The 57671-nt window shown below is 45.4% G+C and carries 53 protein-coding genes and 1 pseudogene (1 of these 54 running past the window's edge); 16 read left to right on the top strand and 38 right to left on the bottom strand.

Annotated features, from left to right (window positions below):
• The first annotated feature begins 108 nt into the window (after positions 1 to 108).
• From ACWPOD_RS20505 to ACWPOD_RS20525, 5 genes are all read left to right on the top strand, one after another.
• On the top strand, positions 109 to 1038 hold the full coding sequence (locus ACWPOD_RS20505) for a COG2958 family protein (protein ID WP_282150487.1): 930 nt from the start codon (positions 109 to 111) through the stop codon (positions 1036 to 1038).
• A gap of 16 nt (positions 1039 to 1054) precedes the next feature.
• Positions 1055 to 4282: a type I restriction endonuclease subunit R gene (locus ACWPOD_RS20510; RefSeq protein WP_282150488.1), complete on the top strand. Its 3228-nt coding sequence runs from the start codon at positions 1055 to 1057 to the stop codon at positions 4280 to 4282.
• 310 nt (positions 4283 to 4592) lie between these two features.
• Positions 4593 to 4979: a hypothetical protein gene (locus ACWPOD_RS20515; RefSeq protein ID WP_282150489.1), complete on the top strand. Its 387-nt coding sequence runs from the start codon at positions 4593 to 4595 to the stop codon at positions 4977 to 4979.
• Positions 4980 to 5268: 289 nt separating this feature from the next.
• Positions 5269 to 5781: a hypothetical protein gene (locus ACWPOD_RS20520; protein ID WP_282150490.1), complete on the top strand. Its 513-nt coding sequence runs from the start codon at positions 5269 to 5271 to the stop codon at positions 5779 to 5781.
• Positions 5782 to 5849: 68 nt separating this feature from the next.
• Positions 5850 to 6581: a hypothetical protein gene (locus ACWPOD_RS20525; RefSeq protein WP_456232169.1), complete on the top strand. Its 732-nt coding sequence runs from the start codon at positions 5850 to 5852 to the stop codon at positions 6579 to 6581.
• 464 nt (positions 6582 to 7045) lie between these two features.
• On the opposite strand, the pseudogene ACWPOD_RS20530 reads toward ACWPOD_RS20525, so the two are convergent.
• From ACWPOD_RS20530 to ACWPOD_RS20545, 4 genes and pseudogenes are all read right to left on the bottom strand, one after another.
• Positions 7046 to 7471 (bottom strand): annotated as a pseudogene (locus tag ACWPOD_RS20530) (transposase); the annotation flags it as partial.
• Between the two features lie 180 nt (positions 7472 to 7651).
• Positions 7652 to 8659: a zinc-dependent alcohol dehydrogenase family protein gene (locus ACWPOD_RS20535; protein WP_456232170.1), complete on the bottom strand. Its 1008-nt coding sequence runs from the start codon at positions 8657 to 8659 to the stop codon at positions 7652 to 7654.
• 46 nt (positions 8660 to 8705) lie between these two features.
• Positions 8706 to 9713 (bottom strand): zinc-dependent alcohol dehydrogenase family protein, encoded by a 1008-nt coding sequence (locus tag ACWPOD_RS20540; RefSeq protein ID WP_282150493.1) that lies wholly within the window; start codon positions 9711 to 9713, stop codon positions 8706 to 8708.
• Between the two features lie 74 nt (positions 9714 to 9787).
• Complete coding sequence (locus ACWPOD_RS20545; RefSeq protein ID WP_282150494.1) at positions 9788 to 10546, bottom strand: SDR family oxidoreductase; 759 nt, start codon at positions 10544 to 10546, stop codon at positions 9788 to 9790.
• A gap of 155 nt (positions 10547 to 10701) precedes the next feature.
• Between ACWPOD_RS20545 and ACWPOD_RS20550 the strand changes: the two genes are divergently transcribed.
• Entirely contained in the window at positions 10702 to 11595 is an 894-nt protein-coding gene (locus ACWPOD_RS20550; protein WP_282150495.1) for a LysR family transcriptional regulator, read from the top strand.
• 207 nt (positions 11596 to 11802) lie between these two features.
• Here ACWPOD_RS20550 and ACWPOD_RS20555 read toward each other — a convergent pair whose 3' ends face one another.
• The 3 genes from ACWPOD_RS20555 to ACWPOD_RS20565 all read right to left on the bottom strand — a co-directional run bounded on the left by ACWPOD_RS20555 (position 11803) and on the right by ACWPOD_RS20565 (position 13720).
• A complete protein-coding gene (locus ACWPOD_RS20555) occupies positions 11803 to 12324 on the bottom strand; it encodes a Fe3+-citrate ABC transporter substrate-binding protein (protein ID WP_282150496.1) in 522 nt (173 codons plus the stop codon).
• Between the two features lie 308 nt (positions 12325 to 12632).
• Positions 12633 to 13262, bottom strand: a complete 630-nt coding sequence (locus tag ACWPOD_RS20560; protein ID WP_049879888.1) for a tyrosine-type recombinase/integrase — start codon at positions 13260 to 13262, stop codon at positions 12633 to 12635.
• Complete coding sequence (locus ACWPOD_RS20565; RefSeq protein WP_282150497.1) at positions 13262 to 13720, bottom strand: hypothetical protein; 459 nt, start codon at positions 13718 to 13720, stop codon at positions 13262 to 13264. The genes ACWPOD_RS20560 and ACWPOD_RS20565 overlap by 1 nt, the downstream gene beginning before the upstream one ends.
• Before the next feature lie 675 nt (positions 13721 to 14395).
• Between ACWPOD_RS20565 and ACWPOD_RS20570 the strand changes: the two genes are divergently transcribed.
• Together ACWPOD_RS20570 and ACWPOD_RS20575 are read left to right on the top strand one after the other, a co-directional pair.
• Positions 14396 to 14602: a hypothetical protein gene (locus ACWPOD_RS20570; protein ID WP_282150498.1), complete on the top strand. Its 207-nt coding sequence runs from the start codon at positions 14396 to 14398 to the stop codon at positions 14600 to 14602.
• 165 nt (positions 14603 to 14767) lie between these two features.
• Complete coding sequence (locus ACWPOD_RS20575; protein WP_282150499.1) at positions 14768 to 15655, top strand: hypothetical protein; 888 nt, start codon at positions 14768 to 14770, stop codon at positions 15653 to 15655.
• A 100-nt stretch (positions 15656 to 15755) separates the two neighbouring features.
• Here ACWPOD_RS20575 and ACWPOD_RS20580 read toward each other — a convergent pair whose 3' ends face one another.
• Positions 15756 to 17252, bottom strand: a complete 1497-nt coding sequence (locus tag ACWPOD_RS20580) for a terminase (RefSeq protein WP_282150500.1) — start codon at positions 17250 to 17252, stop codon at positions 15756 to 15758.
• Positions 17245 to 18639, bottom strand: a complete 1395-nt coding sequence (locus ACWPOD_RS20585; RefSeq protein ID WP_456232171.1) for a hypothetical protein — start codon at positions 18637 to 18639, stop codon at positions 17245 to 17247. The genes ACWPOD_RS20580 and ACWPOD_RS20585 overlap by 8 nt, the downstream gene beginning before the upstream one ends.
• Before the next feature lie 304 nt (positions 18640 to 18943).
• On the opposite strand from ACWPOD_RS20585, the gene ACWPOD_RS20590 reads away from it, so the two are divergent.
• Positions 18944 to 19339, top strand: coding sequence for a hypothetical protein (locus ACWPOD_RS20590; protein ID WP_456232172.1), 396 nt, complete (start codon positions 18944 to 18946; stop codon positions 19337 to 19339).
• A gap of 991 nt (positions 19340 to 20330) precedes the next feature.
• Here the strand turns inward: ACWPOD_RS20590 and ACWPOD_RS20595 are convergent.
• The 15 genes from ACWPOD_RS20595 to ACWPOD_RS20665 form a co-directional block, all read right to left on the bottom strand.
• Positions 20331 to 20684, bottom strand: coding sequence for a type II toxin-antitoxin system PemK/MazF family toxin (locus ACWPOD_RS20595; protein ID WP_033905408.1), 354 nt, complete (start codon positions 20682 to 20684; stop codon positions 20331 to 20333).
• Positions 20684 to 20938, bottom strand: a complete 255-nt coding sequence (locus ACWPOD_RS20600) for an AbrB/MazE/SpoVT family DNA-binding domain-containing protein (RefSeq protein WP_456232173.1) — start codon at positions 20936 to 20938, stop codon at positions 20684 to 20686. Before ACWPOD_RS20600 ends, ACWPOD_RS20595 begins: the two co-directional genes overlap by 1 nt.
• A 488-nt stretch (positions 20939 to 21426) precedes the next feature.
• On the bottom strand, positions 21427 to 21687 hold the full coding sequence (locus tag ACWPOD_RS20605) for a hypothetical protein (protein WP_456232174.1): 261 nt from the start codon (positions 21685 to 21687) through the stop codon (positions 21427 to 21429).
• A 248-nt stretch (positions 21688 to 21935) separates the two neighbouring features.
• The gene (locus ACWPOD_RS20610) at positions 21936 to 22151 is read right to left on the bottom strand and encodes a hypothetical protein (RefSeq protein ID WP_456232175.1); all 216 of its coding nucleotides are present in this window, start codon (positions 22149 to 22151) and stop codon (positions 21936 to 21938) included.
• Positions 22152 to 22165: 14 nt separating this feature from the next.
• Complete coding sequence (locus ACWPOD_RS20615) at positions 22166 to 22621, bottom strand: DNA N-6-adenine-methyltransferase (RefSeq protein ID WP_456232183.1); 456 nt, start codon at positions 22619 to 22621, stop codon at positions 22166 to 22168.
• Positions 22622 to 22804, bottom strand: a complete 183-nt coding sequence (locus ACWPOD_RS20620; RefSeq protein ID WP_456232176.1) for a hypothetical protein — start codon at positions 22802 to 22804, stop codon at positions 22622 to 22624.
• The gene (locus ACWPOD_RS20625) at positions 22782 to 23024 is read right to left on the bottom strand and encodes a hypothetical protein (protein WP_158174344.1); all 243 of its coding nucleotides are present in this window, start codon (positions 23022 to 23024) and stop codon (positions 22782 to 22784) included. Before ACWPOD_RS20625 ends, ACWPOD_RS20620 begins: the two co-directional genes overlap by 23 nt.
• Positions 23017 to 23313, bottom strand: coding sequence for an HU family DNA-binding protein (locus ACWPOD_RS20630; RefSeq protein WP_054866444.1), 297 nt, complete (start codon positions 23311 to 23313; stop codon positions 23017 to 23019). Before ACWPOD_RS20630 ends, ACWPOD_RS20625 begins: the two co-directional genes overlap by 8 nt.
• Positions 23313 to 23636 carry an HU family DNA-binding protein gene (locus ACWPOD_RS20635; RefSeq protein ID WP_272165575.1) on the bottom strand — a complete coding sequence of 108 codons (324 nt, stop codon included), beginning with the start codon at positions 23634 to 23636 and terminating at the stop codon, positions 23313 to 23315. Before ACWPOD_RS20635 ends, ACWPOD_RS20630 begins: the two co-directional genes overlap by 1 nt.
• A 366-nt stretch (positions 23637 to 24002) precedes the next feature.
• Entirely contained in the window at positions 24003 to 24701 is a 699-nt protein-coding gene (locus ACWPOD_RS20640; RefSeq protein WP_456232177.1) for a hypothetical protein, read from the bottom strand.
• A 26-nt stretch (positions 24702 to 24727) separates the two neighbouring features.
• A complete protein-coding gene (locus ACWPOD_RS20645) occupies positions 24728 to 25456 on the bottom strand; it encodes a VRR-NUC domain-containing protein (RefSeq protein ID WP_456232178.1) in 729 nt (242 codons plus the stop codon).
• A 2-nt stretch (positions 25457 to 25458) separates the two neighbouring features.
• Positions 25459 to 25923 carry a hypothetical protein gene (locus tag ACWPOD_RS20650; protein ID WP_301950230.1) on the bottom strand — a complete coding sequence of 155 codons (465 nt, stop codon included), beginning with the start codon at positions 25921 to 25923 and terminating at the stop codon, positions 25459 to 25461.
• A gap of 243 nt (positions 25924 to 26166) precedes the next feature.
• Positions 26167 to 26700 (bottom strand): single-stranded DNA-binding protein, encoded by a 534-nt coding sequence (locus ACWPOD_RS20655; RefSeq protein WP_456232179.1) that lies wholly within the window; start codon positions 26698 to 26700, stop codon positions 26167 to 26169.
• A 3-nt stretch (positions 26701 to 26703) separates the two neighbouring features.
• The gene (locus ACWPOD_RS20660; protein ID WP_017634072.1) at positions 26704 to 27006 is read right to left on the bottom strand and encodes a helix-turn-helix domain-containing protein; all 303 of its coding nucleotides are present in this window, start codon (positions 27004 to 27006) and stop codon (positions 26704 to 26706) included.
• Positions 26981 to 27412, bottom strand: a complete 432-nt coding sequence (locus ACWPOD_RS20665) for a hypothetical protein (protein ID WP_395206156.1) — start codon at positions 27410 to 27412, stop codon at positions 26981 to 26983. Before ACWPOD_RS20665 ends, ACWPOD_RS20660 begins: the two co-directional genes overlap by 26 nt.
• 138 nt (positions 27413 to 27550) lie before the next feature.
• Between ACWPOD_RS20665 and ACWPOD_RS20670 the strand changes: the two genes are divergently transcribed.
• Positions 27551 to 27784: a hypothetical protein gene (locus ACWPOD_RS20670; protein WP_272165570.1), complete on the top strand. Its 234-nt coding sequence runs from the start codon at positions 27551 to 27553 to the stop codon at positions 27782 to 27784.
• A gap of 1786 nt (positions 27785 to 29570) precedes the next feature.
• On the opposite strand, the gene ACWPOD_RS20675 is transcribed toward ACWPOD_RS20670, so the two are convergent.
• Both ACWPOD_RS20675 and ACWPOD_RS20680 read right to left on the bottom strand, forming a co-directional pair.
• Positions 29571 to 30647, bottom strand: coding sequence for a replication initiation protein (locus ACWPOD_RS20675; protein WP_395206155.1), 1077 nt, complete (start codon positions 30645 to 30647; stop codon positions 29571 to 29573).
• 89 nt (positions 30648 to 30736) lie between these two features.
• Positions 30737 to 31657, bottom strand: coding sequence for a hypothetical protein (locus ACWPOD_RS20680; RefSeq protein WP_456232180.1), 921 nt, complete (start codon positions 31655 to 31657; stop codon positions 30737 to 30739).
• 551 nt (positions 31658 to 32208) lie between these two features.
• On the opposite strand from ACWPOD_RS20680, the gene ACWPOD_RS20685 reads away from it, so the two are divergent.
• Positions 32209 to 32562 (top strand): hypothetical protein, encoded by a 354-nt coding sequence (locus ACWPOD_RS20685; protein ID WP_109170125.1) that lies wholly within the window; start codon positions 32209 to 32211, stop codon positions 32560 to 32562.
• Positions 32563 to 32653: 91 nt separating this feature from the next.
• Here ACWPOD_RS20685 and ACWPOD_RS20690 read toward each other — a convergent pair whose 3' ends face one another.
• A complete protein-coding gene (locus ACWPOD_RS20690; protein ID WP_395206153.1) occupies positions 32654 to 33607 on the bottom strand; it encodes a hypothetical protein in 954 nt (317 codons plus the stop codon).
• A gap of 13 nt (positions 33608 to 33620) precedes the next feature.
• The gene (locus ACWPOD_RS20695) at positions 33621 to 35294 is read right to left on the bottom strand and encodes a portal protein (protein WP_395206152.1); all 1674 of its coding nucleotides are present in this window, start codon (positions 35292 to 35294) and stop codon (positions 33621 to 33623) included.
• A 381-nt stretch (positions 35295 to 35675) separates the two neighbouring features.
• Here ACWPOD_RS20695 and ACWPOD_RS20700 point away from each other — a divergent pair, with 381 nt between their 5' ends.
• From ACWPOD_RS20700 to ACWPOD_RS20720, 5 genes are all read left to right on the top strand, one after another.
• Positions 35676 to 42395: an SNF2-related protein gene (locus ACWPOD_RS20700; protein WP_456232181.1), complete on the top strand. Its 6720-nt coding sequence runs from the start codon at positions 35676 to 35678 to the stop codon at positions 42393 to 42395.
• Between the two features lie 56 nt (positions 42396 to 42451).
• Positions 42452 to 42877, top strand: a complete 426-nt coding sequence (locus ACWPOD_RS20705) for a hypothetical protein (protein WP_395206150.1) — start codon at positions 42452 to 42454, stop codon at positions 42875 to 42877.
• Positions 42878 to 43300: 423 nt separating this feature from the next.
• Positions 43301 to 43543, top strand: coding sequence for a hypothetical protein (locus ACWPOD_RS20710; RefSeq protein WP_069497778.1), 243 nt, complete (start codon positions 43301 to 43303; stop codon positions 43541 to 43543).
• Positions 43543 to 44316, top strand: a complete 774-nt coding sequence (locus ACWPOD_RS20715) for a ParA family protein (RefSeq protein WP_395206149.1) — start codon at positions 43543 to 43545, stop codon at positions 44314 to 44316. Before ACWPOD_RS20710 ends, ACWPOD_RS20715 begins: the two co-directional genes overlap by 1 nt.
• The gene (locus tag ACWPOD_RS20720; RefSeq protein WP_395206148.1) at positions 44313 to 45230 is read left to right on the top strand and encodes a ParB/RepB/Spo0J family partition protein; all 918 of its coding nucleotides are present in this window, start codon (positions 44313 to 44315) and stop codon (positions 45228 to 45230) included. The genes ACWPOD_RS20715 and ACWPOD_RS20720 overlap by 4 nt, the downstream gene beginning before the upstream one ends.
• A gap of 22 nt (positions 45231 to 45252) precedes the next feature.
• Here ACWPOD_RS20720 and ACWPOD_RS20725 read toward each other — a convergent pair whose 3' ends face one another.
• The 10 genes from ACWPOD_RS20725 to ACWPOD_RS20770 all read right to left on the bottom strand — a co-directional run.
• Positions 45253 to 45585: a hypothetical protein gene (locus tag ACWPOD_RS20725; RefSeq protein ID WP_395206147.1), complete on the bottom strand. Its 333-nt coding sequence runs from the start codon at positions 45583 to 45585 to the stop codon at positions 45253 to 45255.
• 96 nt (positions 45586 to 45681) lie between these two features.
• Positions 45682 to 47091, bottom strand: a complete 1410-nt coding sequence (locus ACWPOD_RS20730; protein WP_395206146.1) for a hypothetical protein — start codon at positions 47089 to 47091, stop codon at positions 45682 to 45684.
• Between the two features lie 65 nt (positions 47092 to 47156).
• Positions 47157 to 47279 (bottom strand): hypothetical protein, encoded by a 123-nt coding sequence (locus ACWPOD_RS20735; RefSeq protein WP_256011401.1) that lies wholly within the window; start codon positions 47277 to 47279, stop codon positions 47157 to 47159.
• 44 nt (positions 47280 to 47323) lie between these two features.
• Positions 47324 to 48007, bottom strand: a complete 684-nt coding sequence (locus tag ACWPOD_RS20740) for a hypothetical protein (RefSeq protein WP_395206145.1) — start codon at positions 48005 to 48007, stop codon at positions 47324 to 47326.
• 68 nt (positions 48008 to 48075) lie between these two features.
• Positions 48076 to 52869: a defense against restriction DarA-related protein gene (locus ACWPOD_RS20745; protein WP_395206144.1), complete on the bottom strand. Its 4794-nt coding sequence runs from the start codon at positions 52867 to 52869 to the stop codon at positions 48076 to 48078.
• Positions 52866 to 53492, bottom strand: coding sequence for a defense against restriction DarA-related protein (locus ACWPOD_RS20750; RefSeq protein ID WP_395206143.1), 627 nt, complete (start codon positions 53490 to 53492; stop codon positions 52866 to 52868). The genes ACWPOD_RS20745 and ACWPOD_RS20750 overlap by 4 nt, the downstream gene beginning before the upstream one ends.
• Positions 53485 to 53898 (bottom strand): hypothetical protein, encoded by a 414-nt coding sequence (locus ACWPOD_RS20755; protein ID WP_069497785.1) that lies wholly within the window; start codon positions 53896 to 53898, stop codon positions 53485 to 53487. The genes ACWPOD_RS20750 and ACWPOD_RS20755 overlap by 8 nt, the downstream gene beginning before the upstream one ends.
• Positions 53895 to 54218: a hypothetical protein gene (locus ACWPOD_RS20760; protein WP_069497786.1), complete on the bottom strand. Its 324-nt coding sequence runs from the start codon at positions 54216 to 54218 to the stop codon at positions 53895 to 53897. Before ACWPOD_RS20760 ends, ACWPOD_RS20755 begins: the two co-directional genes overlap by 4 nt.
• A 362-nt stretch (positions 54219 to 54580) precedes the next feature.
• A complete protein-coding gene (locus ACWPOD_RS20765) occupies positions 54581 to 57214 on the bottom strand; it encodes a hypothetical protein (RefSeq protein WP_282150508.1) in 2634 nt (877 codons plus the stop codon).
• A 97-nt stretch (positions 57215 to 57311) separates the two neighbouring features.
• Positions 57312 to 57671, bottom strand: the 3' end of a protein-coding gene (locus ACWPOD_RS20770; protein WP_395206142.1) for a hypothetical protein. 759 nt of this gene lie beyond the right edge of the window; 360 of the gene's 1119 nt are visible here — the last part of the coding sequence; its start codon lies beyond the right edge, outside the window — the gene reads right to left on this strand; it ends in the stop codon at positions 57312 to 57314.

Here is a 57671-nt window from a genome sequence, read left to right on the forward strand (position 1 = left end):
GCGACTCCAGAGCAACCAGTTAGCCACGCTACGTGACACTTTGCTTCCTAAATTGCTTTCCGGCGAAATCGAGTTAGGAGAAACCAAAGCAATGGCCGAGGTAAACTGATGACAACCCGAGTAGAAATGATTATCGAAACGCTCAAAGCGAATCCCGAGAAAAAGTTTACTGCTCGGGATTTAGCAAAAGAGTTTGTGCTTCGATATCCAGAAGAAATCGCTGAGAAGCAAGCAAACCCTCGATACAACACCGAAGACAAGCTTATCGCCCAGCTCGCGGCAGAAATTGGTGGGGAACGTACTGAAAGAGCGAAAATCGTTTGTCCTAATATCGCCACTCGTGACAAACCAAGACCTCGGGTTTATTACTGGGAGCAGAAGCCTACACCTGCTCATCAGGAAGATGATCTTAGCGATGCAGATGAATCAGACATCGATACGCCTCTCGTGCCGCAAAGCTTAAGCGAACACGATCTCTACCCAATGTTGATTGAGTACCTTAGCAAGGATCTGGGCCTTTACTGTCAGCGTATTGACGAGCGTAAATCTAAAAACTCTCATGGCAGCGGTGGCAATCACTGGTTACATCCGGATGTGGTGGCGCTAGAGCCGCTCGACCAAGGTTGGGATGAAATTGTGAGAAGCTGTGTGCGCAGTGGGAATCATAGCTCGGTTCGACTTTGGTCTTTTGAAGTGAAGAAACATCTTACTAAAGGCAACGTACGAAAATACTTTTTCCAAGCAGTATCGAATTCGAGTTGGGCCAATTTCGGCTACCTTGTTGCCACAGGCTTAAATAGCGACGTTGAAGGTGAGCTGCAAATGTTGTCGAGCTTGCACGGGATTGGCGTGCTGATTCTGGATACTGATTCTTTGTTTGATAGCCAAATACTCATTCCAGCTCAAGAGAGAGTCAACGTGGATTGGCAATCTGCAAACCGAATCGTCTCTGAAAATAGGGATTTCCACCATTACATTGAGCAGGTTGGCATTTATAACCAAACCGGACGGTTGATTAAGAGCGCATGGAATAAATAATAAGGATAAAGGCTTAATGATTACTGAAGACCAACTAGAACAACAATGCCTCGATTGGTTTAAAGAGCTAGGTTACCAATACCAAAATGGCTATGACATCGCACCAGATGGTGATATGCCTGAACGTGAAAACTATCAGCAAGTCACGCTACAGGCGCGTTTAGTCTCTGCCTTGGAAACCTTAAACCCAAATGTGCCCAGTGACACCTTAATCGAAGTAGCGAAAATCGTTGCCACACCGCAAACGCCTGTACTGATTAAAAACAACAAACTCTTTCACCAATATTTAATCGAAGGTGTGCCTGTTGAATACTCGGTAATGGAGCAAGAACAATGGGTGACCAAGCATACTCATGTTCGATTAATTGATTTTGAGAACCGCGAGAATAACGAGTTCTTAGTGGTCAATCAGTTCACCATCACGGGAACCAAAGTCAATCGTAGACCCGATGTGATTGTCTTCATTAATGGCTTGCCGATGGCGGTCATCGAACTGAAAAACCCCGCCTCTAATAACGCCGATATTTGGAGTGCGTATAATCAAATTCAGACGTACAAAGATGAAATATCCGACTTGTTCGTATTTAATGAAGCATTGGTCATCAGTGATGGTATTTACGCTAGAGTAGGCTCATTGACCGCGAACAAAGAGCGCTTCTTGCCATGGAAGACGATAGAGAGTGAAAACGACAAACCACTACTCGAATTCCAATTAGAGACCATGGTGCGTGGCTTCTTTAAGCCTGAACTGTTGCTCGATTATATTCGTTACTTTGTGTTGTTCGAAAATGATGGCGACAAGATCATCAAAAAAATCGCAGGTTATCACCAATTCCATGCCGTGCGTGCTGCGGTTAAAGCGACTGTCATCGCGGCCACAACCTCTGACCAAGTCACCGAACCACGAGCCAACAATGCCAATACTGTGGTGCCCGGAAGCAAAAAAGCAGGCGTGGTTTGGCATACTCAGGGCAGTGGAAAAAGCATTTCGATGGTCTGCTACGCAAGTAAATTGCTGCAACAACCAGAAATGAATAACCCAACTTTAGTGGTGGTGACTGACCGTAATGATCTAGACGGTCAGCTATTTAACACCTTTACGATGGCGCAAGAAACGCTAAAACAGATCCCTCAGCAGGCAAAAGACCGTGACTCATTACGTGATTTACTGCTCAATCGTCAATCCGGTGGCATCATCTTCACAACCGTACAAAAATTTGCTCTGCTCGATGAAGAAATGGCGCATCCTACTCTTTCTGAACGTTCAAATATCGTGGTGGTGTCAGATGAGGCTCACCGCAGTCAGTATGGCAACAAAGCTCGTCTTGTTGATGTCAAAGACGAGGATGGCAATGTGATTGATCAGCGTTATGTTTATGGTTACTCCAAATATATGCGTGACGCGCTGCCAAATGCCGCTTTTATTGGTTTTACAGGTACACCGATATCAATGGATGATAAAGACACTCGTGGTGTCTTTGGTGACTATGTCTCTATTTACGATATTCAAGATGCGGTGGATGATGGTGCCACCGTGCCGATTTACTACGAATCTCGCCTCGCTAAGCTCGATATTAATCAAGATGAAATTGAAGCGCTTAACGATCAGGTCGAAGAGGAAATTGGCGAAGACGAAGAGACGGAAAGTCGTGAGAAAATAAAATCACAATGGTCAGCGCTCGAAAAACTCGTGGGTGCGGAGCCACGAATAAAACAGGTTGCCCAAGATCTAGTTGAGCACTTTACCACTCGCTGTGAAACTTTTCCTGGCAAGGCAATGATCGTTGCCATGAGTCGCGAGATTTGTGTGGACTTATACGATGCCATTGTGGCTATCAAATCCGAATGGCATAGCGAAGATCCAAACAAAGGCGCGATCAAAATCGTCATGACTGGCAGCGCCGCTGATAAAGCAAAAATGCAGCCTCATATCCATGATAAGAAGACCAAGAAGCTTTTCGAGAAACGCTATAAAGACACCAGAGATGAACTGCAATTAGTCATTGTCCGTGATATGTGGCTAACAGGTTTTGATGCACCTTGCTGCCATACCATGTATATCGACAAGCCAATGAAAGGTCATAACCTGATGCAGGCGATAGCGCGTGTGAACCGCGTGTTTAAGGATAAGCCCGGAGGTTTAGTTGTTGACTATATTGGTATTGCCAATGAACTTAAAAACGCACTGAAGACCTATACCAATAGCCAAGGTAAGGGAAAGCCAACCGTTGATACTGCTGAAGCTTTCGCAGTCTTTATGGAAAAAATCGACGTAATTCGCGGTATGTTTGCCACGCCTGTTGATGGTGACATCTTCAACTATCGTCCGGACTTTGAAACCAAACCGCTGCAACTGCTTCCGGGAGCCGTGAACCATATCTCAGGTCTCTCACACCGCAACAGCAAAGGCGAAGAAGTTCGTGATGGCAAACGCCGTTTCCTTGATGTCATGGCTGCGTTGATGAAAGCCTTCTCATTGTGTAATACCTTGGATGAGGTTGATGGTTATAAGAGTGAAATCGCCTTTTACGGAGCGATCAAGACCGCCTTCTTAAAACACTCAACAGTTGATAAAAAGCGCAGTGATGAATTGCGTAATTCTGCTTTGCGCCAGATCTTGAATAACGCGGTGGTTGCCGATGGAGTGGATGATATCTTTAAAACGGTTGGTTTAGATAAACCGAATATTGGCTTGCTCTCTCCTGAGTTTTTGGAAGATGTCGCCAATATGAAAGAGAAGAATTTAGCCGTAGAACTGCTAGAAAAGCTGTTGCGCGACGAAGTGAAAGCAAGAATGAAAAACGATGTTGTGCAGGAAAAGAAATATTCCGACCGTATTATGTCGACTTTGCAGAAATATCATAATCGCAACATTGAAACCGCACAGGTAATTGAAGAGCTGATCCAGTGGGCCAAAGAGATGCAAGCTGACGCTGAGATGATGGAAAAGCTGGGGCTTTCCACTGATGAAATTGCGTTTTACCGTGCATTGGTCACCAACGAGGCTTCCGTGCGAACGTTAGGCGATGACAACCTTCGTCAACTCGCCATTGAACTCACTCACCAACTGCGTAAATCCGCTACGGTAGACTGGCAAAAACGTGAGAGTGTCCGTGCTCGTATGCGCAACCTTGTACGTCGTTTACTGCGTCGCTGGAAATACCCACCTGATGCGGCAGATGAGGCGATTAAGCTAGTTCTCGATCAAGCTGAAGTGCTGGCTGATGGATGGTATGCAGCATAATTTTAATATAGGCAAGAGGTGAAACCTCGTCTTTTGCATATTTATTTATCATTGACTTCCACTTTAGTGGGAGTATCGGTTCGGTCAGAATATATTAAGTAATGAATAGAGAGTTTTTAGGGTATCGACTCTAACTGATCTTTGTCCAAAGGTGTGCTGACGGGATGTGTAACACAGAAATGCCCCTTTCCGTGTTTAAGTCGATTAGGTGATCCTTATCAACGCAAGAGGCCATCGCTACTTTTTCTCATGATTCTGACCATAAACTGTATAATGGTTCGCTTCAATAGTCGTTTATCAATAGTTAAAAATGAGAATCTATAAATCACTTTTACTCGCGTTCATCCTCGCACTCACAGGATGTGCTTCAGGGTCTTCAATTTTAGTTGGAGAAGCGAGAGAACCCATCGCCCCAGAAAACGTACGCCTCTATATCGAACCGCCAGAGTCATATGACACAATTGCTTTAGTTAATGCTTCAAGTGATGCAGGTTTAACAAATCAAGGGTCAATTGACTATGCAATTGAGGAGTTGAAAAAACAGGCCGCAAAACTTGGAGCAAATGGGGTTTTACTAGGAGCAACAGGTAGCAATAACTATGTAATGTTAGGTGGACAAGGTACCGACTATCAGTACTTGATCCCAATATCTGAACAAACTGTTAGTGGTCAAGCGATTTACGTTGAAAAGCAATAAATCAACCTACTCAGAACTCCATAGCCAGCGCATTTAACGCTGGCTTATTTTTGCCCCAAAACGTATCAGAAGGCATGGCAATAGAATTAGCTAATGTGCAAAACATACACATTGATCATCAAGTATAGAAAACTCAACTTTACGCTAAGTTGATTCATACCATGAGATTGTAATGACATTACAGGCTGAACCTCTGTTTGGTTCTCTGTGAGAATAGTCTTATACATTTCATTGAAAAAGAGCTAGTTTAAGATCCGATTTATAATGTATAAGATCATTCAGAAAGCTTATGATTGATAACGTAAACATAAAGCTAGATCCAGGCAATGAAATCTGGTTTCAATTAATAAAACAATGGAAGGAAAGTGGAAGAGGTAAATATGGGCTTACTTTTCCATTTTTAGTGGGTGCATTGGCAAAGTTAAAAGTTGAAGACCCTACGAAAGAATTTATAACAGAAGTCTTTACACAGATTATTAACAACCCAGTAAAGGATTATTACGGAGAGGTAAGATGGTGTGCAAACATAGATGAACCTGTCATCTCGGTAAATCAACTTGATCATTTACCTAACGTCTCTATAAAAGATAGCTTCAAAGTTGGTGATGTTACATCTTTAGCGTTAACAACTGATCTTATGAGTATGCTACATTTAGACTGTGATAATGCAAACCAATGTTTGAACAAACTGATTGATATGACGCATAATGAAACTAAAGAAAAACGATTTTCAAAAAATAAAGGTATTTTTCTGATTTCTCTGAAGATGATTTACGCTTTATTTCAGATGTCTCTGCGTTAAAAATTAAATAATAGAAACTTCAAAATCATTGTTGCAAACCATACAACACTTTAATTTAGGAAATATACTTGAAGCAACTTTTACCAATAATTGCATCTCTCTCTTACATACTCTCTGGATGTTCTAGTGTCGAAACTAACATCAACAAAAATGATAAACCGAATATAGCTACATATTCTAGGGTGAGTGGCAGAGCTGCTGTGTGTGTTGAGTTTGGCTATCCACAATATAAAGCTGAGCATATTATCAATGCGGGGATATCTGGTGACTTTTACGACAGAGATATTGCGTTATCCTTCTATAATGAACAGATGGAAAATAAAGCTGTCGCTCAAGCGGTTTGTGAAATGTTAAAAGAGAGTTTGGACAATGTTGCAAAGGCCTCTCTAAATTGGAGAGAAAGAAATGATAAGGCTTATAGGGCTGACCAACATGCACAATACTATAACCTCTCATATCAATGCCTACTCCCTTTTGGCAATAGCCCGTTTATAAGCCACGAAGATGTAAGAAGATACTTGCTGAACAAGTACGGACCAATAACAGAGGAAAATTTAAATGTGCCGATGGAAAGAGATTGTGATGATTATCATTCTTTAATCCCTAAAGTTGGCTTCTGGGTAAAGAATAATCCTAAAAAGGAGAGCTACCCATTCTTATCTCAACAAGGGTTAGAGAGCGTAGGTAAAGCAATAGACTCAGTGATAGAACCCAAGTCTTTACAACCGATTAGACCTTTGAATCAAAATATAACGATTCATCAGATTCCTGGGTCACATGTAATTCACGTACAACAATAGCTATGCCGACTAGGAGTTCGTGTCTAGGTTAGCCGCTACACTGAGCTAGAGTCGGGCTAGCTCAGTTCTGTCCAGAAACGTGTATGAATGGGGCCGATCAATCTGTGGATGCCCAAGACAACCAGTATGATACTTTATTACTCAGTTGTAGCGTGACTCAGACTTTCTAGTAGGAATTAGTATGAATCTTTATTTCTGGGTGAGTATCATTTAGAACGGTACAAACAGGGTTACTTGACTGCTTAGTATGAAACTTTATTCCTCTCCTACACAAATCTCATTGCTTGGGTTATCTAGCCTTCCAATAAATTCCGCCATGCTACTCGCCACTGAACATGCAAATTCCCGACCAAAATCAGCCACTGTCGTGTAATAATGGGCATGCATCTCCGTAACACGTGCAATCAACCGGCTTTGTTGCGGAATTCAACTTGAGAGCGAATACTAGCAAAATCGTTTGCATTTTAAACGATATACTGAGTTTCGGGCATACCTATCCCTGTTAGCTTGTTGAGTGCTTTGATCATGGCGTATGTCTCCCTAACTTGTGCATTGTAATTTCGAAGCGTGAGTGAAGCGCCTAGTAGTTGTTTTGCGCGATACTTAGCGGTCTCCGACAATGAACGCCTGTGGTAACCATATTTTCGTTTCCACTTTTTGTTCGAACCATAGAGCTTTTGGCAACCAACCGCCAGATTACGTGGATTACCTTTTTCCCAGAAGGCGGCTCCTTCACGTGGAGGGATTAGAGGTATCGCTTTCTTAACCCTAATCGCCCTGTGGCACTCCCTTGTATCGTATGCGCCATCTCTCGAAATTTCCTTGATGGATCGGCGTGTTTGTTTGAGTAAATTTGGGAGTACTTCCGCATCTGTCACGCCTGAAATATTGTACTTGCGCCAGTTAGTGGTTTTGTAGCGAGGCTTCGGCATGTAATCAAAGTTAGTGAATGAATGCCCCTGATCTGATCGTAAGATTCTGATTTAGTTCATTCGATTTCCGCGACAAAGCCCACGCTAATTATAATCAGGCACTGACTGAGTTGAGAGACTAGCGTAAGCTACGAACTGTTAATCAAGTTCGACCACTATTTTACCAATCTGCTGATTGGACTCCAGATAGTGATGCGCTGCTACTATCTCTTCAAATTTAAAGCTTCGATCAATGACAGGCTTGAGTGTTCCTTCGGATAAACCCGAGTGGATAAATTGCTTTGCTCTGCGAAAACGCTCGATGTCTTTTATAACTTCAGTAAACACATACCCCCTAACTGTCAGACTTTTACGAAGTGCTATTTTTAAGGGAAAAGGGGTTGTTTCGGGACTTAATGATCCGTGTACTATTATTGTTCCTTCAGGGCTCATTGCTTCAGCAATTTCAGCTATCTGCGGCCCACCGACAGCATCAAATGCGATTTTTAAATTGTTTGCTCCCAAGATGCTTCTCAAGCTATCCAGTAGCGGTTCTTCTTGGGTTGCAATCACATGGGCCGCACCAGCCTTGAGCACAGCAGCCTTTTTAGCTCCTGTTAGAGTTGTAGCGATAGGGATACCCCCCAGAGAATTCACAATTTGAATCGCAGCCAATCCAACACTGCTCGATGCGGCGGTTATCAGTACTGAATCGCCTTTTTGCACGTTAGCAATTTCGACCAAAGCGCCATAAGCTGTCAGGTACTGCATCCAAGCTGCTGCCCCTTCAGCAAAGGTTAGCCCTGCTGGTTTGAGTGCCACATATTCACTTGGCACGACAATCTCTTCTGCGTAGCAGCCATTCTGAGAAAGCCCCATCTGAGGGACAATACAAACCTCGTCCCCAAGGCGTAAATGATTTACCTCTTCCCCGACTTCAATGACTACCCCGGATGCTTCATAGCCGATTCGCGAAGGGAAGTTAGCCTTTTCTATATAGTGGCCTCGCCTAAACATGGCATCAGCACGATTGAGGCCAACAACTTTGACCGCAATACGAACATCTGTGGCCTGCAAATCTGGACTCGCCAGCGAGTCAATAGTTAACACCTCGGGACCACCTAATTCATGGAAACGAACAGTTCGAATTACTTTTCTTGGGCTCATATGCATCCTCAATAATGATTTTTTAAGTAATTACAACAATGACTTTTTAAGCAATTACATCAATAACTACTTTACCCATGGATCCCAACTCTACGGCATTATGTGCATCCATTGCCGTGTCTAGGGAAAAGCGTAACGGATTGAGTAGTGGCTTAATTTGTCCAGCTTCAACAAGAGCCGTAATTTGCCGCAGAATGTCACCATGATGTTTGCGTCCCTCTCCGCTGAGCTGTGGATGTAACACAAAAATCGCTGACAATGTTGCAGAGCGTAATGACGACGGTGCCAGGTTATGTGAGCTGAATGCAGCACAGCTTAAAATATGGCCGTAATGTGCAATAATACCTAATGAGGCATCGAGTACAGAGCCACCGACAGTGTCGTAAATGATATCGAATCCTTTGCCTTGGGTGTATGCGTCCACGTACTCAGCAGGGCTTGCAGTGTGATAATCAATTGGCGTTGCACCAAGCGCCTTGAGCAGTTGTTGTTTTCCAGTCGATGCAGCGGCATAAACGTCGGCACCTAAGGCCTTAGCAATTTGCACAGCTACATGCCCAACTCCGCCAGCTCCACCTTGGATAAGGACTTTCTGGCCCGCTTTAACATTCGCCTTGTCAACCAAACCTTCCCAAGCGGTAAGTGCAACCAGAGGTAAAGCCGCAGCTTCACGCATGGACAAATTTTTCGGTTTGAGAGCAAGTAACTCAGCATCTACGTTGGCATATTCAGCCAATGAGCCTTGCAATCCTCGCACTCCGCCAGTCAGACCATAAACGGCATCGCCTATTGCAAAGTCGGTGACGCCGTCACCGACAGCAACAATTTCTCCAGCTAAATCGGTGCCAAGTACTGCGGGTAATTCCGGCATGGCGTAAGGAGCGATACCTTGGCGGATCTTGTAATCAATAGGATTGACTCCACTTGCAAATATTTTTACTTGCACCTGACCTGCTGATGGAGAGGGTAAGTTAATCAGGGCATCCCGGAATACTGTACCCTCTTCATAGCTATCTAATACCAAAGCACACATTTGTCTGTTTAACGCTGTCATCAATAACCTCACATACTGAATATTCAGCGGGTGGTTAAATCATCCGCTGGTTAATCGGTCTTTTATTAAACGAATTAAAACTCTTGAACAGTTGGGCGCAGAACAATCTCGTTGATATCCACATCCGCAGGCTGCTCAATTGCGTATGCGATAGCACGAGCAACAGATTCAGATGGAATTTCATTTTGCTGATAAAAATCTTTTACAAAGGCTGCACCCTGAGTATCTGAACTTCCATGTTTTAATTCAGATTCGATTGCCCCCGGTGAAATGATTGTTGAACGAATGTTACCCCCAACTTCATGGCGCAAGCCTTCGGCAATAGCGCGAACAGCGAATTTGGTTCCGCTATAAACCGTGCCGCCGGGACTGAATACTTTGATACCCGCTACGGACGAAATATTGATAAAGTGGCCGGATCCCTGTTCCTGAAAGATCGGAAGCGCTGCGGCTACTCCATACAGCAGACCTTTAACGTTGATGTCAATCATGCGATCCCATTCGTCAACTCGAGTCTCAGCTAACGGTGCAATCGCCATTAACCCAGCATTGTTGATAACCACATCAACTTTACCGAAGCGCTCTTGTGCAAGATTTACAAGGGCATTCACTTCGTCCTGGCTAGTCACATCTGTCGCTTGAACCGCAACTTCTCCGCCCGCTGCGCGTATGTCAGCAGCAATAGCTTCAAGCTTGTCGATGCGTCGGGCACCTAAAACAACAGATGCGCCAAGGCTGGCTAAATGTCTTGCCGTGGTCTCGCCTAAACCGCTGCTACCACCAGTGATAACAACGACCTTACCGCTGATGTTATTTGCTAAAACACTGCTCATAGTTAATATCCTCAAATAAGTTGAATGACGTTGTCTAAATAACAAGCAAAGTATCTCTTACCTTCAAAAACCAATAAATGGAAATGTTTTAATTTCACAATTCCATATTTTGGAATAATATTTATGTATTCATTTCAAACCTGAATGTGACTGTGATGCTTAACAGATTGGAAATGCTCCGGATATTTTGTACTGCTGCTGAGTCTCGCAGCTTTAAAGAAGCGGCTAACCGTCTGGGAATTTCTCCTCAGGCAGTGACGCGAGCAGTGAAGGAGTTAGAGCGATTGCAAGGGGAGCTTTTATTTCATCGAAATACTCGACACATACAAGTGACCCTAGTTGGAGAAAAATTTGCTTTGATAGCAAAAGAGCGCCTGCGCGCTGTAGATGAATTGTTTCAAACAAGCGCCCCTAACTCGGGTAATGAATTACAAGGGCGGGTTCGTATCGCAGCGCCTGTTGGTTTTGGTCATAAGTGCTTAATGCCAGTATTACTGGAACTTTCAAAAATACATCCTCAACTGGATATAGACCTGACACTCAGTGACGAGCGCGTGGATGTAGTTGACGAAAAAATAGATATTGGGATTCGTATCGGCTTCATGAGAGATAGTCGATTTATTGCCCGCCAGCTCACCAAAATTAATATGTATGTCGTGGCTTCGCCTGACTTAATAAATAGAGTGGGAAGGCCTGCGTCTATTGAAGAACTAAACCACATGCCGGTTACAGGGTTAGTAGATCGCAATACGGGAAAGCTTTGGCCATGGGTTTTTTCCATGGACAGACAGTGGACGCCATCCAAAACACGTTTTCGAAGTGCCGACACCGAAGCTGAATTAATGGCTATACAAAATGGACTAGGTTTTACTCAAATTCCTAACTTTTTGGTCCAAGACTTATTACGCCAAGAGAAACTTGTGAGAGTGTTAGAAGAGGTCGAGCCAGTGCCTTGGGATTTATATATTTATCGCCCTCAACGTGGTCCAGTACCACAACGTATTCGATTGGTTTTTGATCACTTGGTGTCAAGATTGAGTGTCGCCTAATGGCACACAGCAGACTTTATCAGGACGCTGGTGACAACTAAATAGTGGTTGCGGGAATCCCCTAGCGAATTAGCTAGGGGAGGATGTCAAGATGCAAATTCGTCATTTTTAAACGTCTAAAACGTCACGTTTATCAATATGAGCACATTATAACTGAGAGTAACGTATTTGAAAGGTTTGTTCGGAATAACTATAGGCGAAAGCAACCTATTCAAGCTTAACGCTGCTGACCTTTTCAATGTGCATCAAAACATCGATAACATCGCTGTGGGCATCGAGTAGCTTTCTCTTTGCAATTGTCCATGCCGCTAATTTTCCGTAAGCGTTCACACTAACCTTAATGGAATGCTCATGCTTTTGGTTGCTCTCATCGTACTTGGTGTACCGTGCTACATAGTATTGCTTGCCATCGATGGTAGTTAGCCGTGGGTCTAGGCTTTTTGGCAAACGCGCCAGTAAGTTGAATTGCGTGCGAACGCGATCCCAAAAACGTCCCCATAACTCTTTGCCAATTTGGTTGCGAATTTTGGTGGCCTTGCGTAGCCCTTTCTTTTCCCCGATGCGAACAAACCCGACAGAACGACGAACATAGCCACCCTCCGGTTTAGGTACACTAACTGCGTAACAGGTCTTTTTCTTGGTGATGAATCGGTAGCCCGTATTAGAAACAAAATACGCATAAGCTTTGCTGCACTCTGGCATTGTCTTACCTTTAAAAAAACAGATCATGCGATTCCTTTCGTTTGTGGTTTGATTGGCCGTTGCCCTTTCTTGGCCAAACGGATAGCGTTACACGGTAATGCAATTATTTATATTCTAAATTAATGCGACAGGTTGATATTCTTCAAATCATCATAACTGCACCCAAGCACTAACTTGATGGCCTTTTTACTGAGCCTCTCTTTAAGTAGTTTGCGCACTTTTGGTTTAAGTTCATTCGGAATGGGTTTTTGGGATAATTCCTTTTGTCGCAGCTTAAATTCGTTAATTCGCAAGTTCGTATTCATTAGAGCTTTACACATAATTATCTCCTCCCGTTACAGTGCCTTTGGTGTTAGTGAAATACCCGTTGTGTACTCTTTCGCTTCGTCGTGGAACGTTCTTAAATAGTGGTCGGTCACGGCAATACTAGAATGGCCTAGCGCGTCCTTGATGACCTTAAGAGACGCGCCACTATCCAACAATAGCATGGCGTACATTTTGCGCATGGAATGTGTTGATAGTTGGTATGGCAGTCTCAATTCCATCGCTATGCGCTTATATACACGGTTGATGTACTGGATGCTGATCGCGTTGCCTTTCTTGGCCAAGTGGTGATTGGATTGAAACATCACCTCATTATGGCCATTGTGTAGGTAGATACGTCGAATCAGTTCTTCCAGTTCGGCATTAACGTGAATGGTAATGCGGGATGCTTCCTTAGCGGCCTTTTGGGTCTTACCTCGGGTAATTCGACCGTTATAGCCTTTTGACTGAACAATGGTAAATGACGACTTAATCACGCCATTTATCATCACATCGCTGAATTTTAGCTTCGAAATGTCGCAGTAACGCAAACCTGTACGCACTTCCATTTCAATCATCATCGAGATAAGCGGATTAATGTCATCCATTAAACGGATTATTTGTTGTAACTCGTTTAAGTCACGCGCAGGGAAAGCGGCCATTAGATTAACTCCACATCATTAGCACTAACCGTTTTAAACTCGCCACCAACGAACACTTGGATTTGCAAAGTTCGAGATAGCAAGCCAAATCCCAAGAACAAGCCAAGCTCGCCATCGACGCGAACAAAGTCGTGGTGAACAGGCAAGCGGCCAAAGTGGTTGATCATCTTGGTTTGCGCTTGGACACTTTGAGGCTCTTTGATGGTATTGATAGCAAAGCGAAGCTGAGAGCGGATTTTCATTGCGTTGCTGCCTTTGCGCGCTTTGCTGATAGTGCCTTGCACACAAGGGTAGCCGTAGAAATTACGGATAACAGCGGCGGCTTGCTCTTGGCCACCACATTCATTAATTAGCTCATTCAAAGAAACAAGGATAAGGTCACGGCGTTGCTCTTGAATCGCGTTGCGTTTGCTCGCCCACGCATCAGAAAGCGACAACAACTCATTTTCTTTAAACATTTTTTGCTGATCCTTTTTGGCAGTATGCCTCTGTTTGCTTGCCAATTAATATATTCCTTGGGAATATGTTTTGCAAGTCTGTTCGGAATATTTCTCTTGAAAGTACAAAGAGTTCCAAAAGTCGCTATTTGATCGCTTTTTGATATAAAGCGCAATAGTGTTCAAAATACCACCAGCCACACATGGTTTATATCTAATATTCCTATGGAATATTTAGGTTCATTCACACAAAATGCCAGGATTAGAAAGCAATCTTAGATATTTTATAAGTTGCTGTTTTTTTTGGATTTTATGTCTTTTTGTGTCGATGAGCAGCGACAAAACATTGGATAAGTTAGTTTCAGTTCTAGACAGAACTGAAACTAAAAGAGTGTTTTTAAAAACAAATGAGCCCAATTACCCACTTGTGGCAATATAATGACAGAGTTACACCGTCACTCCACACTAACAAAATTGCATAGCCACACACATTATACGGTCTAGCTCACGCTATGAAACCTTTCCAGTGAGTAACGATACAGTTGCATTATTTTGCATATATAGACAATCCGAGATCACAGTCCCATAATATTGCGTACAAAAGTGTCCGATTGGATGGCATACCCCATTTACAGCTTACCAATCAGGACGATACATGTTTGGTTGGCCAGTTGGTTGGCTTAAGAGATAAAGACTATGCACCATACGTTGAATCAATTAATCCCACTAGAAATCCTAGATAAATGTGACCTTTCCTTAGACGTATTCAGTGAGTCGTTCTTGGAAGACGCAACAGACATTTGTATGTTCCATCTTATCCAATTGCATCCGAACGCACTATGCAATTCATCTATTAATCGGGATGATGTCTTAAACTTCGTTCGAGATCACTTCTCCGCTTAAAAATCAAGACTTCTCGCGTCCTCCTGTTCGTTTTTTATTTAATTCCGAACACAAAAACGGTATGCTTGGTATCAAGGGCAAGGGTAGGGTTTTTCGTTACTCGCATGCGCTCACGGATGGAGTGTAACCCCTGTCCTCCAATGTTATTCGGAGCAACCGTTCACCATGATTAATAAATTAAAGACTGAAATTAAAGATTCTAAACCTATTGATATAGATACACTTAATCAACTTCTTGCAAATAAACAAAGGGCTGATGCTCGCCTTAAACGTGCCTTGAAGCACCGTGCGACATTTTCCGAACAAATTGATGGCAAGGAAGATAGTGGACTATTCAATGACCGTATCGTAGCTGTAGTAAAACGTGGCAATCCAACCACTCGTTTACTTGAGTATATTGATGCCGCTAAAGCTGCAAACAAGGAGCTTTTAGAACGCGCGCCTCAATACTTCAATAGCTCATCTAACTCGTTTAAAGAGACAACCGTAATTGATAACGTTCGTCGCGTTAACATCACAATCAATAAAGCAGCAAGCAGCCAAAAAATGACTGGCGTTCGCTTAGTTAAACGCCTTGAAGCGTACTTACGTGACGTTGACCGACAACTCTCTTACGAATTGCCAGAAGATGAGTTGGAACAGCTTAATAAAAACAAAGCTGACGCTCTGCGTGAAATGGATTACTTCCAAAAGCATGCAGACGTTGAATTTAGGAAACGTGGCCAAGAACACAACGATATTGTGGCTATCATCCATACCTATGATGGTGACAATGGCGGTATGTCGCGTGTAGCGAAAAAGTTTCACGTTAACGCTGGTGGCCTTGTTGTTATTAGGCATCGCTCTTGTAAAGATCACGATGTTCTAATCACTAACAACACGACTGAGGGACGTTCGATATTTGATGAAGCTAATGGCTTTAAATCCGTACTGTACCCAACGTCTACCATGTACATCGAAAGCGAACTAAACGCTATTCGTGAAACACGAAAAGAGCTGAGAAGTAAGAACGAAAACAAAGCCCGTTCACAATTCGACGGCTACGTTAACTAACTTCCAGCCCAACAGGTTGTTGTTCCGCTTAAATTGGTGATCAGGCGGCGATATATGATGTATCGCCGACTTTTCTTATTTTTGTTGTCACCAACGGAAATTACTCCTCATCGGAATCCAGCGCTTCCAGTACCCATTGTTCTACAGAGCTGCGTGACTCTAGCATGTTCTCAGTCACTTCCATTTCGTGCGGTACGTAGTCCACCAGCTGAGAGAAACAATAGGTATCCCAACGGTCGGGAGAGGGTATATTCAATTTCTCTTTCATGACTGGCTTAGGCATCATTACCCATTGGCCTGACTCATTGATTGCACAAGGTATTTTACTGCCTTGCTCGGCGGTCTTAACGTTCTTATCTATCTGCATCCGGCCTTGGTTGATAGAATCCCGCGCCATAACGTTCGCATAGGCACGTTGGTTAAAGAAACGCTGCTTATCGCTGGTGGAGTGCATCTTTTTACCCCAACGAATGCGCTGTACGCGCCGTCCGTAGCGTTCTAAGCAAGTCGCCGTGTCATAACCTACACCGTCACTATCCACTGCTATCGTGATGTTTGGGTACAAGTCCTCACTACACTCTGCATGAATAATGTCAGCAAACCGAACCGGATCGACCGTGCTTGGCTGTTCAAGTAGCTTCACGTTCTTAACAATGCGCTCCATGCGCCGACCCCAAACCTTGCAGATATTGAGTATCGATCTATCTCGACCATTACCCACGTCCACCAGCGCAGCCCAACCCCAACCATCGGGCATTTCGAGGTTGAGCCTTGCGCTTTTATCCAGTGCATCCCGACTAAGCAGCATGCCAGCAATGGAGCTCGGGAACTCCCCACGTACTTTAATCAGGTATTCCGGTGCCTCTCGACCGCCATACTCCAATCGCTTATCGAGGATAAATTCCACGGTTACGAACGGCGATTCCTCGGAGTTAAGCCGGATGGCTCGCCATCGACCACTAGGCTCGGCTAATCGGTGATGAGTATCGTAGAAATAGCCGCTAGGGCGCGTTGGCTGGCTCAATAACAGCATGCGATTATCTTTCTCGGTCAATGCGCCCGCTAACACACCAAAAGCCTTGTCAGAGACGCCTGACGCCTCATCGACAATAACAAACAAGTGTTTAGCGTGTTCACCAGCCAGCGCTTCCTCGTTACCAATACGGCACGATTTAGCACTGGTTTGCCAGATACCTTTTGCTGAGTTTTCAAAAAAGGCTGTCTCGGTAATGGTGAAGTATTGCTGTAACCAACCGTGCTTTTGTAAGAGCGTGTTCCAGTTGGATTTTAGGTACTTCCACACACCGATTTGTACCTGTCTCGCGTTGTTCGCCACCAGCACAACACGCGCATTGGGAAAGCAGAGCATGAAAGCAATGATCATGATACTGGTCATATCTGACTTACCCGTACCGTGGCCAGAGCTGACAGTCGTTCGCGCACCAACACGCTGAGCACTATCAATGATTTTGCGTTGTTGCCAGCTCGGTTTCTTACCGACTAACTCAACCGCGAGGCGTTTCCAGTCATAGCGATACCGCTTAACTAGGGCAGGGTAACGGGGATCTTGTGTTACGCTCTTTATTCGTTTAGCCACCAAGTACCTCGAAGCTATCTAGGTCGTCAAACCCTGATACTTCCTCGTCATCGAGGGCATCATAGGCTTGCTCTTTAGCGGCTTCGTTCTGTATTTGGGATGGGGATAGGGTAGGTTCGATGCCGTTCTCTAGGTCTTCGGCTTCTTTGATTCGTTGGTGAATTTCTTCTTTACGTGCTGGTAGCCAGCTATCTTCCTGTTCAAGCTGTTCTAACGTGTAATCATCAAATAGTTCATCCAGCTCTTGCTCACTGATACCAGTGTCGTCTACTTCTGGCTCTAGGTTCGCTAGTTCTACCTTAGCTTCATGCAATAGCGTTGCTGGTGGACGTGCGCCTAACTTCTCGATTTGTTGGCACGTCTCTAAGGCTGTCCAGTTGTTCTTTGTACGCAGAGAAAGCATTTCAATGACTAGGTTAGTTTCTTCTGCTGGTAGCAGGTGCGGCATCATCAATTCAGCGTATTCCTGTTTACGCAAATCGATATAGCGTTTGGCCTCTTGCTTAGCCATCGTGGAAATACTCAATTCCAGTTCACGCAATCTGGTGCCATAGCCAAAGATGAGACGGTCACGCATGGCGTTTATGTCTACTGGCTGGTTTTCGTCATCGAGCGGAATGTCTCCGCTTTCTTCCATTTCATCGATCTCTTTAAGGCGTTTAGCTAACGTCTCATTCATTCGGTAATACTGCGAACGGGCAATAATCAGTTCGTTGCAAACCGAAAGCGGATCGGTATCCATGAGAATATCCATGATTTCGCCAGTAATACCCGCACTACGAGCATAGCCACCGTGGATGATTGGGCGACCAACTTGCGCACTGGAATACTGCGAAATTCCCTCAATTGATCGTGGTTTGCGCAGTGATCCAATACCCCCTGTTTTCGCGCGATCGTCTTGCGCACTTTGCGCTTGCGCAGTTGCCCCCGCTTGCTTGGACTTTGATTTATCAGCCCTTTTTTTCTTCTTGTCGTTCTTCGCTTCTTGGAATTTCGCTACTTGCTCATCGTAAAGATCAAATAATCGATCGAACTCGGGTAGCGATCGCATGGAATTGAACTGACGGCGCAATGTCGCACCGTTCACCCCTTTATCTTTCGCAAAAGCGGCCATTGTGAGCGTTGGATTTTGAGCGCCACGCACCAGAAATTCTTTCAATAGGGAATGCCAGTCATTGCCCTGACTGGTCTTTTTCGCTTTGATTTTTGGCATGATGGACGGTTGGAACTTACCGCCCTTTCTGGCTGGCCGTTTTATATATCGTTTAGCAGTGCCGTACTTTAGTCCGTTGGCTTTGCAATACTCGGCCAGCGTCAAAGTCGGCTGCTTCTCTAACTGCTCCCAAAACTGCTGTTGGTGAGCCTGATAGTCAATCTTGCCGGACACGGTTAAACCCCACCTATTTGGTTACGTTCGGAATAATATAGAGTTTATAAAGTCAATTACAACACGAACGAATCCAGATAAAACAATTACTTAATTGTCAATATTGTTTTAAAAAAAAACCTAATACGACACTAAGCGGCATTTACAGTAACGGTTTTTTGCATATAATCATGGCCAGCTAGTGAGTAACGCTATTTTTGTTCAATTGATTCTGCGGCACGATATAGTAATTGGCTGCGTTATCTCACTAGCCACCTTTCCCCCATACCCAAGACAACGCGCTACGTGACGAAAGGAACACCCCTTGAAAGCACCCGAGCGCATCAAATTCAGACACAAAGCCAAAACCAAAGCACGCCAAGCCATGTTCAGAACTCGCCAGCGGGAAAAGGGTTTAGCACTGCTCCAAGCGCGCATTTCTCGCCTTGCTCACGCCAAAGCATGCGAACAGTGTGAACAGAACGGCATTACCCTGACCGACCTATATCAATTGGCCATCAACAATACCGCCCCGAATCAGCTACCAGAGAAACACCCCGAGGTGACAGAGGGCGACCTTGTAGGCACACGCCAAATTAGCCCTTGGGTTGACCCACAAGTGGCAAAGACGTTCGAGAAATTGGCCACCAACTACCGTAATCGCACCATTGCGATGAGCGCCATCGTCTATGCGTATTGCGCTCGATGCGAAGCTGAATGAACCGAACCGGACACGCTTGGGGAGCACTGTGCTTTGCTCCCGTTCCTCTCGCCTTAATGGCAGACGCTACACCACTGCATTCAATCCTGGCATTTCTTGGTTGCTCAAGCGGTTCGAGCGCACCGGACTAGCTTGAGTTTGAGAGAATCCCACACCGAACTTACACCCACATCCTTTCGCTATGGCTCGCTGTAACGGCCTATGGCTATCATTTGGCATTAGGAGATAAATTCGTACTCATTGAGGCGTTAAAGGCCACCAGCACGATTCTAGGTGCGATTCTGTGTGGATTTGGATGCGGTTGTATCTCGCATTGGCTTGGGGATGTGCTAAACCGCCAACCAGTGCCGATTTTTACCTCGTTTGATAGGTATTGTTTGAATCTGTTCGCCTCGGGAAGCCACCAGCGAATCACATGCGCGTTCATCTTCTCGGTAGCATGTATTTTAGCGGCCTTTCTCATTCCGAACAGGATCATTAAAAGTGACGTTTTTGAAATAAAAAAAGGCCACGTTTTACCGTGGCCTTTTGATTTATTGGAGTTGTCAATAACAGGTAATTTCAATAACCAATGGCTTCGCCATCTATAATCTGGAGTTACCCACGTCCATTTCTTGCGATCAAGCTAAATATAGGACACCGAAAACGGCTTTTCAATAGGTTGAAACGCGACACATACTGAAAACAAAAAAAGAGCCAGTATCTCTACTAGCTCTTTGACTCTCTTTTGCAAACCTACTTTGAATCACTTGCCGAAGCTTTACACTTCAACACGAAACAGGGCAATTATATTGATACTTACCTTGAAAAATCAACAAAAAAAGCGCCGATGGTATAACCAAGGGCGCTTAAGATCAGCTGTCTAAGATTTTAAAGGAAAACACGGTCGTCACAATGGCAACTAATGTAACTCGCGTATAAATAAAGTTATCCATTCGGAATGTGTAGTTCAAGTGTTTTTTTTATCCATCAGCACTAGTCAAAGCACACGTTATCCATCAAACAAGGAGTCTGCACCGATTAGCGGTATAAGGCGAAGTAAAACATCCTCCATAACCCCACTTTCAGCGGTGGCAATCTTCTTTGCTTTGCGATCTTTCCAAGACAGGGTTTGGATTAAGCTAGAAGCAACCACACAAGGTTTATCTAGGTTATTTACGGGAACTTCCGTTGCTTGGCCGCGAATACTGGTGCTAATAGGGCAGCAAATGAGTAATCCTGTTTGTTGGTTATATTCTTTGCTGGAAAGCACTAGCGCAGGACGGTACTTGCCAATTTCCTTTCCCTTTGTTGGCTCAAAGTCGAGCCAGATAATATCGTTTCGTTTAGGAATAAACTGCGCCATTATTCACCTAACTCCTTGCCTGAAACTATTGCCAGCTCATCGGCGTGTGCCGTATGTGCATCTAAACCTTTCAATAGTTCTTTTTCGCTAAATGGAAAGCGTTTTTTTGGGCGCTTGATTGGCTCAATGATTATCTTGCCACCATCAGCTTTAACCTCAATATCCGCCCCCTCCGCTAGCCCTAATTGCTTGATAAGGGCAGCAGGGATGATGTTACCGAGGCTATTCCCTATTTTTCGCACTTGAGTACGCATAATCCACCTCTCATGTTAGTACGTTGTTATAACAATAATATTGTATACCTTTGACTCAAAGTGTCAACTTTGTTATAATCACCTAGCCAACACTACTTTCAGTTTACTTAAGTGATTATTTATCTCGTGAATCATCTTGCGTAGGGCGTTATCCAGCTCTTTGGTGTACAGCTTATCCTTGGCCAATTCTCGCTTAAGGATGCGATCGTGTTTGCGATACCAGAACAATTCGTGGACTTTTCTCATAGTGCCTACTCTCATAGGCGTTCTTGGGTAGGGGATAGAAAGAACAAAGGGCTGACCCTCTTTCGAAGATCAACCCTTTGCCCTCTTTGGGAGCCTGTAGGTTTTACCCTACAACGCTTGCACAACCTTATTAAACAAGCGCACCGTATAGGAAGTCGTATCCGTCACTGTCCTATGGAGTGGTATATTAATTTCATTCCGAACACATAACAATATTGGTTTGAATTTCATTTTGTGATTTTTTACCCATTTATAGATTGTTTCTGTCGACTTTTGCTGGTGGCTTTTTTGAGTGTTTCGTAGTAGCCAATCTTTATCAAAAAGAAGTACCAGAGCGCGTTAAGAGGTGTGATTTGCCTAAACTGTAGGTCAGCTAACCAGAATCGTTGTTTCAGATGCTTGATGGCCATATAGGCTAACCATTGGTGTTTGAATCTAAGCACCGTCACTAGGCGCGCTTTCTTCACCTTAAGCGTGAACGCATAGACCCTTGATTTACTCACTGCTTGCCTTTCCCTCTAACTGGTATCGAAGCGGAGCGGTAAGCCACCCCCAACGCTTATGTCGCCAAATATCGCTAATGGTGGACTGGTGTACGCCATATTCCTCGGCTAACGTGTGTTGGCATACCTGCTTAGTGAATAACAGCTCATAGATGCGTAGGACTTCACTAGGGGATAGTTTGGAGGCGCAGTTCTTTCCTCAGCAGTCTACGTTGTCCTTAACGGCCTTTTCAGCGGGTACGCTAGCCTTAAGGCGTCTTAGCACTCGGCGGTAGCTGGTATCGGTGGCGGCGCATAGCTGTCTTGCGCTCATAACCTTGCCTTGGTAGGTCACTAGGTGTTTGGTAGCCTCGGCCAGTAAGTAGTCCTTTGTGATACGCGCGATAAAGGGAAGTCATTGGATAACCAGTTAACTGAGCGAGACGGTACACACTCATTGATTGCCCCTGATATTGAATGCTCATAGTGGCTCACTCCCTTAAGCCACTTTAGCGATTTGCTCGTAGATACCAGTAAGGTGCGTTCTGCCTACCTTACGGTTAAAGCGCATGGATGGTGTTTGCAGACCTTTCTCGGTAAAGAGCACTAAGGCCCTGCCGAAGTTCACGCCTTGCTTTTTGGTGTGTCCATCCGTCTCATAGAACGGGTAGCGACCATCCGGCTTGTAAATCATCGTGGCGTAGCCCTCAACCAAGTCCAGCCACCACGTTGTCAGTTCTTCATGCGGCAACAGCATCATACCGTCACGACCTTTCCTGGCTTGTTCTAGCGCCTTTTCCAAAAACTCAAACTTAAGGTCAAACGGGGGATTGCACCACCAGCCATCTTCCCATTTGCCTTGTAGGCCATCGAACCCAACACAAACAGGGTTTAGGAGCTGAGCTGCCTTGTGTTTTGGCTTAAGGCTTGGGAATCCGCTCGGCTGTTCGTTAATCTAATCAGGAGCCACATAGAAGCGGTTCACCTTGGCGGTTTGTGGCTCGGCGGCCACGTCTAAAACAAACTCTTTTCCGGTATCACGTCGAAAAAGGAATTGAGCATCAAAGAAGCAGTCCCAACGAGTCGCCCATTTATTCTTTGCGCCCTCGACGGTCTTACTTTTGACTAGGTGCGCCATTCTCTGACTTCTCCCCACTCTTGGCCGCTACAGTAATGCGCTCGATGCGCTCTGCGTCCAAATCAATATTCACTCGCTCTATCTTTGGATAGACCACCAACCCATAAAAGCTGTATGTGCCAATACCAATTAAAGCCACCAGCGCTAACACAATGGTTATGGCCAGTAGCCGAACGGAGCCGATAAAGACACGTAGCCCAATTGCCTTGCTATCATTCATGGATTCTTACCATGTCCTTGTAAGCAGAGAACAAAACGCTGTGCTCGGTTTTGACACCTAAGCGCTCTTTCGTCGCCGGATTAATGGTTGTGCGTTCACGCTCTATGTGACGGAAACGGCCAAAGCCTCTAATTTGCACCTCACGGCCTTTCGCTATCTCAACCTGAATGTGATTGATCATTGCGTCCAAACAATCGCCCACCAGCTCTGCATCATCACCAGTAAGCTTTAGGCCAAGGCGTTTCGAAATATTTCTTTCAATGTCAGTTCGGTTTAAGCGTGTGCTCATTAATGTGCCCCCTTGATCTCGTTTACCTTGTTTGCCAGCTCATCGCGGAATACATCCGACGCACTAAAAGTTAGCTTGTCTCGCGCAGCTACAATCGCTGGTGCTCCCGTTTTTGGATTACGGCCAGCTCGCGCTTTCTTAAGGCGAGGCGCGAACGTACCGAAGCCACTAAGCAATACAGCATTGCCCTCAATCATGGTTTGAGTTGAGATTTCTTCTATAAAGGCATCAAAAACCAGCTCGCATTCTTCACGTAATGCGCCCGTTTCTTTCTTCATTGCTGAGATGATTTCGTACTTTCCGACGGCTTGTTGTTTAGACACGCTAAGTCCTCTTGTATATCTTTCAGAAAAATTCCGTGCTGTTGGCCTAGAAGATTGATGGCGTATAGAACCAATTCCTCTCGACTACTACAGCCAAGTTCGATTTGGAGTCGCCTTATTTGCTCTCGTTGTGTCGCGCTGGCGCGGTAGTATTGGCGTTTAATGTCAAACTTAGCCATTTTTTCCAGATGACGATTCCAGCGCTGTTGAGGTGTTAAGGCGTTTTTCTTGGGTTTACGTCCTGCCATGAAACGATTATAACCATTCCGAACACGCCGTAAATATTCCGAACACAATTTCTGTTTTCAATACAAAAAAACACCGCCCAGATAGGCGGTATTTGTGGAAAGATGATCAAGGATTTAATTAAGCCCGTTTGAACTCCGAAAAGTGGCTGCGCATGCCATCACGAACTTTGAGAGGGGTTTTGCGCAGTTTGGCGCGTGTTGCTGTGTCGTATAAGTATTGTTCCCATTCCCAATAGGACATATCACGTAATCGGCCTACTGGCTCACCAACACTATTCATGAATATGTAGGTGTTCTTGGCTTTGCCATTCGGGATTGAGTTGCCATTACCATCTAATATCTCAAAGACACCTCGCGCACCAACAAACGCCACGGTCAGGCCATATTGCGCCGCTGTAGCATCAATCATTGCGCTAGTGAGATAAACATTCTCGCCAAAGATTTTAGTACGGAGGATTTCACGACGATATTTCTTAATGTCTCGAGTCCATTCAAAGATAACGCAGCGAGTATGTGGTGTTCGGATATTGGTTTTCACTTTGATTAGACCAGCATCGAACAGCATTCTAATGACTCGATAGTTGATCTTCTCTCTCGGTGCAATCGTGTCGCCAGTACCATCGTAATCACAAATGTGACCACCAGTAAGCCAACGATACGCTTGAGCGCTACCAAATTCCCCAGCGGGTGCATAGCTTAGCAATAGCTTGTCGTAGTAAAGGTAATCACATAGAAAGTTACGAACTACCTTTGTTGCATCCAACACATCTAAGTTAACTGGCTTTTGGCCAATGTTGTGGTATTCACTCGCTAACATGAGAAATTTAAGCCCTTTTAATGTACTTATGCGGCTAGTCTAGTTTTGTTATCAAATGTTGGCAATTGAAGATAGCTATTAATTTGATAAATGCACTCATCAAATCCCTTGGCTACAACCACGTAATACCCTAATTCTTGGAACATTTTTATCTTTTCCTGTTGCTCCTTGCTTGGACGGCCTTTTTCCATTTTCACCTCCAAAAAGAAGCCGTGATATACCCCTCTCGGGATAGGAAAGAATATGTCCGGTACACCTTTCTTTTGTCCCTCATAACTCATCATCGAGGCCGCTTTAGGTGTTCGGTAGCCGCCGTTCGGGATTGAGAAAACCAGCGGGTAAATGTCCTTGTACTGCGTCTCTAGCGTGTAGAACAAACGAACCTGTAACCAGTGTTCGGCCAGCTTCGTGTCGTTAAACTCTTTCGGGCGCTTAATCCCTTGTGCAAGGCGCGTTTTGTGTGGTGAATCCAGTTCAACTTTCTTCTGTGTCGCAGCGCGCGCAACGTCATTGTCTTTCTCAAGAATACGAATTAGCCAAGCTGGTAGCTCGGACTTGTCCACCAGCGCAGTATTAGGGACGCTTATCGATACCGGATTGATGATGTGATTAACAGAACGGTTAATCTCGTTAAGTGCTGCATCGATATTGAAGTCGCCACCGTGGCCAGCTTTCACGCCTTTGCTTTTCCACTTCTTGCGCTTAGCGACTTGGTTTGCGAGAAAAGAGTGATCGAATCGTGGTGCCTTGGCCATAACTAGATAAGCCCTTGCGTTACTAAAATCTCTTGCTCCTTACGGCGGTTGAAATAGGCAAACACTTCATCCTTGGTGAATTGCTTAGATACCACTTTGCGGCAGCCACCTTGCGAGAAAACACGCTTAGCAATGTCCTCAGATAGCGTCCAACAAAGTGCGGTTTCTATTTCGGATTCGTCATTGATAGCGCGGTAGGCGGTGATCACCTTGGGTAGCTTGGCGAACGCCTTGCGCTCTGACGACTTCATAACCTTGTGCTTGTTGCGTCTCGGACACGTAAACAAGGACGACCAAACATATTGATGTTGGTGCGAGCCTTGCGCTTTCCATAACGTTCCAAGCACGTCCCAATAGGTTGAATCATCTTGGATAGCTGGCGCACTGCGAACAAAGAAATCGAGCTGATAACACTCAGGAATAGATAACAGACGGGAAATGATATTGGAGTCGTTAACGTTAGCCACAAGCAGCTCAATAACTAAAAATATTCCGAACAAACAATTATCAAGACAATAATAACCCAAATTACAAAACCAAACAAACTTGAAACCAATAACAAAAAAGCCCCGCTCAAAGAGCGAGGCTTACTTATATGCCTTTAATTTTAAAAGAACCTAGTTCCCACAAGCGCTTTAGTGGTCATTCGACGTAGTACAATCAGTAAGTCGTTTTGGTTTGCTAACGCTACGTTTTGTTTGCTCATCGTCTTAAGCCGCCACGTAACTCAACATCTTGTAGTGACGAAATTCGTTCTGGAACGGTATTTCATCGTCAAAGTCCATTGGTGGCTCGTTGTACTGCTGTTGAGGCTGACCCCAACCACCCTGCTGTTGCTGTGGCTGTTGTGGTTGACCCCAACCGCCTTGCTGTTGTTGGCCACCAGCACGGTTATTGCCACCTAGCATTTGCACCACACCATTGAAGCCTTGAACCACTACCTCAGTGCTGTAACGGTCTTGGCCTTGCTGGTCTTTCCATTTGCGAGTCTGTAATTGACCCTCGATGTAAACTTGTGAGCCTTTGTGTAGGAACTCTCCCGCCACTTCGGCCAACTTGCCGAACAACACAACGCGATGCCACTCGGTTTTTTCTCGGTTCTCGCCTGACGCTTTATCGCGCCGTGTTTCGGATGTAGCGACCGTGATATTCGCTACTGCGCCGCCATTTGGTAGGTATCGGATTTCGGGATCTGACCCCAAGTTACCAACCAGAATGACCTTGTTAATGCCTCTTGAAGCCATTCGTTATTCTCCGGTATCTCTCTTTACCGCTTCGTCTCTGTTAGAAATCGCATCACCAAAGAACAAATAACCCACGTCTGTACTTGTGTAGACCGCTATCAGTTCTAGGTTTTGCACCCTTGGGTTCACTTCGCCATTCTCGATTTTTCGATAAGTGTCTGGTGATAACCCAATTAACCTGCTCATTTCGAGTATGGTTAAATCTGCATGCCGTCTCGCTCGCTTGATTCGCGCTGCACGTTGCTGTCGATATTCAAGCGATTGTATTCGAGCGGCCTGTTTAGTCTTTGCATCTCGCATTTTCATAGAAGCTCTCCACTTCACTTGCTAATCGTTCTTCCTCGGTTGTAGTCGCCTTAATCAATGCAACGCGATATTCATGTAACCGATTCTTTGACCAATCGAGGCAGAGCTTTTGCCACTTGATAACGGCAACCGGATCGGAAAGGTCGTAACCAGTTCCAAAACAGCTACAGCACTCCCACTTGCTAAATAACGACTTGGTGTAACCAGTGCCATTGCAAGTCGGGCAGCGATCCGGCTTGTCGTCCAATGTCACATCGGCGTCTTGTAACCGGTTCGCCAGAGCTTCGCGTTCGTCCGTAAGCTCAATGCCCTCGAATGTGTCCAGGATTGACGGCGATCTTTCATCCCGCTCTCTTTGTCGCTGTTCCAGTTGAGATCGCTTAATGTCTGAAATTTCGTTATCCATTTCTATTCCGAACACATCAATTTACATGAAATATATATCCACAATAAAAACATTGCAAAAAGTATTGATACAAAAACCGAAACGATGTATTTTTGTTTTCAGCAAACAGGCAAACATACTCATATGAGGAATCAGCAAATGTCAGTAAACAACAGCAAAAAAGTTCACGACCAAATCCAAGCAGACGTTAAAGAGTACATGACCAACACCTCGAACAGCGTCTTAGATTTCGCTTTGGCCAATGCAATTAAGAGCGGTCAGAACAACCTAAATGAATTGTGTAAAATGTGGAAAACCCCAGTAGACAAGCTACTTAGCAAGTTAAACACTTCTCTTTTCAAAGTGGATGATGATAAAATCCACCTCGCATAGACGGATACGTTTAGCTATCGGGATAAGAGTAATGGAAAGCTTCGAGGAAACTCGAAGCTTTTTTTTTCGCCTCAACACTTAATCCGAACGTTCAAGAATTTAAGGCACAAAAAAGCGCGAACTCATAGAGCGAACACTTTACATTCGGAATTTATAACAACACCCACCAGCAAAATAAATAACAAAAACCAACTATACCAAAAAAATACTGTCGCTTTATAAATATATATACAGGATTAGAAAAGCATCAATCGCGAAAGCTAGTTTGAATTGGTTCATCAAGAAACCTCGTCCGTTAGATTCCGTAATCATTAAATAACGGTATAGTAAAAAACAGATGCCTTACGTGACCATGACGCCAGATCGTTTAGCGTCTTATCGACGTCAATTAGTTGAGTTTAATACTGTCAACACTTAGGCTAATTGGAAATTAGTGGGCAAAAACTAGCCAAAATGATAGGAAGCTTAACCACTTAAGTTGTACGGGGAAGCATTTTTGTTTTTAACAGGATAAGATGAGTTAACAGCAATATATTGAATGCGTTAACCCATCTGCTGGAAGCGGCAACTTTCTTTTGAGGTTGGCATCAATCAGAAAGGGAAAATGAACATGAATTATTGGATAAAAATCTTGCTCATATCCCGATTCATGTAGAGAAATGAATATTTTTCAAAGCGTTTCTTTATGAGAGGGGAATTATCTGATAACAATTGGACATAAGGACTTGGGAGTTTTCATGCGCCTAAACCTGAAACAGAAAGGCAACTCGTTTGGGCGTTTGCAAAATTAGCAAAAAGTCTGGAATACTAGGCACAGCAAGACTTGGAACAAAACGTTCCCTAATAACCTTGATTGTGTGAAGAATATAAAAAAAGGCTGGATTCGAAGAACCCAACCTTTAGTTAACTAAGAGGTAATTATGTAATCACCAACCAAGCTCGAAGCAGCTAGAAAGCTTCACTTCAAGTAATGCGCATTAGGTGAGTACCAGTCACTTAATACGACTTACATAGCTACAACAATCAAAACCGTCAGAGGTTATATGAGTAAGCTCATTGAGCTTGTCATAGCTGTTATCAACCTAGTAGCAGCTATTATTCAAGCACTAATAGGTTAATTAACCGCGCTAGGGGTACATGTTGTTGCCCCTAGAGCATACTTACAACTATCCAATAATTAATATTTCCTGTCAATTCGTGTTTTTGTCAAGAACTCACACAAATGCGGTCGCTATTCGTTGTAGCGTGCCGTTGTCTATAGCTAGGATCATTAACTCATCCAAACAACAAAAACTTGTTGTGTATGTGGGAAACTGTGTAAATCTTTGATTTTCCAGTTATCCACATACGCTATAAAGATCTATATTTAACTATATCAATCTATGAGAACTATAGATCTATAAGATCTATAGCAACCATAACGTATTGATTTTAATGAGTTTTAACTCGTTTAAAGATCTTTTTTTAGGTCTTTAAGTAACAAGATCTAGGTTTAATTGATCATTTATTAGGTGTTTGTGATCTTCTTACAGGCTTTAGTGCTACATAATCTAGGTGAAAGTGATCATATATCAGGTGATTGGATAACAGATTTTAGGTGTTTCTGTTCTTAAATGACATATTTTAGGTGTATAAGATGGTTGTATAGGGGGCTTGTCCGGTTTTTTCTACTTTCGAGTCAATGATCACGTCGAATTCCCTCTCATATACCTAAAATGTGTCACATAGCTCATTTCAACCTAGAAAGTGTCATCTATCGATCCCATGACCTAAAACTTGTTAGCTATCAGTAATCGTGTGTATCGGTTAGTTCTGAAAGGGTATCTATCTTTTCCATTAACGACTCTAATTCATGCATTCCATCATCATGCTTTTGCTGCTCTTTTTCTGAGTATCGTTTTGCCAAGCTAGCTTCAACTTTAAGAGCGTGGTCTTCTTTACCCACATAGCGGTACGCGATGGCAAGTGATTCTAGTTCAGACTCGGTGAGTCTGACTTGGTTTTGAAGCCTTTTCAATTCAAGTTGTCGAATTGTCTTAAGAGCATCGTGTTGATTTAGTTCTTCAATTGAACCTAGTTTAACCCACCGGAAGAGAAACTTGATTCCAGTAATGGTTCTACCTTTCTTTACAACCTCAAAACCCTTATCACCTTGGCTGCTTTCTAAAAATAGAAGCTCTTTGCTAATCTGAGGGTGTTCAGAAAGTTCTTTAATACTTTCCCTGATACAACGTTTCATAAATACGCTGTTGTTTTTGAAGGAACTTTTATCTTTTTTCAGCTTCCCTGATTCGTCCAAAAGCCCAAATATTCCTTTCAGTTCACTAAGCTTTTGCGCATGCATTTCAAAGCCCTTGTCTTTGAAGCGACTAAGCAGTTCGTACAAGCGCTTAGAATACTCCTTTTTTACCTCAAAGAAATTGCGAGTATTAATCAGGGCAAATCCTTGATTATATTCAATATACTCAGGTTTGAGCATATCGTTAGGAACCATCGTAAGTATGCCGTGTTTATAAGCGATATGTTTGAAAAGAGGTCTATAGTCGAATTCAATATCACCTTTCGGGGTTTCCACCTTTATCCCGATTTTTCGACTAGCTAGGCGGTTCGCTACTGGACTTAAGTTGCTACCGATATGTTTAGACTCAACACCTAACCACTCTGATAATTGATGTGAAGTAAATTCATAGTGTGGTGTTTTCTGCTCCCAATCACTTGGTTTCATATGTGCAATCATCAACGCAAACATATCTGCTTCCCTAGCGGATAGATCTTGACGACTAAAGACCAGTTGATGGCCTTTTTTGATATGTTTCGGGAGGTTATCGCTTACCGCAGGGTAGAAATATTCTTCATCACTCATGCAAATGCACATCCATAAATAACAAGATTTAGGTAATTATGACACATTTTAGGTCACGCATGTATAGAAATACTCACATCAAGCAGTGATTACAGATACCTGACTTGTACTCGGCCTACTGCGTCACGATAGTATTCAAACAAACCTTGAGACTCTTTCTCGGAAATGGTGTTCATGTACTCTGCTAGTATGGTCGCTGTATCACGAACCTTGCTCACACTAGCTTTTACGGCGCTTGCAGCCTTGTTGTGCCAGCTAGCAATCACAAACTTAAGGTATGACACGAACTTAGGCGCTAAAGGCTGTTGGTGCTTGTTGTACAGCTTGATAACACGACGAGCTCCACTAGCTGATAGGCGGCCTTGCTTAGCAGCTAATTGAAGTTGTTTTACTTCATCTGCGTCACGTTTGAAGATTTTCAAAAACCAAGAATCTGATGGGATACCGTTATTAATTTTATTTTTACTCTCTGTAGAGAGATCTTTTGTATTTATGCTGCAATTTTTGTTTTTGTCTGATTGCTCGCAAACGTTGTCAGAACTGGCCTCAAGAGGTTTTTCCACAGAATCCCCCCCTAAATGCAATTTTTGTCTATTACAAAACTTCTCTGCCGCTTGTAGCGCGTATTTGTATGTACCAGTGAACATGTTTTGGATGCCATCAACGCATAGAGTGATGTGACGTTGATTCTGACCTGTGTGATCGTTCCTCTTTGGCTGTCCATAAGCGATCAGGCCAATTTTTTTTGCACTTCTGATGTAATTATCAATAGTGCGCTTTATGATTGGCTTACAACCGTAACGGTGACAGTTCTCATTGTAGGTACGCATTAAGGTATCGCTTGAAGCAAAGCAAGTGTGACCATGCTTAAGGATAAAGCTTGAGATAGTTTCTAGTAGGCAAGCAAGCTTACGTTGTGCCAATGGTTTATTGGCTTTGATATTGGAAGCTTGTGTTCTGAATCCTGACTTCCAGTACCGAGGATTCAGCAAAAGTGGTGTAATTTGCATAAAATTTGCTCAAATAAAAAGCGCAAAAGTTTGCCACCGATCTCTTTGAACGTTATAATTACGCCTGTCTTGTGTTGTGTAATTTTAACGCTTGCTAAGATTAGTGCTCAAAACAATCTAAGTTGTTAAATTAATTACGAACCATTTGAGACATTAGTCGCCAAACTAAAATGTCTCACCTGATTAGGCTTCGGTCTAATTTATTACGTCATACTGACTTTCCTTAAGTTCGTTTGTCGTGACGCTTTAAGTTTACCGCTTAAAGCTCGATTTCAGTAAGAAAGCCCGCTCGCCAAAGCGGGCTTTTTTATTTTCTGTTGTCCGAAATCGAATCACTTTCTCTCTATCACGGCATCGCCATGATCTAATTACAGAAAAACTCCCCTATTATTGATCTTAAATGGTTGATCAAACAAGTCTCCATATCAAACCAATTCCGAACATAGTGCGTTACCATCTGGCGCTAGAGTTTACCAAAAATTTTATCTATTTAAACTCCTTTTAGACGTGTTAATATTCCGAACACACTAAGTTTTGTGGATAACTCTGTGATGAAATTTACTCCCCCACCAAGTGCTGAACAGCAATTAGAAACTCAAGTTGACCAATTAAAACAAAAGTTTAAGCGCCGACAGTTCCCGAAAAAGAACGCACCAGTGCTACCGTTGGATTTGTTAGTAACAATCTCAGGTTGCACCTTTGGTTTGCATAGCCAAAAAGACGGTAGACTCGTTCTAAAGGCCGACAAGGCGATTAACTTTGATAAGGGTATCAATGTGTTGCGCGCAGTGTCGTATATTGCTGGCGCGCGAGATAGCGTATCTATCGCTGGTTGGGACTGGCGACCTACGCACTTTAAGAAAGATAAACTCTACTTGCGTCCTGTCGCTCCTAGTGATTTATAGAGTTCCGAATTGGCCACCAGAGTTTTCGATTGAATTGACTGTTTTTTGAACTTTATTGCTAATCGCTGGTGGCGCTTTTTGATTGATCAGCTTATTGGAATTTTCGTAATGAAGATCCGAAGTTGACGAATTGCTGTTTAATTTGAGGGCTCACACTCACTTTTTGCTCTACTGGAACGTACCGATTTGTTGGCAAAGTCGCCAGTTTTCGGGAGCCTAGCGACTCAAACATCGCTCGAACCACTTGATGATCTTCATCACTGGCCATGTTAGAGATCGCCTTGCGCTGCGCATCGGTCACATAGATAGGTAAAGAGTCCACAACATCAAGCAGCATCGAGGTTGCCTTAGCGTTTTGCTCTACCTTTTCACGCAACTCTGCGTTCACGCTTTCTAGGTACATAAGCTGGTTAGTAAGATCACCGACAAGCTCAACATTAGTCTGTTGAGTCATGTTCGCGTAGATATTACGCGCGGATTCCTCATCAAAACCTTGTTCCTGTAGCGATTCGAGGATCATTTGCTCGCTGTTCGCACTTTCCATCATCATGGCCGGATGGTCTAGGCTGATATAGTTCGGCTGCAATACGTAGTCCATACCGTGATATGAAGTCGTTATCGATGCCTCGCGTGTATCTTGGCCACCAGTCGCCCAGCTCCAGCCACCAGCACGGCTATTGTGCAAACCTAAAGCAATACGGCCTGTGTCGGTATCTAAAAACTCTTGAGTGTGTTCAACAATGCCGTCATCTGAACAGGTGATAGAGACTGTGCGGTTAGATGGCACGTTTTCTACCACAACCGGACGACCATTAATCATGATCACCTCAGTTTCACCGATTGAGAGCTTATTGGCGCGTTGGCGGGATTGATGACCATAGTAACCATACGCCTCACCTAGTCGCAGTAGCTCTTTAGTTCGTGGGCTGTTGATCATCGCTTGCACGGCTTTGATGATGTAATTGCGCTTGTTGGCGCTAAGTTTTCGACCGTCATTGAATAGGCTGAAACGGTCGGATACTTGTTTAAGTGCCTTTGCTGTCACTTTCTTTTCTCCATTAATGGCTTTGGATTTCGGTTAGTAGGCCGAGAACTACGTCTCTAACGAATCGTTCCGCTTCGCTTTGGTCAGTCATGCCAATGGATTCCATCATCTTGTCGTTCTTGGCCACTTGAGCTGCGAGCTCGGAAATGACTTCATTGGCCAGCTCGGAGTCGAGGCCAACAACGGACGTGTAAAGATGGTGTTTGAGTTTCGGAGACTTGCCGATTGGGGATTGCTCGATAAGGTCAAGCACGGTAGCCAGCATGGTTGCGTAGTTCGCTTTTGATTCCATTGCTTCTGCTTTCTCTTGCTCGATAGCAGTGTTGAGAGAGTTAAATCGGATCTCGAATGGCATATCGTTGTCATTCCACACCTTGCTGTCTCGGTAGATGGTGTGAATGTCGATAGCGCGCTTAACGAACGCCACCACGGCTGCGCGGATTTGGTTGGCGCGTAGTGCAGATTGAATCGAAGTGCGGAAGAAGCCGCCCTCGCCTAGTCCACCAGAAAGAAGATCACCAAACCCAAGCATGGATGGGTCTACGCCAAGCGTTCCGGCTAAACGTTTAAGGTGAAACATAATGTCTTCGATGTGGGAGATATTTGGGTCAGTGGTAAAGGTATCGATCTGCAAGCCACCTTTAGCGCCGCCCATAAAGGGCAATAGCGTATTGATGACGGTTGGGATGAAACCTAGCTTGCGGGAACGGTCTACCACCTCTTGACGGTCTTGCTTCATCTGGTCAGCGACCATGTTGATGTATTCCGCAGCTCCCGCAGCATCTAAGCCGTCAGTGTTTACCGCTACCATGCGATCGATAAGTGAAGCATTCACACGACTTGCGCCTAGCGCTGCAATGGACTGGCGAAGCATCGACCAAGCCTCAAAACAGGTAAGCAGAATGGACGAGCCGTAGTTCTGCGTCTCGATTGGCATGCGTGAATACGCATCGTCATAAAGTGAGTAACGCTGGCCAGTGTAGTTAACTGGCGGCATATCCATATCTGGTCGCCAGATTGGCATCTTTAGTGGGATAAGCGCCCAAGGCTCGGCAAGGCGTACCTGTTCGCCGTTCGCTCTGGTTTGTAGATATTCCGCAGTAAATCCAGCTAGCTCGCCCGAACGTTCGTACTCACGAATTTGGTTTGGCAACGTGTAGTAGTTGGCCTCAAAGTGAGTAATACCCACGCCCTCTTTCGTGTATGGGCGAACATAGTTAACCCCATAAACCAGCGTTGAATACGTCCAGTTCATTAGGTTTTCGTTGATTGGAGTTAGCAGCTCTCGGTTAAGACGGCCTATGTACTCAGCGTACTTCTCATCGGTTGGATGAAGATACACAGCCATGCCATTGTCGTTTGATACCGAAAGAGCGTGACCAAGGTGCAGATTGAGCGCGGCATCAATCGTGCTGTCCTCGGCCATTTCCTTGAGTATCGGATATAGCATGAAGCGATCTTTCGGCAGCTTGTGCAGAAAAAAGCGGTCTGAGCTTTTTCGACCGTCATTGGTCAGAGCGCCGTTGCTTTCATCTAATTGGTTTTCGCGATCGTGGAATGGCGATCCCGTGTATCCAGAGCCAGATTCAAAACTGATCCCGCTCTCTTTATCGTCATTCTCGTTAAAGAAAGGGAACGCTTGTTTTAAAGCTGTCGCTAGCCCAATTGATGCCTTGTTTTGCGACATGTGCGACCTCGGTTAGTTGAGGCGCTTTCTACAGGGATGGGGATGATCTTGGATGATAGCGCATCGCGTCAATGTGACCAATACGCTAATAAATGATTGATTTTCTATGCGTTAAATTTTTTTAGTCAAAGTTCAATTGCTTGCCTTTGAATCTTGGTTACTCACCAAAAACACTAATTTTTATTCTTGATGATAACCTTTGTGTTCGGAATAATATTCCCGTCCCTAAAAATCTACTTCCTTAGATATTTTAGATTATTCATTAACTTAAATTGATATTGATAGTGGCGTTTTTTTGGGATGGGGAATAGGAAAGGAAAAAGTCGGGCGAAAGCTCGACTTTTTTTTTGGCTTTTATCCAATGAATAAAAGGCAAATTCAATGAACACTGATTTAACCTGCAGTATTGAACAGGCGACAACAATCGATGAACTGGTACGCCAGTTTGAAGCCTTGCTCGCTGTCGATATTAGCGACACTCCAAAAGGCCACCAGCGCCTTAAGGCTAACCAACTAGCCAAAGGTATTCTCGCCAAGTACAACGGCGACTACTCCAACGTTTCACCCGAAGATAAAGCAGCTCTGCGCGACTACACAGGTTTTGGCGGTATCGGTGGCTCCACCAACGAATACTACACGCCTAAATGGCTGGCGAGCGCGACTTGGGATGCAGTTCGTTCCTATGGCTTTGATGGCGGTAGCGTACTTGAACCAAGTTCGGGCGTGGGCGTATTTAGCGAAACCAAACCTAAAGGCACACTGACTACATCCGTAGAAATGGATCAGACCTCGGCGGCCATTAACCAAATTCTTCACCCCGAAGACCATGTAATTCAATCTGCATTCGAAGCCGTGGCCAGCAATCCCGATATTGGTGATTTCGACCTAGTGATCGGGAACCCGCCTTACGGTGTTCGTGATGCTAGTGCGATGAAAGACAAAGCGTACAAAGACATTAAGTACGCCGATCAGTATTTCGTTTCTCGTTCTATCGATAAAGCGAAAGCTGGTGGCTTGATTGCCCTAGTTCTTCCAACTCGTATTTGTGATGCGAAAAACCTTGAGAAGTGGCGTACACAACTCGCACTTAAAGCGGAGTTCTTGGGCGCGCACCGACTACCAACGGGCACGTTCGCTGATACTGGCGTAGTGACTGACCTTGTTATCTGGCGCAAACACAGCGACCAAGCGAAAGCACTGATTGATAGTGCCGACCGTGACACGCTGATTGAATCTAACGTGCTTTGGGATACTTGGCTTAAAGGTAAGTGGTTCGAGCGCGAGGGTAAGAAATTCATCAACGGCGAACAGACTGTTGAGGGCGTAGGTAAGTTTGCGCGCAAAGTCGTGAAGCGCGGCAACCGTTCTAACGAGGACATTAAACAGTCCCTAATGCGCCGCTTTAACAGCCGTATCGACTGGATGTTGCTTGATGAATCGGTAAGCGAGCCAGTGAGCGCGAAATACTCCGAGGGCGACACAATGTTCCGCAATGGCCAGCAATACGAAATGATTGATGGCGAATGGGAAGTGTCCGAAAGCAACGCGAAAACAGGCGTTATCAGCAAGGCGACCTATGGCGTAGATAACACCGATGAGATCGGTTCTATCACCTACTCTACTGAATCGATGCTTAAGCTATCGGCCAGCCAAGCGCTACAGATTTTCGAAGATTACGGCTACTTGTGTCATGACGACTTTAAAGCCCTAATGCGCGAGATCGCCAAGCTGCCAAAAGCGAGTCAAGAACACGCTTACAAAGGCATTCTACTTGGCATGAAAGTTCAAACACTTGCAACGCTGGTTGCTGGTGGCCGAACCACATCCAATAGCGACTTGGCCAACATGGCAATGGGCGCGGAGGACTTCCAGACCGAACAATATCGCGTGAAGTTAAGCGGCGAAGTGTTAGAGCTGAACGCACTAATGGGCGGCTCTAAGGTATCGAAGAAAGCGCTAAGCAACTTAAGCGAGAAGTACGTCTCTGCATGGAATTACTACCACTCATCGATCGATTCTAAGGGCAAACTGTCTGACCTACTCTTAGGCGACCTTAAGCGTGAACTTACTGTTCAATACAGTTCGTCTCGCATTGGTGACGTGTTCCATCTATGTGACCGTGAACTAGGCATAACCACACTGACACTGCATGACGTTCGCACGTATTACACCGCCAGCGGTATCGATACGATGAGCGATGAGCAGTTGCTTGATTACCTAGCGAACATGGATGAGGTAGCCGTAAACCCTGACGGTACGGTGACGGCATTCCACAAAGCGACGACTGGCCTAGTCGGTAAACGCATGGATCAGCTGACCACACAATTAGTATCGGCCACCAGCGATACCGTGAAAGCTAACATCATGCGCCAAATCCAAGCCATCGAATCTAAGCGAAACAAGATCTCGATTGCCGATGTGAAGATGAAGCTTACCGATAAGTGGATTCCTAAAAACATCATGCTTGAGTTCCTGCATGACCGTGGCTACACGGAGTTTATCTTGGGCGACTTTACCGAGGATAAGGACGGCTTTGAGGATTTCGTACAAAGCGAATCCGGCCAATACCTCACTGGCTACCGTTGGCGTGATGGCGAATGGATTGATGGCCTAACTCGTAATGGCGTGAAAGGTAAAGCAGCGAACAGCGATGAGCGATTCGAGCGTCAAATTGAATCGTACATTAACTATGGTGCGGTTCGTGGCGGTAGTAAGAACGAAGATAAATCACTTATCCGTGAGCAAATGCGCCACCTCGATGATGAGTTTTCTACATGGATTGCATCATCTGACCATTCAGAATACTTGGAACAGGTTTACAACAATACGTTTAACGGTTGGATTAAACCGGAGTTCGATGACACTCCATTATCGCTAGATGGCGTATCTGGTGCGATTGAGTTCCTACCTTACCAAAACTCAACGATTCGCCGTCACAGTGCGGACGGTAACGGCATTATTGCCTTTGGTACTGGCTTGGGTAAAACGCTCACTGGCCTTGGTCTAGTGCAGTACAACCTAGAAACCAAACGTGCAAACCGTGTGGCCATCGTTGTTCCTAAATCAGTGTTAGAGAACTGGTTCTATGAAGCCGATCTGTTCTTTGGTGAAAGCAATCTATCTGACAAGGTATTTATCGGCCTTGAGGTTCACAAAGACGATGACGGCAAAATCATTCGGGAACCGGTATTAGATGAAACGGGCGAACCTAAGCTAGACAAGAAAGGCGATCCTATCTTGCGCGCCAAACTGACCGTAGACACCAACGGCAAGCGCGTAGCAGAACAGCTCCACCAGCTTACACAGTCAACCGCTCGCATCGTGGTAATGACAAAAGACGTGTACAACCGCATTCCATTGAAGCCGGACACGATTACGGCCAACGTGCTTGAAATGCGCGATGCTGGTTTGATTGCTGGTTCAAGCAAGCTAGTTAAGGAAGTGGAAAGCCACACAGAGAAAGCGAAGAACGCGCGCTTTGAAGCGAAATACGCTGACGATGGCACGGCCAAAAACGAAGAACTACCGTACTTTGAGGACTTGCTATTCGACTCCGTTATGGTCGATGAGGCGCATGATTTCCGTAACTCGTACAAGGGCGGCTCATACCGAAACAACCTGGCATTCTTGCCTAGCCAAGCTCAAGCCGATCGCGCTATCGATATGCAGCTTAAGAACAACGTCATTAAGGCGCGCAATGACGGTCGAGGCGTTTACTTCCTAACAGCTACGCCAACCGTAAACAGCCCTGTTGATATGTTCAATATGCTGTCCCACATCATTCCGGCAGATACGTTTGCCAAGATGGGCATCTTTGACAGCGACGACTTTATCCGCATGTTTGGTAAGACTGGCGAAGCGCTGGTTACTAAGATTTCGGGCGAAGTTGAACAGCGTGAAGCCCTACTCGGATTCCAAAACCTAGACGCACTTCGAAACATCGTTAACCGCTACATGACGATCAAGGATGCTAAATCCGTTGGTGCCAACGTTCACATTCCTGACCTGATTAGTCAGCAAAGCTTTGTCCAAATGAATAGCGAACAGGAAGCGCTATATGAGGAACTACGTCAACGCGCTGACGCTATCAGTAATCCAGACAAAGACGAAAACCAAGAGATTGTTGAGCAATACCCTAACGACACGGTTTTCGGCCTAATCCGTAAAATGGACAAGGTAAGTACAGACCTTGATTTGTACTATGAGCGTGTTACCTACCGATTCGCCAAGGACAGCAAGAAAGAGGTTGAGGCGGTAGTAGCCAAGCTACCAAATACCGTCACAGTCACTTTTGAGGATGTAGCACCAGACGGCACGGTTAAGCTAAGCAAAATCCAAGTTAAGGTTGATAAGAGCGTTAAGGTCGAGGGCGATCACTGCGTGGTTCAACTCCACCAGCAATTTGATGACAAGTTCACAAGTATTTGTGACAAAGCTAAGTTGAAATTTACGCACCCTGTCTCTCCTAAGTACGCCAAGTTCCTTGAGAACGCGCGCGAGATTTATCTGGCTAGCGGCAAGCAGCTTGTCTTTACCGAAGAAAAGACACAGCACAAAAAACTGGCTCGCATCCTTGCGGATTTTGTTGGTTGTAAGCTGTCTGAAATCGGTATTTTGAACAGCGATACCGTTGCTGGTAAGAAAGGCTCTAAAGCGACTGAGGACGATGAAGAAGCGGGTTTGGAAGCAATCGCCAATGCTTACAATACCTCGAAATACAAATTCATGATCCTCAATAAAAAAGGCGAAGTCGGTATCAACTTGCATCATGGCACAACCGACATTCACCACTTAACGCTACCGTGGACTCCAATGAGTATCACACAGCGTAATGGCCGTGGCGCTCGTGTTGGCTCAAAACAAAACAGCGTGAATGTTCACTACTACACGTCTAAAGGCTCATTCGATGATTTCCGCTTGGCCACAATCCAACGTAAATCAACTTGGATTGAGACAATGTTCAAAGGCAATGACAAGTACATTGCGAACGCCGATGCAGACGCAGCCGACGAAACTGCAATCATGCTGGCAGCAAATCCAGAAGAAGCGAAAGCCCGTATCGAAGCGGCTAAGCGTCAAGCTGAGCGCAAGCGCAAATTAGAGGAACGCCGACTAGCAAGTATTAACGTTAGCAAGTACATCAAAGCCACCCAAATGCTTGCTTTGGATGTGAGTGCGGTTGAGGGCGAGCTGGCCGAACTACGCGAGAAGTTAGAGCCACTACGCAAAGAGGTGGAAGAAGATCGCCTACGTGCAGAGGGCGAGAAGCGCGGCAGTTGGCAGCACAAAAACTACCAACGCACCAAAGGCAGACTGTTTGCGCTAGAAAGCCAAATCAAAACCTATGAGGCAGCGATCAAAAACCGCGACAAAGCGAGCGAGACCATCAAGAAATTGAAACCAGCAATGGAGCTGGCCATCAATGACGGTGTGTTAAAGGATTACCCTGACTTCCTAACTCATCCAGAGTTATACATTGTTCGCAACGGTGTGATTGTTCGTAATGGCTACACCTACAAAGCCGAAGTTAAGAGCCGTTCTTGGAGCGCCGAGTACGACTCAAAAGCAACAATCATGATCACCAACTTCGACCGTAAATCTGGCACGGTGGACGGCTTTATTACTGAAATGGACGGCGAACCAGCGTCACGCAACTATGTCGATCTACCTGTTGAACGCATCATTGAAATTGCGCCAGTGAATCAGGATAGAGCAGCACTAGAAGCAAAAGCGCTCCAAGGTGTACCACTAAGTGAAGTCGCTCATACGTTTGACCGTGAGACGTTCTTTGAACTGGTCGCAGAGAAGAAAATGAAAGCCTACGGAAATAGCCGCCGTTGTTTGGTGCGTAATGCTGACGGCTCATTCTCTACGCCGTGGGGATTGGATGTTGAACCAGACCAAACGCTGATTTATCCAGATGCGAGCGATAAAGCGACCGCGAAAGCCCTACTCGACCAAGTGACCAAGCAATTGGAAGATAAAGGTCGCGTGATGTTGGAACACGACATTCTAAGTTTCTTTATCGGTAGCGATTGGGACAAACAGGCGATGGAAAACGGCAACCAAGTGACCGAGCAGGAAGTCGTAGAACTGGTGACACTTGAGATCAAAGCGTTCGAGGAAAAATACCCTGAGCTTTATCAAGAGGCACTACTGAAAGCGGAGACGACTTACAAAACGTCTATCACTTTCCTTAAAGACCTAGATAACCATCTAAGCAATTTGAAATGGACAGGTTACACCAACGCACACGAAGCGCGCCGCCTATCGGCTCGTGAGTTCACTCGTTACACCGATATTCTGACCGAACGCTCTAGCGAATACCGCACAGAGCTGGAAGATAAGCTATTCGCTGACTTCACTAAGCTGGTGGCCAACGACCCTGACCGTGCGAAACGTCTATCACAGATCGCGTACTGGATGACGCAATACAAACCAACGACCGATACTCACTTGCTGAAAAAGGTCGATGCGATTTACGGGGAAAACTCACAAGAAACCATGCTTAAGGTATGTGCCGACCTACACGCTATTGGCGAACGTGAGTTTCTATCCGGTGATGGCTTAATCTTCTCGGATGACTGGTCATTGAATCGCATGAAAGGTGCGTATGGTTCGCTATTCACTTACCGCAGCACACAGCGCGAAGAATTTATCGAGAAGTACCTAAATGCGGATAAGCCGGAAAAGACCGAGGTTCAAGTGACCGAAACGCAGAAAGTGAAAATCGACAATATCTCTACCATTAACGTAGAGAGCATCGAGAAGTTTAGCGAACTAATGTCACGCATTGGCATCGACGTTAAAATGGTGACTTCACCAATTAGCTGGAAGCCTAAGCGCGGTCGCAACCGAAAAGAGATTGTTGTAGAGCCATACGAACGCATTGGTTTGATGGACAACAACGGCCTTAAAGGTTCGCTGAAAGTGATGTTCGCTGGTGACAAGGAAGCCAAGGCCGAGTACGGCGCTGACTTCGCTTCGAACGCAAGCAGTGAGTTTAATGGCGGCTGGTGGTTTATCTCTGCGAAAGCGGATTTGGAACTGCTGGCGAAATCGCTATTAACCATTCACAACACGTTGGCCGAAGCTGCCTAACTTAAATTTTCGCATGCGAAAAAGTTCTCGCATGCGAAAACTTTTTGGAGATAACAATGATTACCCAAGTGAAATTGCCTACCGTTGAAGATCTACAGCCCCTACTCGATGAGGCTTTAGAAACAGCGCAAAGCAAAGAGGCATTTATCCAAGCTCAAGTAGATGGCATTTACAAAACACTTCAAACCAATCCGCTAATGTACCGTCACTATGGTGCTTATTGGTGGGCGGTTAAATCGCTAATGGCCAAGCATGGTTATGACCTTGGCAGCGATTCAGAAGTGATCACAGAGCAACACTTCAATTTCGAAGACCCTGCGATTTTGTTGTGTGCTGCGTGGGCGTACCAGCAAGAGCAAATTGATAAAGGCTACTGGCAAGCCAACCTACATACCTACTACGCCGATGATGAAGAATTTGAATATTCTATCGAGGATTTGAACCTTGAAGCGTGGAGCGTGAACGCCAAATCGATGCGTTAAGTTTTCGCATGCGAAAACTTTTGTTAGAAAAAATAAACCCCGCCACTGAAAAGATGGCGGGGATTGCACGTTGAATCGATAAGCATAAACACAAGCACTACTACCCCTAATAGTTTTCGGCATCGCTTATCTGGTGTGTAATTTATTTGAGATTAATTTCATATTTAACAAGTTTTTTTAGTCTTTTTTATTAAAAACAATTGGTTATGCACCGCTTGCACTTGCTGATTACGCGCTGGCAATTCTGTCAAAAAGTTTTCGCATGCGAAAACTCTCGGAATCAATCTCACATTTTTCTCAAAGTTCTCGCATGCGAAAACTTGTGCAATCGGTTCTGTTTGCTCACTTTTTCGCTTGTGCTGTTGCTTCTGGCAACGTATAGTGTAGCCCCGTTGCCAGTGACAACAATTAAGAGGCGTTGATATGGCATCCAAGGAACGATGCGAAAGACTAATTCAATTAGTCGAGAAAGCAGGAAGTACCAGAAAAGCCAAGCTGCTTATTGATGGCGTTAAGGGAGTAAGCCCTTGTCACACTGCCATCTACAAAGCCATGAACGGCGGCGGTACGACCGATTATGTGGTTCAGTGCTATATCGATGATCTTGAAACAGCACTGAGCAAACCAAAACAGCAAACAAACTCCACCAGCAAAGGAAATCATTAATGAGCACTATCATGGCGATTGCCAACCAAAAAGGCGGCGTAGGTAAAACAACTTGTACTTACAACTTTGGCATTAGCATCGCTAGCCAAGGCAACAAATGTCTATTCCTGGACTTTGACCCACAAAACAACTTAGGCGGCTCAATCGCACCGGAAATGGTCGAGAATCCAGAGTACACATCTGCGAGCTGCCTACACAACGCTTACAACCTTTTTGAAAATCCAGTAAAGGCTAAACCTTTTGTAGTAAGCGAAAACGTACACGTTATTGGCGGCGATAAGCGCATGGGTAACATTACTCAATCACAAATCTTAAACGTGGCTGAGTCTATCGACCTTATCAAAGACGACTACGACTATATCTTTATCGATTGTCCACCAGCGGCGAACGCGCTACAGCATGCAGCGCTACTTGTGGCCAGTAAGCTACTTATCATTAGCCAAGCACAAAAAATGTCGATCAAAGGCGTTAATGAGCTGGTTAAGACCTCGCGCCAAATCCGTCGAATGAACCCTGACTTGGAAGTGTTAGGCATTGTCCTAAACCTTATCGAAGCCAATATCACAAACGACCAGCGCGAACAGGAAGCGGAACTTCGTAAAGAGTACGGCAACCTAGTTTTTGAAAACAAACTGATTAAAACAACGCGCGTAAGTGAAGCTCTAAACCAAGGCAAAGCACTGATTGAAACCAACCCTAAAGCGGCTGAGAAATTCGGCTTTACAGCGGTTTGTGATGAACTTTGCAAGCGCATGGTGGAGGTGACAGCATGACCAAAAGCTTAAGAGATCGAATCAAGCTTAGCGACCTAGATAATCTCTTGGATGAATCAGCGGTAGAAATCCGCGATGCAGCGAAAGTGCTGGCTATCCCTAAAGACTCTTTGTATTCAGTTGAGCAAGTTCGTGAAGAATTTAACGATGAATCACTACTTGAGTTATGCGAAAGCCTAGAAGAAAACGGCCAAATTCAACCTGTCGTTGTTTACCCGTTCGATGGCAAGGGATACAAAATCCAAGAGGGTGAACGCCGTTGGCGCGCCGCTATGTTGAGCGACAAGCTGACTCACGTTGAATGTATTGTCCGTGAAAAGGGCGATATTTTTGGCCAGCTCATTGAAAACATCCAACGTGAAGATTTAACGCCAATCGAATTGGGTAAGGCGTTTGACCAAGCTAAGAAAAAGCACAATCTGGATAACCGTGGCTTGGCTAAGCGCCTTGGCAAATCAGACGGCTACATTTCGAAATACCTAAATGTACTTAAAGCCCCTGACTTTGTTTTGGAAGCATTCCAAAAAGGGATTATTGGTGATGTGGAATCAATCAACGAACTACGTAAAGCAACCATCGATAACTCTGAGCGCGTTCGTGAAGCACTGGAAAGCGGCGAGAAGCTAACACGCCAAGATTGTGTAAAACTGCGTACTGGCGAGCTAGATAGCAAGGTGGAAGTTGCACCTCAACCTAGCGAATCCGAGAAAGCAGAAAAGACCCAAACGACACCAGTAAGCAAAAAGCCTACAGCAAACCAAAAGCCTACCAGCATTTGTGTCATGGTTAATGGTCGTCATGGTTTGGTGTTCGCATCTGGTAAGCATAGCGACAAGCTAACGGTACTGTTTGATGATGGCGAACTTGAGCAAGTGCCAGTTGGTGAAGCTCAATTAGTAGGTTATCGCGTGTAAAGTTCTCGCATGCGAAAACTTTTTAGAGCGGGTGGCTAATTAGCTGCCCGTTTTTTGTTAGAACGTAATACCCGCCGTCACGGTAGACACCAACCACATAGTGATCGAGTGGTACGTCTTGCCAGCCAAATAGCCCTAGTTCGTCATCGCAATAGGCGACGATATTCACCAGCTTCACCTTTTGGACATGCAGCAGATAGATATTATCTAGTGCCCCTTTAAACGGCCTGTAGATATACTCGCCGTCTTTCCTTAAAGCGGGGATCTCGTTTCCTGTCACTGAATGGCCATCGGCAACGCCGTCCTCGTTGATGTCGATTAGTCCGTAATGGTAACGATGCCTTATGGTAAACATCCCCTACTCCTTAAATGCAAAAACGCCAGATTTGACAATTAAATCTGGCGTTTTTTGTCGTGTCTTCTAGCTTGTCACAGGCTTGGAAGCCTAGACCTATTTTATAGCTGCATAATGGATTCTTGCAAGTTCGTCCGGTTGCAGAACAGACTCGAACATAAAGCCTGTTTGTACGCCCTCGTTTTCCAGCTCTTGATTCACTCGCCCAAGAATATCGATAAGCGATGCACCGCCGCCGCCAAACATATCCCCTAGCGCTTGGCCTTGGTGAAGCAGTTCACTATTGATTGCCTCGGCCATTGTCTTAAATGCCAGCGTCATGCGTTTTGCGCTTCGGTTATTGGCAGCAATGAATCTCGCCAGCGCTTCGGCCTCGGGAGCGTTGTCGCCAAACAAACCGGATTGAGCCAATAGCTCGTCAATGTGTTGGCCGGACTCTTTGGCCTGTCTTACCAGCTCGGTTGCTTGCACTAGCGAGTCAAGTGCTGACTTAGCGAGGTCAGGTTGTGAAGCGTTAATTTCCACGGCCTCTGCAAGCGTTTCAGACGTGTTTTTATGCACTTCCCCGCTAAGATATTGCATCTCAACAAACGCGCTTGCTGCGCCGTTTAGCGCGCTCAAAATGTTGCGAATTTCGGGATCGGCTTCCTCGGCTACCAGCTTCACCAACTTCTCGTTTTTGTACGCCTTGGCAAACACGGCATTTTGCATGCGCTCAATCAGTTGTTTGGTTGGTCGGCCATCTTCGGTCAGTAGTCCGGCGGTTGAGTTATCCCCAATTTCGGTTAGGAAGCTGTTTATAAATCCTTGGTTGGATTTGGCCAAAAGGTTGCCTGTTTCGCTCGGTTGGAACAGAGCAATCATGCGGTCATCGATGCGCTCTGCGTCAACCCAAGCTGTCTCGGCTGCGCTCATTTGTTGCAAGTCAGAGAGGTTGGAATCTCGGGCAAACTTAGCACGGTTAACTTTGGTGACACGTTCTCGAACCAACACTGGCTCGCGCATGCTTTCAACTTTCTCCGGTGATAGGTCGAAGCGCTCCGCATTGTCGATTAGGAACTGGCGGTACTTTTCAGCTTTGCCCTCTCTATAGGCTTTGATGATAGCGATGGTTCGACCGTTCCCCGACTCCACCACATTGTCCGAGCCGACAATCGGTGCGCCGTGGCTAGATAGTCCAGAATCCGTTAATTGTTGTGGGCGCAAATCGTTGGCCATTTTTGAGATCTGCAATTTTGAGGATACGCGAGTACGGTCGCGCGGTTGCAGCTCTTGTGGGAAATTCGGATTGATTCGACCGTCCAAATCGTTCGATGGAATAAGGTCGCTTGCTTCCACGACTTTAAAGCCTGTTTCTACTTCGTCGCCTTTTGCTGTCACAACGTAGCTGGTTCGACCTAGCTTGGGCTTTGGATTGTCTGTTGCGTACAGTTGAACAATCTCGGCTAGGTCATTGATGTTTTTTGCCTCTTTGATTTCGGCGTTAATTGATGTGAGTTGATTCAATTTGACCGCTCCGGTTGGGAGTGGCGAGTTCTCGCATGCGAAAACTTTTGGGAGAGGGAAAAGGATTAAAGGCTCTTAAGCAATGCGAAAAGCGCCTTGGCGTAGTTATGACGCTCACTGGCTGCCAGTGCAAGGTTTAAAGATTGCTTGTAGTAATAGTCTGCTCGGATTTTGGTTAAAACATTCATTATCGTTTTCTCAAGTTCTCTGAAAAGTTTTCGCATGCGAAAACTTAAGCGGCCAGTTTGTCAGGATTGTGCTCGAACCATTCAATCGCTTTTTGCTTGATGCTATCTAGCTCCAAGCCCTCTGAGTGAACGTCTCGCATTACATCAACAAACAACGATGGCTTGGCTGTATTAAACTCCCCTGCAAGGAATCTCGCAACTAGATCGCTTTGCTCAACTGGACGTTCGCCATTGTCGCGCTCATTCTGCTCGATGTGCTTCGTAAGAGTCTTGATAGCCTTGTTACGGTCAGCGCGCGACCAGCTACCAAAGACACCATTTTTCTTAGCTGAACCCGCATCGTTTTTCCAGTAGTCCAAACCTCGCGCGATATGCCCCTTGTAACCAAACTGGAAGTTTTCGCCATCCTTATACACAACGTAGTTATCGCCCTTTTCAACCACTTGGTAGTTAGGGAAAAACGCCATTTCGTATTCGTACCAATTAGGTAGCAATAGCACTTGATTGAGCTTTTCAATCTTATCTGAGCGACCTAACTTGGAAAATTCTTCTACCGATATTGGCTCATCCGAACTTGATACCGGTTCCTGCTCAACCTTTTGGTTAGCGCCAGTCAGTTTATTAAGAATTTCCACCAGCTCACGGTTCTTTTTGATGCGTTCACCAATCGATAGCTGGCCACTCTTAAGCTCTTTTAACAAACCCGCAGCATCGCGGTTGAGCGTCATTTTTTCTCTTAAGCTTAACACTTGATTTTCTCCGGTTTAGGCCGCCGATTTGGCGGCCTTGGTTGTGATTAGATTTGCGCTTGGATCATGCTGGTGATGTTGCTTAGAGCGGCATCCATCAACGCTTCATTCTCTGCCACTTGGTCGTTAGCTTCGAAGTAGGCGTAAGCTTGTTCTAGTGCGGTTTGGAACTCATCAACCAATTCCGGCGTAGGTTCACCAGTGAAATCTCGGATTTCTTTTAGTTTCTCTACATGTTCCATTTCTTCGTTATTACCCTCTGTTTCAGATTGAGGCGCTTCACTACTTAGATTGAACGCTTTCACTAATAACGCTTCCATTTCCGCTGTATCGTCAAATTCACCGATCAAGTCATTGCCTTGGTATAGCGCGAACTTGTACTCGCCATCTTTAGCGATTGGGTAAATATCAACGTAGCGTTCGTTTAGCCATGAACGCACGGTTAGCGGAGCGTACACGTTCGCTGGTACAGAGCCATTTGCTGAATGGATACCAGCCGCAACGCTTGGTTGTGCCAATGCGCCTTTTTCGTTGTAGTAGGTATCCGCAGATTGCCAGTCCTTAATCGTCTCAAGTTGAGCTTTCGCTTTTTCGCTTAAGTCGGTCGCTAGAATGTCGAATAGAACGTCTAGGCTGTAAGTTAGTCCGTCCTCATCTTTCGCATTAATCGACTTCACTCGGCCTGTTGGGAAAGTCACTTCCTGCTTACCAAGTTTTAGCTCTAGGTTGGTAAAGGCTTCTAGCTGCTCAAGTGCTTTTGCTTCTTCTTCGTCTAGGCTTTCACGGAATGAGTTAACGTCTAGTACGTCATCCTCTGCCTGTTCGCCTTGCTGGTGAATTTCAGTTAGAGACGCGAGCTCTACCACTTTGCGCTCCTTACCAAAATCAAAGTCCACGGTTAGGCGGCCACCAAAGAAATTGCGATCGTGGTAATCGGTCATCGTGTCGCTGTTGTTGTAGTCGTATTGGCCTACATAAGCGTTAACGAACTCGATCAGCTGATCTACTGCTTCGGTATAACGGCTCATACCGTGTGGCGTTGGCGAGTTAGGGTTATCAATCTCGAACTGTAGGTAAGCTGGATTGTAGAGCATGACGTTTCTTGGCAAGTCAGTCAGCGTTAGGTCTAGTGTGCCGTAGCGAGGCTTGCGTACTGAGATTTTAACGTCATTACTGATCTTGCCAGCTTTCTTAAGCTGAGCGATAAAGGCGCGGATTCGCTTAGCGATTTCACCCGTATCTCGAATGCCCTCGCTCTCATAGATTGAGCCAAATGAATATTGAGTTGGGTCTAGTGCGAGAAGTTGTTTTTCTTCCTCGGATGCACCCTTGCTCACTTCATCTGCTGTGTCAGATTCTACGGCGTTCTTAGCACCCAATAGCTCAAGCAGTTTGTTAGCACCGTCAACCGTTAGGTAGCTGCGAGAATTGGTGTTAGCGATAAAGCGTAGCTCTTTACCCTTGTTCGACTTCGCAGAGAAGAAACTGTAGCCAAATGTATTTTCCATTTGGTTCTCTTGTTCTTCGGTTAGCGCAACATCGTTAATCTTGCCGTCAGCGTCCACCTTAGCCAGTAGCTTGTCGGCGTTCTCGCGTAGTGTTGGGCGCGAGTGAAGCGAACCTGAGCCGTTAATGGCTAACGTTGAATACAATGATTCAAAGCCGTTGATTGTGGTGAACATGGCCGGACTGACAGGCTCTAGTGGTGCGCTGTATTCCGTCTCTGCAATTTGCTCAAGCGTTTTGCCGTCCTTAAGCATGTTAAAGATTGCAATAGTGCTTTCTTTCACTGCTTGGTCGTTTAGTTGAGTCGCTTTTTGCTGCGCCACTGCACCCTCTAGGCCAGTTTCTAGCACCTTGCCTGTGTACGTATCGATAACGCTAAAGTCAGCTTGACCAGTAGTGCCTACTGGTGCGTAGCGCTTCTCGCGTGTCGCCTTGAATTGGCCTTTATGGTTCAAGTCAGGCAATGCAGCAAGGCTAGGGAATCCACGGCTCTCGTATTCCGCTTCGATAGCTTTTGTGTACCACAATGGCATGACCGAGTTATGGATAGCGCGCGCCATCTGTTCATTGTCGATCTGCTCATCGTTATCCAAGTATCTAAAACCATGAATTGCCAGGATGTCTTGGTTGGTAACACTCGCCATTGCGTAGTGCTGAGCAAAGAGCTCATCTGAACTTGGTTCGGATAGGTCAGGGTAGCTACCGTCATCGATCGCCTTAATGAAGCGCTCAACTTTTTGGTAGTCCTCGCCTTGGTCTGCCATTGCTGGAATGACGGTTTCACCTTTTGCCTTGGTGTAAGCTACGTCACCCTCATGGTAAACCGTAGTCGCGCTAAACGCTTTTTCTACGTCATCCAGTGCCAACGCTTCGCCGTTCTCAAACTTCTCGTATAGGTCGCCACGTAGCGTGCGTAGGTCGAACATTTTCGCCGTTGCGCTAAAGAATCCGTCACGGTAGTTCAAGATAGCTTGCAGTAGGTCAGCACGTTTCGCACGGCGGTTAAATGGGATGCGATGAGCCGTTAGGAAATCAGTGATCTCTTTGCGGTTCTTAAATTGCGCTTCCAATGACGCTAAGGTTTCACCTTGTAGTGATTCCACTAGGTGCGCTTGCTCTGAAATGCGCTTAGCTTGGTCATCCACTTTCTCGCCACGTTTTAGCGTTTTACCAGTGCCTAGCGTTAGGTCAGCCAGCATAACTAGACGCTTGCGATCGCTTGGGCTCACTGACTGCATATCCTTAAGTATGGATAGGGCAGTTTCTTGGAAGCGTATGCGGCCTTGCGTGTGTTCTGCTTGGCGTTGCAATTCAGCATCGCTTTGAACCAGCATTAGGTCTTCGGCAATCTCTTGAATCATTTCCGGTGTCACAAGGTCAATCGATGCGCTCCATAGCTTGTACGCTTTTGGATTTTCCTTGCGATTTTTCATTTCCGGTTGCTGGCGTAGCTGCTTAGCGAACGCTGCTTTGAAGCCCACTTGTTTTAGGGTATCGAGCGTAGACTGAGGAATTTCATCAACGCCTTTGTCCTCACCCCATTGGTCTAGCGCTTCGGTTGCGATGCGCTCCGCTTCCTCTAGGTCGCCCTCAACCATGCCAAATAGCGGTTCTAGGTCAAAGTTGCTTACTAGCTCTGGTGGCAGTTTTTGGTCATAAGCGATCGCGCCGTGGCGAATGCCATTACCAGCGTCAGCGAATTGCTCTTTAGCCGATTCTGGATCGAGGTACTTAACCACTTGATGTTGTGGCGGCGTTGTACCCAAGCCATAAGGGCGTAGACGTAGGCCATACCAGAATAGGTTAGCTGTGGTTTCGTCTTTGTCTTGGTCGTTCGCGTTTGGCTCGTCGTTCTCAATTGGTTGCGGTTCTTCGTTGCTGTCATCGGTATCTTGAAGCAACTTAGATTCACGGTCGTAGTCAGCCAGAATAAGCGATTTAGCCGCTTCCCAACCTTGTAGATCGTCGCCACCAGCAAGCGGTGAACCCTCGCCGTAAGTGACAGCCAAGGTTTGGTTATCGCGCGCGTGGATCATGTACTGGCCAAAGCTATCATCGTCGTTCGCGTCAGGCGATTCGAAGTAGACAAACGGCTCGCTATCTTCGCCTTTATCCATCTTCCAGCCCTTAGCAATGGTCTTGCGGCCAATAAGAGCCACTAGCCATTCTTTGCGCTCGATATTCGCTTTTCGCTCGCGTTCTTCGTCTGACAACTGAGGAAAATCGTTTTCAATTGAATCACGGATGTATTCTTTAGCCTCTGCAAGCTCTGATACCGTCATAGCGCCTTTATCGAGCTCATAAATCGCATCATTGATGTACGACTCTGAATACGTGCTAGGAACGTTTTGATTTGCTGCACCTGCAAACTCTAATGAGTCTTTAAACTCTTGGCTTAGCTGCTTAACAAAGGCATCGAGATCGCCATTGAAAGCGCGTTCAATGATGAAGTCGCGTTTCTCTTGCTTAGTCCATGAAGCGTCCCATTGCTCGATCACTTGAGACGGACTGCCACCAGCGTCCACATTGGTCGCTGCTGTATTTGCTGCTGGTTTGATGGCAGCAAGCTGTTTGCGTAGTTCTTCTTGGATTTCGTTTTGGGTAGCAATCTGAGTTTTTAGGCGTTTCTCTTTCTTGGCCAGCTCATCAAGTTTCTGTTCCAAGTCTGTTGTTTCTTGGCCTAGCTGAGCGGCTTGCTCATCAAGCTCTTGTGCCTTTTGTTGCGCTTCTTCCAGTGCTTTTGCGTCAGCGTCTTTCTTGGCCTTAGCGACGACAAATTTCTCGCTGTTGTTCTCAAGCAATTGCGCTAGCTTGTCGGTCACTTCCTTAAGAGACAAATCCATGTTGCCCTTTGGCGCGACTACGTGAGTAATATCGCGCGAGTTCATTAGGAAGCGGAACGCGATTAGCGTGTCATCTGGATTGATTTTTAGCGGATCGTTATCCGGCGCATGGAACGCAATGGAAATGCTCTGGCCATCCGAAAATGGGATTTTCACCATTTGGACAGCGACCGCACCAGATTTGCGCGGTTTACCCACTTCTACAGCTTCTACCGATAGCGTAGGGGTTTTACGTTCCAAGTGCTTACCAAATTGCTGAGCACGAAACTCAAGCTTTGACGCTTTTGATTTGAACGCCTCTAGCATCATTTGAGGCACTGGTTTGCACTGGTATAGGTAAGTGTTTTCCAAATCCTCAAGCGATAGTGCTTCTAGGATTTGGTCGGCGTTTTCACCTTGCAGCACCGCTTCGATTTGCTCCGGTGTTAGCGTTTTAGCTAGATGGTCGATGCGATCCACAATTTTTATTTGATTTTGACTGGTAAACATCATGCGTTGGCCGCCTCTAATTGCGCTTCAAGTTCCTTGGTTTCTTGCTTCTCTTGCTCTAATGCAGCTTCAAGATCGGCTACACGGCGTTGGTCTTCTTCCAACTTCGTGCGAACACTGTCCCGAGCGGCTAGGGCGTTGGTGTAATTGGATTGTGCAACCTGCTCGGCTGCCTTGGCTTCTTCCAATCGCTTAGCAATAGAACGTGTGGCTGGTTGAATGTCTGAGGTGTCTTTAACGGCCTGTGCCGCTTTGCGAGCTACTTGCTTGTCAAACTTGCTTTGGTTGCGCTCCATTAGGCGAACCATTTCACGCGCAAGCTCGCGTTCGTTCTTCACGCTTGGGATAGGCTGTTTCGTGTTGTTCAGTGTCATTTGGTAAATGTCACCCTCATCACCCACAAACAGCGTCATGGACTGGCCATTATCAAAGAACAGTTTGGCGCGTTTTACTGTCTCGCCGTCTCGTCTCGTTTTCTTGTTCGAGGCTTCTACGTCTGTAACAGTCGCACCCGCTTGTTTTAACGCAGTGATCAGACTCTTAAGGCCGCGTTCGGTCACGTTGTCAAAATCGACCACCACATAGTTGTGCGACTGGTCTAGTGCAAACTTGCTGTTGTTACGCAATTTCAAATTCCTCTGAATATGTCGTACAGGTAGGGAAGATTTTGTATAGCGGATTGATTAGGGAACAGGAGCGCTCAATCTTCACGTCCAGAATCCACTCGCCGTGTAGCTTTTCCCCTGCTTCACGTTCAAGCAATTTGCGGTCGAACGTTAGGTATTCGCTGTTATTTCCGGCGTGTGAAAAGTCGAGTTTACGTGTGCGAGTAATGACGGCTTTTGGTCGTTTCTTACTTCGCAACGAATAGGTTAGTGTCCCATTCGTAATAGCTCGGTTAGATTGATAACCAAGAACGAATCGAATCACTTCGGGATCGTCCATCTGGTTTGCATGCAGTATTTTTACTGCGTTTCGTTTAAGCAAAAATCGGTCAGCAATGGCTAGGCCAATTACTGCAAATTCCATCATTTGCCTTGCCCTCCGGTATTAAAGAATCTCGCTAACGTGTGGCTAGCTAGTTTGCGGATAAAGTTAATTGAGTCTGCTCCGTTGTTTGACGCGATGAGGACAAGCGCGCTGGTGTAACCAGACTCCACACCCTCACTGTCACACAAGTAAGCGACTATCAAACCGACCACCAACGCCAGCGTTAGCTCGGTTAAAAAGTCAAGGAATCCACCAGCCAAACGTTGCTCGCGTATGCCTTGGAGATATGACCCAACACCACTGAGGACGGATAGAGCCAGAACGCTAATAGCAAAGCTCTCACCAACAACTGATACTGGCATTAAATCCCCCTTTTATATGTGTCTTGCAAAGTGTATTCGGAATGCTGGCGATTGCTCAATAGACGGGCGTTACTTACTTTTTAAAGGCTATAAAATAGGGCTGGTTTTTGGGAAAAAGAGATTTATCAACGGTCTACATAAAGAAAAACCTCTCACCCAACGAGTGAGTGAGAGGCCAATCCAACCGTTTTGTCGCGCGGCAACGCGAACAAAATATTCCACGAGGAAACAATGAGGTGAAATCTATATTTGAGAGATTTGGATTATATCAAATTTCGTTTTCGCATCAATATGCGCCAATGTTTTCGCATGCGAAAACTTTTGCAAGAAAAGGGACAGCATCGTGTCCCTTTGGTTGATGGTTATGGCTTGATGTAGCGAACTGTAAAATGACCACCTCCTACTATAATTTCACCACCTACAGAAATGAACCTCACCGTGTCATTTACGTTAAGGTGGCCTACCCATTTAGCGGTTGGAGTTGCCAATGCGTTATCCCTAGCAGTACAACTATTGGTAATTTTCGTCGCGTTGTTAACTTGAATACGAGCTGAAACAGTGTCGTCCTGCCCTGTAGCGCGCACTCGTCTATAGTCAGTAAATTCGATGTAATATGTGCCAGCTTTTACAACCTTAAATCCTGTTGTTGGGTTAACCCAAGTCATTAGCGATGCAGACTCCGTAGTGCGTCCAGCCCAGTTGCGAGCATGCCAAGTAACATGACCTTGTAGCACACCAGATGTCCTGTTTGATGGGTCGTTGCCCACCATAATATCGCCAACGGGCGCTGTTGGAATACTGTTAAACTTAGCGTCTACATAGTCTTTACGTGTTAATGAATGAGCTGCCGAGCTTTGAGGCGAACCCGCATACACATTACCGCCATATACCTCTACGTAGTTGCTTCTACGGTTAGTGTAGAGTCTAATCCGACCATCAGAGTTAGTAAGAATCTGAATACCAGCACGAATGTTAGTCCCATCGTAGTAAGAGGCAAAAGCCCAATGAGCACCTGTACTGTCTGGTACATTAACACTGTAAGCAGCATAACCGTTACCACCCCAAGTACCATCATAGAAGACAGGAGCTACACGAGCTGCCTTTACTTTGGCTGACCAAGAACCCGCAGTAAACTGTCCATCAGTACGAACCAATGAGCTACCGAAAAAGACGCCAGAAGTAAACTTGGCTAAGTCATTGATGCGAAGCCAGTTGCCGTCTGTATTACGAAATGCAGCTCGCCCACCTAATGAAATGCTCTGATTGAGCATTACATCAAGCCCTTTAGAGAGGGTAAGCAGAGAGTAAGAGTAAAAACCGCTTGAGGCTTCAGTCTCCATGTGACAGTAGGATGTGTTGCGCGAACCAATCCAAGTTTTCTTTGCCGAGTAATCAAGCTCTAAACCCTTTCCGTCAACAGAGTTAATTGCCCCTAAGTCTTTATTGTAAGACGTATAGCTAGTGACCATTCGCCCTTTAGTCATACCCGAAGGCTGGCTCGCACCTTTGTTGCTAACGTATGGCGTAATGGTGTGACTACACATATATCGAATAAGAATGTTCGTACTGTAGGCACTACGTGTTTTCACATAGATTGCGTAATTGTCACCGCTAGTATTCACCCAGCCAAACTCACTGAATGGCAAGCCGCTAGGATGATCCGTAATAACCTGACCATTTAGACCTTTAGGGTTTCCGTTACTAGCTCGCAGAATCATTTGGTGCCGTGACGACTGATAGTGCAAGTCAGTGTTAAAGCCAGCACCACCAAAGAACTCAATAACCGCAGTAGAGCTTGATTGAGGCATCGTTACGTTAGCAACCAGACACCAAGAATTATCACTACCTAAAGAAGTGCGCACAACCTCGGTACGGTTGAATGCCTCGGTAACTACCTTGCTCCCTGATACTTCTATAGGCACATTACTGACTACTTTGCTCTTATTTAAGATCAGGTTTGCAGCCGTTGAGTTGTGCGCACCACCTACACCAATTTTTACCTCGGCTTTTGCGTCGGTTGAGCCGTTAGTTAGATACATAATTTGGCGATTACCGATCAAACCGTAACCATCCATTTTTACATGGTCGGTTGATGGAATCGTATTACCAGCTCTCGTACCTTGTACTTCAACACTACGGTTGGAAGATACCGACTCTGTTGCGTTCATTGAGCCGTATAGCGTTGTTTCACCACCTTTGCGGATCTTCAATCGACTTGAAACGTCACTCTCCACAATGTCAAATGAGCCATCGGTTTTCGTTTCTATATGGAATCGCTTACCTGTATGGCCTAAGTGAAGTTGTGAGACGTTACTTGCGCCCTCATCGATGAGTAGGCCGCCAGTTAATGTACCACCTGCAAGTTTCAGGTAGCGGCCATCGGCTTGCGCTTGAGTCATCTTCGACGCTGCAAGGTCATACGCTTTCTTAACTGCACCTGCCGCCGCAAATTTCACGTCACTGGCATCGTTAACCGCCGCCGTGAATGCGTAGTTAGGTACGTTGGATAAGCCAACTTGAGCTTTTGTCACCTTGTGTGGGTTTGATGTGTCGGATTTGTGTTGAGCGATATTGGTTGTAATGGCCGCTACCGCATCTTCTTGATCCATTAACGCATCACCTAGCTCTTTGATTGTATCTAGCGCTTCTGCTGGCGCACCACCAATCAAAGTGCTGATACGTTCGTCGGTGTGCTTGTTCGCGTTTGTCTCTGCTTGCTCCGCTCGGTCATAAGCAGCGTTACCGCGATTTAAACCCTCAACGCCTTTGTCGTATGCCTGTTTAACAGCACCAGCGGTCGCAAGTTTGCTATTGGACGTGTCCGATACCGAGCTGGTGGCCGTATAGTTCGGTACGTTACCTAAGCCTACTTGTGCCTTTGTGACTCCGTGCGGGTTAGTTTTCTTGCTAGCATGCTCATCAACTTTCGTAGCGATTTCTTCACGAATTTTGCGAGCCGGACTGCCACCAACTTGAGTCAATTTTTTTAATGCCATTCAGAAATATGCCTTTCTCAATTCAATGACCAGCAACTCCGACAAAGCGCCGGAGCCACGTTGTTAGTGGGGGAAGTAGGAAAGGAAAGGGCATGGCTTATTTGAAGCCGATAACAGTCACAATGTCGCCAGCTTGTAGCTGTTCACCGAACGTAATTGTGTTGCCAGATAGGCTCCATACACCTGCGTTTTGCATTACACCGCATACGCTTAGAACAAGAACGGCAGAGATAGTAGCTGCTGGTAGAGTGACGGTAGTTGATGCCGCTTCTAGCGTAATATCGACAGTGCGGATCGCGTCTTTGACTGTTGCGGCTACGCTTGATTTGGTTGCGTACTTGCCGTCAGATTCCGCTTTGGTGTATGACGTACCACTAGCAGCTAGGCCGTTACGTGCTTCGGAAATGATTTGCGCTTTTGTTGAGTTCTCAAGTTTCGCAGCGTTAGCGGCAGTTTC

Source organism: Vibrio sp. JZG120 (genome assembly GCF_053890955.1).

Excerpts from the sequence above, each read along its gene's own strand:
- ACWPOD_RS20725 (WP_395206147.1), bottom strand. The coding sequence starts at position 45,585 with ATGTTTACCATAAGGCATCGTTACCATTACGGACTAATCGACATCAAC.
- ACWPOD_RS20645 (WP_456232178.1), bottom strand. The coding sequence starts at position 25,456 with ATGGCCAAGGCACCACGATTCGATCACTCTTTTCTCGCAAACCAAGTC.
- ACWPOD_RS20570 (WP_282150498.1), top strand. The coding sequence starts at position 14,396 with ATGCACCATACGTTGAATCAATTAATCCCACTAGAAATCCTAGATAAA.
- ACWPOD_RS20595 (WP_033905408.1), bottom strand. The coding sequence starts at position 20,684 with ATGGCGCAGTTTATTCCTAAACGAAACGATATTATCTGGCTCGACTTT.
- ACWPOD_RS20745 (WP_395206144.1), bottom strand. The coding sequence starts at position 52,869 with ATGATGTTTACCAGTCAAAATCAAATAAAAATTGTGGATCGCATCGAC.
- ACWPOD_RS20710 (WP_069497778.1), top strand. The coding sequence starts at position 43,301 with ATGGCATCCAAGGAACGATGCGAAAGACTAATTCAATTAGTCGAGAAA.
- ACWPOD_RS20560 (WP_049879888.1), bottom strand. The coding sequence starts at position 13,262 with ATGGCCGCTTTCCCTGCGCGTGACTTAAACGAGTTACAACAAATAATC.
- ACWPOD_RS20555 (WP_282150496.1), bottom strand. The coding sequence starts at position 12,324 with ATGATCTGTTTTTTTAAAGGTAAGACAATGCCAGAGTGCAGCAAAGCT.
- ACWPOD_RS20550 (WP_282150495.1), top strand. The coding sequence starts at position 10,702 with ATGCTTAACAGATTGGAAATGCTCCGGATATTTTGTACTGCTGCTGAG.
- ACWPOD_RS20680 (WP_456232180.1), bottom strand. The coding sequence starts at position 31,657 with ATGCAAATTACACCACTTTTGCTGAATCCTCGGTACTGGAAGTCAGGA.
- ACWPOD_RS20620 (WP_456232176.1), bottom strand. The coding sequence starts at position 22,804 with ATGGCGCACCTAGTCAAAAGTAAGACCGTCGAGGGCGCAAAGAATAAA.
- ACWPOD_RS20630 (WP_054866444.1), bottom strand. The coding sequence starts at position 23,313 with ATGAGCACACGCTTAAACCGAACTGACATTGAAAGAAATATTTCGAAA.
- ACWPOD_RS20505 (WP_282150487.1), top strand. The coding sequence starts at position 109 with ATGACAACCCGAGTAGAAATGATTATCGAAACGCTCAAAGCGAATCCC.
- ACWPOD_RS20610 (WP_456232175.1), bottom strand. The coding sequence starts at position 22,151 with ATGAGCATTCAATATCAGGGGCAATCAATGAGTGTGTACCGTCTCGCT.
- ACWPOD_RS20565 (WP_282150497.1), bottom strand. The coding sequence starts at position 13,720 with ATGTTTAAAGAAAATGAGTTGTTGTCGCTTTCTGATGCGTGGGCGAGC.
- ACWPOD_RS20540 (WP_282150493.1), bottom strand. The coding sequence starts at position 9,713 with ATGACAGCGTTAAACAGACAAATGTGTGCTTTGGTATTAGATAGCTAT.
- ACWPOD_RS20660 (WP_017634072.1), bottom strand. The coding sequence starts at position 27,006 with ATGAAAATGCGAGATGCAAAGACTAAACAGGCCGCTCGAATACAATCG.
- ACWPOD_RS20740 (WP_395206145.1), bottom strand. The coding sequence starts at position 48,007 with ATGACGCTCAACCGCGATGCTGCGGGTTTGTTAAAAGAGCTTAAGAGT.
- ACWPOD_RS20535 (WP_456232170.1), bottom strand. The coding sequence starts at position 8,659 with ATGAGCCCAAGAAAAGTAATTCGAACTGTTCGTTTCCATGAATTAGGT.
- ACWPOD_RS20625 (WP_158174344.1), bottom strand. The coding sequence starts at position 23,024 with ATGAATGATAGCAAGGCAATTGGGCTACGTGTCTTTATCGGCTCCGTT.
- ACWPOD_RS20765 (WP_282150508.1), bottom strand. The coding sequence starts at position 57,214 with ATGGCATTAAAAAAATTGACTCAAGTTGGTGGCAGTCCGGCTCGCAAA.
- ACWPOD_RS20510 (WP_282150488.1), top strand. The coding sequence starts at position 1,055 with ATGATTACTGAAGACCAACTAGAACAACAATGCCTCGATTGGTTTAAA.
- ACWPOD_RS20685 (WP_109170125.1), top strand. The coding sequence starts at position 32,209 with ATGAAATTTACTCCCCCACCAAGTGCTGAACAGCAATTAGAAACTCAA.
- ACWPOD_RS20700 (WP_456232181.1), top strand. The coding sequence starts at position 35,676 with ATGAACACTGATTTAACCTGCAGTATTGAACAGGCGACAACAATCGAT.
- ACWPOD_RS20755 (WP_069497785.1), bottom strand. The coding sequence starts at position 53,898 with ATGATGGAATTTGCAGTAATTGGCCTAGCCATTGCTGACCGATTTTTG.
- ACWPOD_RS20715 (WP_395206149.1), top strand. The coding sequence starts at position 43,543 with ATGAGCACTATCATGGCGATTGCCAACCAAAAAGGCGGCGTAGGTAAA.
- ACWPOD_RS20515 (WP_282150489.1), top strand. The coding sequence starts at position 4,593 with ATGAGAATCTATAAATCACTTTTACTCGCGTTCATCCTCGCACTCACA.
- ACWPOD_RS20545 (WP_282150494.1), bottom strand. The coding sequence starts at position 10,546 with ATGAGCAGTGTTTTAGCAAATAACATCAGCGGTAAGGTCGTTGTTATC.
- ACWPOD_RS20600 (WP_456232173.1), bottom strand. The coding sequence starts at position 20,938 with ATGCGTACTCAAGTGCGAAAAATAGGGAATAGCCTCGGTAACATCATC.
- ACWPOD_RS20575 (WP_282150499.1), top strand. The coding sequence starts at position 14,768 with ATGATTAATAAATTAAAGACTGAAATTAAAGATTCTAAACCTATTGAT.
- ACWPOD_RS20670 (WP_272165570.1), top strand. The coding sequence starts at position 27,551 with ATGTCAGTAAACAACAGCAAAAAAGTTCACGACCAAATCCAAGCAGAC.
- ACWPOD_RS20695 (WP_395206152.1), bottom strand. The coding sequence starts at position 35,294 with ATGTCGCAAAACAAGGCATCAATTGGGCTAGCGACAGCTTTAAAACAA.
- ACWPOD_RS20705 (WP_395206150.1), top strand. The coding sequence starts at position 42,452 with ATGATTACCCAAGTGAAATTGCCTACCGTTGAAGATCTACAGCCCCTA.
- ACWPOD_RS20735 (WP_256011401.1), bottom strand. The coding sequence starts at position 47,279 with ATGAATGTTTTAACCAAAATCCGAGCAGACTATTACTACAAGCAATCT.
- ACWPOD_RS20720 (WP_395206148.1), top strand. The coding sequence starts at position 44,313 with ATGACCAAAAGCTTAAGAGATCGAATCAAGCTTAGCGACCTAGATAAT.
- ACWPOD_RS20665 (WP_395206156.1), bottom strand. The coding sequence starts at position 27,412 with ATGGATAACGAAATTTCAGACATTAAGCGATCTCAACTGGAACAGCGA.
- ACWPOD_RS20760 (WP_069497786.1), bottom strand. The coding sequence starts at position 54,218 with ATGCCAGTATCAGTTGTTGGTGAGAGCTTTGCTATTAGCGTTCTGGCT.
- ACWPOD_RS20520 (WP_282150490.1), top strand. The coding sequence starts at position 5,269 with ATGATTGATAACGTAAACATAAAGCTAGATCCAGGCAATGAAATCTGG.
- ACWPOD_RS20655 (WP_456232179.1), bottom strand. The coding sequence starts at position 26,700 with ATGGCTTCAAGAGGCATTAACAAGGTCATTCTGGTTGGTAACTTGGGG.
- ACWPOD_RS20640 (WP_456232177.1), bottom strand. The coding sequence starts at position 24,701 with ATGTTAGCGAGTGAATACCACAACATTGGCCAAAAGCCAGTTAACTTA.
- ACWPOD_RS20675 (WP_395206155.1), bottom strand. The coding sequence starts at position 30,647 with ATGAGTGATGAAGAATATTTCTACCCTGCGGTAAGCGATAACCTCCCG.